Raw genomic sequence first — 57,671 nt, 5'->3', positions numbered from 1 at the left:
ATCACTAACGAGTTCTTCTTCATGTGGACTTACTTGGAAGATGTTCACACCTTCTATAATAAGTATGTCCGGACAGTTTATGTTGTGATACTGGTCTTTAAGACGGTCGTATGTGATATGTGAATACGTATATGTTGGTATGTTAGGCTCGTTGTTCTTAATTTGTTTTAAGTGACTGATTAATGTTTTTGTATCATAACTTTCAGGAAATCCTTTTTTAGAAAGTAAGTCTTTATCGATGAGTTCTTGTTTAGGCATGATATAACCATCAGTCGTAATCAGATCAACTTTCCAGTCCGCGTTATATTCTTGCAGTAAGTTTAAAAGCAGTCTTGAGACAGTGCTTTTCCCTACAGAAACCCCTCCTGATATTCCAATAATAAAAGGTGGTGTATTATTTTTGTTATGTAATTTGTTGTTAATGTTAGATGAATAATCTTTATGGAACTTAACTTTGTTTGTCAAAAAATTAATGAGTGGCAAATAGAGTTCATTAATTTCTGAATTTGTTAAGTTATCATTTAAACTGATAATTTCTTCTAAGTTTAAATGACTTGTATCCATATCTAATTTAAAATTTGTGTTTTGCCATTCTTCTTTTGTGAATTTCATAATGAGTTCCTTTACTTAAGAATTTTTCACTTTTTACAGTACTCGTATAGGGTAACATAAATAGTCATGAAAGTGCTTTATTAATTTAGAAAAATTCTTATATAAGGTAACACATTTAAAATTCTGCTATGACAAGTTTGTCTTCAAGGACTTGGTTTACAAAGTTTACGGTTGCTTCTCTTGATATAGGGTTATGTCCTAGCTTTTTATTGTTGTATAATATGAACTTTATGTTTGAACTGTTTATTTCGTATTTATCTAAGAAACTACAAAATGGATCGAAGTGTCTAGTCATATCCGTCTCACATAATCTGTTTTGGATGTAGTAAATTTTAGGCACATATTTTTGTTTGCGGAATAAGCTTGTGATTGACAGTCTAAGTGCGTATTGTTTTTTGATGTAATCGCGTGAACGGTTGGGAAATATTTTGGTGTATAATTTTTCGACGTTCACTTTATCGTAGCGATCTACGTAACATTGTGGATTGTTCACTACAGCAGTCGTGCCTTTATGCAATGTTGCTAAATACATAGACATGAATCCACCTGCTGATGAGCCACAATAGACGACATTTTGAGATTCTATTTGAAGTGCTTGTGTGACTTGTTGCGCAATTTCAGAATAGTCTTTTAAGAAATGACGTTCTTCTCTTCCGACACCCCAACCAATACGTAATTGCTTATAATGAACAGTTCTGTCATCTATATATAGACAATTCGCATTGAAATCTTCATGCCATTTACTTCTCATAAAGACAGGCGGTTTACTTTTCGACGGATCAATCGCGCCATTCGAAAATACAACTAATTTATGATTGTCTTCTATAAGATTTAATTTGATATAGATGTCTAAATCATCTTTCATGATTTTCACAACTTGATTATTATGTGCCCATAAAAGGTCATTGTTCAAATCTTCGTAATTTAATGTTTCCATGATGTGAAACACTCCTAATGGTTAATATTCATTACAAATACTTAATATAAAATTCAATATAACAAAGTACTCTAGCAATTAACAATTATATAGTGGAAATTTACAAAAACTTAACAAAAAAGAGGCTAGGCATCATGCCCAACCTCTTTTTAAAGGGATTAAATATTGAATAATCTTTGGAAGAATCCTTTTTTCTTAGGTTCTTCTTCAGTTTCTGATTTGATTTCTTCTTTTACTTCTTCTTCTTTGTTTTCTGAAGGTGTTGAAGTTTCGTCTACTGTCGTTTCTGGTGCTTTTTCTTCAGTAGATGCTGCTTTGTCAGTCGTTTCTTCTTTAGCTGTAGTTGCATCTTCTTCTTTAGATTCTACTGCTTTATCAGTAGTCGTTTCTGGTTTAACAGCAGTTTCTTTATCTTCTGATTTCACATCAGCTTGAGTTTCTGATTTAGCTGGCTCTTCAGCTACAGCAACTTTTGTTTCTTCTTTTTCTTCTTGTTTGTTCGTTTCAACTGATTCACTAGAAGTCTTATCTTCTGAAACTACTTTAGAACTTTGTGGTTGTTCAGCTTGTTTCGTTTCAACTTTAGTATCATTCTCTTGAGCAGTAGCCTCTGATTGTTGAGGTGCTTGTAATGCTAAAGTTTGTTCTAGTTTCTGTTGTTGAATATGTACTTGTTGCAACATTTCACCAAGCATTTGTCTTTCTCTACGCATATGTTGAACTTCTAATCTTAATTCTTCAATTAAATGTTGTAGTTCAGGTGTTTGATTAGCAGGTTCGTTTTTAACAAGAACTTGTAAAAAGTCTTTCTCTTGTTCAAGTGTTTCGAATGCTTGGTCATAACTATTTGTTTCTTTAACTTTTTCAGCTATTTCTTGGAAAAGTTCGATATCTTCTTCTTGGAAGTCTGTCGCTTCTCTTCCACGATATTCTGTCTTAGAAAGTTGATATCCTCTGTCTTCTAAGTGCTGTACAATTTTTCTAACTTGCTTTTCACTAAGACCTACTTTAGTTGCGAATTCTTTAGTTAACATATTATAAATCATCCTTTATTTGACAGTAATTTAATAGGTAGGGTTGTCTGTCGGCAGACAACCGTCACACTTCCCTTTATACATTACATGTAAATAACAGAAAGTTCAAGTATTTATTGTATTAATTGTGAAAAGTATTATATGCAAAAAAGAAATATGTTATTATTTAGGAAATTAGAACAATAAAAATTAATATTGGAGCTGTTAGATATGTCTAATAATACTGAGAAAAAAGCTTTTAAACCAATTTGGATTATTGTTAGTTTTGTTGTATTAATTGGAATATTGTTATTACCGACTTCAAACGATTTACCTGTTATGGCAAAATGTGCGCTAGCGATTTTAGCTTTTGCAGTTATTATGTGGGTAACAGAAGCGGTAACTTATCCTGTATCAGCGGTCATGATTGTTGGACTGATCGTTGTACTTATTGGATTTAGTCCAGTTCAAAATTTAGGAGATGCTTTAGGTAATCCGTCAGCAAATGGAAAAGCTTTAGAAGGAGATGCATTACTAGGTACAGGCAATGCATTAAAAATGGCTTTAAGTGGATTTTCAGGATCTGCAGTGGCACTCGTTGCAGCAGCATTATTCTTAGCTACAGCGATGCAAGTAACCAATTTACATAAACGTTTAGCATTACAAGTACTTTCTATTGTAGGAAACAAAACAAATAGAATTGTTATTGGTGCAATTGTAGTTTCTATTATTTTAGCTTTCTTTGTACCTTCAGCTACAGCAAGAGCAGGAGCTGTTGTACCCATCTTATTAGGTATGATTGCTGCATTTAATACATCTAAGAACAGTAAATTAGCAGCATTATTGATTATTACAGCCGTGCATGCCGTCTCAATATGGAATATAGGTATTAAGACTGCCGCCGCTCAAAATATCGTTGCGATAGGATTTATTAATAAATCAATGGGGCAAGATGTTTCTTGGGGTGAGTGGTTCTTATATGCAGCACCATGGGCGATTATCATGTCAGTCGTCTTATACTTTGTGATGATTACGGTCATTAAACCTGAAGAGAAAGAAATAGAAGGTGGAAATGAATTAGTTAAAGCACAATTAAAAGAATTAGGACCAGTTTCAGCAAGAGAGTGGAGACTCATTACGATTTCTGTCTTATTATTATTTTTCTGGTCTACCGAAAAAGTGCTCCATCCTATTGATTCATCTTCAATAACAATCATCGCATTAGCAATTATGTTAACTCCTAAAATCGGTGTCTTTACTTGGGAAGATGTTGAGAAGAAAATTCCTTGGGGTACAGTTATCGTATTTGGAATTGGTATCTCACTAGGAACAGTATTGTTGGAAACAACAGCGGCACAATGGTTAAGTGATAAAACATTTGGATTGATGGGACTTAATCACATGCCACTAATCGCAACAATTGCACTCATTTCAATATTTAATATTTTAATACATTTAGGATTTGCGAGTGCTACGAGTTTATCTTCCGCATTAATCCCTGTGTTTATAGCTTTAACACAAACATTAAATTTAGGAGATCAATCTATCGGCTTTGTACTTATACAACAATTCGTGATTAGCTTCGGTTTCTTATTGCCAGTTAGTTCACCACAAAATATGCTGGCTTACGGTACAGAAACATTTACAGTTAAAGACTTTATAAAAACAGGTGTACCACTCACAGTCATTGGATACTTATTAATTATTTTGTTCAGCATGACATATTGGAAGTGGATAGGATTGATATAGAGGAGAAGATGTGAGTTAAAGGCAGAATAAACTCACGAGATTGTAAAAGATGTGAGTTAAAGGCAGAATAAACTCACGAGATTGTAAAAGATGTGAGTTAAAGGCGAAGTAAACTCACGAGATTGTAAAAGACGTGAGTTAAAGAGGAAGTAAACTCACGAGATTGTAAAAGATGTGAGTTAAAGAGGAAGTAAACCCACGAGATCGTAAAACATGTGAGTTAAAGAGGAAGTAAACCCACGAGATCGTAAAACATGTGAGTTAAAGGCGAAGTAAACTCACGAGATCGTAAAACATGTGAGTTAAAGGCGAAGTAAACTCACGAGATCGCAAAAGATGTGAGTTAAAGGTGAAGTAAACTCACGAGATCGCAAAAGATGTGAGTTAAAGGTGAAGTAAACCCACGAGATAGCCAAAGATGTGAGTTAAAGGCAGAATAAACTCACGAGATTGAAAAAGATGTGAGTTAAAGGCCAAGTTAACCCACAAGATTATAAAAAAGCCGTTCAATTCCCAAAAAATTGAATGGCTTCTTCTTTTCTCTATTTAAATTAATTGTCCGATAAATACGGCGATGATGATAATTGGAAGTACAAATTTAACTAAAAAATACCATGTATTTACAAAGAGTCTTCCTTTTTTAGTATCGCTCATATTTAATTCTTTCATAATGATTTCTTTATTGAATATATGACCAACGAAGATGGTTACGCCTAATGCACCTATTGGCATTAAGATGTTCGCGACTAAGTAATCCATATTATCAAAGAATGTACCGACACCGAATGTAAAGTCTTGGAGTAATCCGTTTGAAAGTGCTGATGGTATCCCGAATATAAAGACTAATATACCAATGATATATGACCATTTCTTTCTATTATCATTATTATTTTTAGTAATATTTGAGATATTCAATTCTAATAACGAAATTGAAGATGTAATGGCTGCGAATAAAAATAATATTAAAAATAGTAAATAGAACAATTGACCGACAAACATTTGATCAAATACTTGTGGAAGGACGATAAATAATAATCCTGGTCCTTGGTTAGGTTCTAATCCAAATGCGAAAATAGCTGGGAAGATGGCTAAACCGGCTGCTATTGATACAGCTATGTTCATCCATACTATGGCATTCGCACTTTTGACGATATTTGTTTTACGATCTAAATATGAAGCGTATGTCATCATACCGCATGTACCCAGTGATAATGCGAAGAACGATTGTCCTAAGGCATATAGTATACCTTCAGCACTTAAATCTGATACTTTTGGTTGAAGGAAATATTGAATTCCGTCTAAAGCACCGTCTAAAGTGATTGATCTAATAATGACAATTACGAACGATATAAATAATAGTGGCATCATGACTTTTGAAGCTTTCTCGATACCTTTTTCTACACCTTTACTGACAATGACTACAGTGAAAAGTATAAAAGCAAACTGACTCGCTAATGAGTAAAATGGGTTAGATATATAATCATTAAAGATGTTCCCGTAATTATGTGATTGCGTTAATCCAAGGCTGTCTAAAAGTGTACGTATAATATATAAAATGATCCAACCACCGATAACACTATAGAATGAAAATAGTACAAAGACTGTTAGATTTCCAAGCCAGCCTACTAAATTCCAAGATGATTTACCAGATACTTTTTTGAAGATGTTAGTAGAATACGTTCTACCGTAGCGTCCCAATACAAAATCACTTAAAAGTAGTGGTAAACCAACAAGCAATGTGAAAATAATAAATATTAATAAAAATGCGCCACCACCGTAAGTTCCAGCCATGTATGGAAATTTCCATACAGCACCAATTCCTATAGCTGACCCGGCGCTTGCTAGAACGAAGCCGATACTGGACGACCATTGAGATAAATTTTTCATATATATTCCTTCTTTTAATTTGATATTCACTTTAAAGCGGTAAAGCTTTTAAGTAAAAAAATAAAACTCACAGCAATGAATTTTACACTATATTTTTAGATAATGCAATATTAAAAAATATCGGCAACATAAGTTAGTTGCCGATAGGGTATTATAATTATTAGAACGAATAAATTACTTATTCGCCGATTGAACCGTTACTTTCATCATTCCAAGCGATGATTCTATCTACTGGTAATCTACTTGAATCATGTGGTGGTTTAACACCTTTACCAATAGCAATTAAATGAGCTGGTACATATCTAGAAGTATCAATGTTTAATGCTTCTAATACAGCTGTTTTATCGAATCCGCCGATAGGGTTTGTATCATAACCGTGATCAGTCGCAATAAGCATTAATTGCATAGAAGCTAAGTTTGCATCCATTAAACCTTGTGCATTAAAGTAACTTTCATCAGCACTGCTAATCAAATTTGAAATTGTTTCAATAAAGTAATCTTTTGAATTTTCATCCATATAACCAAGTTCAACATTCTTCTCGTAAATATCGCTCACGTATTCAGCGTGTTTTAAATCTGCAAGTACAAGAATAATCGCACTTGATGAATGTAATTGTCTTTGGTTGAACTGTACAAGATGGTCTAATTTTTGTTTTGTTTCTTCAGAATCGATGATAACAAAGCGCCATGGTTGTAAGTTGATTGATGAAGGTGCTTTAGTAGCAAGTGCTATCATTTCTTTAATTTCTTCTCTTGGAATTTTGAAGTTTGGATCGAATTCTTTAACTGATTTTCTTTTATTAATAATTTCAGTTAATGAAAGCTTTGAGTGTGTCATTTTATTTCTCCTTTTAGTATGATGTCATTATAATGCACCAATTAACTAAAAAAATAAAATGATTAGCTTACGAATTAAATTTTTTTAGGAGGGATTGTCATTGGAATCGAAAAAATTAATCTCAGAACTGGATAAACCGATTTTTCTAGCGGGTATGGCTGGAGGTATTACAACACCTGACTTAGTAGCTTCAGTTTGTAATGAAGGCGGCTTTGGACAAATTGGTGCTGGATATATGACGCCTGATGCTCTAGCTAAAGATATAGACCAAATTAGACAAATGACGTTTGAACCATTTGGCGTCAATCTATTCGTGCCAGAGTATCCAGCTATTGATCATGAAAAAGTTGATTTTATGAATAAAATATTACATCCCATAACTGAAAAATTAAACAGCAAACAAATACAAGATGTTTCAATAGATGTGAATTTTGAGGACATGTTAAACGTGATTATAGATAAACATGTTGAATATGTAAGCTTTACATTTGGTAAGCCTTCAGAAAGTCTCGTTCGCAAATTACATGGCCATCACATTAACGTAATAGGAACTGCAACAGATTTAAATGAAGCTCAAGCTTTGGAATCCATAGGTATAGATGCGATAGTGATTCAAGGTAGTGAAGCGGGTGGTCATAGAGGATCATTTGACCAATCATTGCCAGAAAATCGTCTCACAACTGAGCAATTGTTTAATCAAACTTATCCTTTAATTAACGTGCCATTAATAGTAGCGGGCGGTATCACGTCACCAGAATTAGCGAAACGTTATATTCAAAAAGGTGCTCATGCAGTTCAACTTGGGACAGCATTCTTAACGACACATGAAAGTGGTGCACCAGATGTGCATAAAGCGCATATATTAAAAGCACATCCTGATGATATTATATTCACGAATACGTTTAGTGGGCGTTATGCAAATGGTATTATAAATCCGTTTATACAGTATATGGAACAATTTAAAGATGATATTTGTCCGTATCCGATTCAAAATATATTAACACAACCTTTAAGAGGGCAGTCTAAAAAGTTAAATAATCCAGATTATATGAATTTATGGTGTGGTACAAATCCAGAAGGTGCTAAAGATGAAAGTGTCCAGGAATGAATGGAAAGATATCATAAAGTAATAAAAAGCTGACATCACAATCGATGTCAGCTTTTCTAATTTATAAATCCATAGATTCTAATAATTCATATACAAATTCTCGATCATTTTCATTTCCGTGTATGTACTTGTTGATGTAACAAGAACGAATGCTCGGTGAGATAACGTCTTTTTGAAGCGGCAAGTATTGCTTAATATATAAATCTATTGGCGTAGGTGCTAATGATTTTTGTGGATTCGGTTGTATATAAGGGATGTCTTGTTGAACTTCATAACCATGTCTATTAAAGAAGTTCTTACGCAGAATCGCTTCTTCTTTACCACTGTTGTTTTCGTATGATTCTTCTCCAAACGATTCCAACATAATCATGTTAGCATCTCTTCCATGAACATCTTGAGCATGTTTATGAAGTTCTGCTTCAATTCTTTCCAACGTTTGTCCGCCAACACGCTGATTGCGATATTCAGGATGCGTCATTAAATAAATAATAAAAGCTGAATTTGTTGTAGGTTCATAATGACCTGTAGACAAACTTACGACCGTGTCATCAATTAAACCAACTAAAAATATATAATGTTTCTTTATGTACTCAGATGTAAGCGAATGGATGAAGACGTGGCGGTCTTCTCGCACCTCTGCCTTGAAAATATCTTCATACATTTCTAATGCTTTTTTGAATAATGGATCATCGATAGATGTGACAACTTCAAAATTCATAGTTATGAACCCCTCATAATCAATATTTTATAATATTATAACATAAGATTTTAATGGTAGTACTATCGTATTGAGGAAATAAAAAGAGAGACCAAGACATTACATTATGTCCTAGCCTCTTAAGATATTATATTGTCTTATTTAGGGTTATCATCTGTAGGGTTATTGATATCTGCTTCTTCATGTCTCACTTTTTCAGAAACATGTTCAGTATCTTGAACTTTATTTTTCTTAATGACGATTTCTTCAGATACGACATTTTCTTTTTCTACTTTTACACGTTCTTCGTGTAATGGAATGTGTACGGAATCATCATCATTAGCGTTAAAGTCTTCGTCTACTTTCTCATTAACTGGTCTACGTTCGATTGTTACTTCTTCACGCTCAACCGGTACATCAAATTCTTGTTCTTCTTCAACAACATGTTTATCTACAGATGCTTCACCTGTTTCAACATTCTCTTTGTCTACATTTAGACGCTCTTCATGAAGTTGAACAGATTCTTCATCTACATTGTTATCTTGCGTTTCATTATTGTAAGATGTTTCACCTACATTATTATCTTGTGTGTCGTTGTTGTAAGACTGCTCAGAAGTGTGAACATTTGTATCTTGCTCATCTTGGCTAGTAGAGAAGTTAGATTCACGTGTTGTTGTTTCATCTGATGTTGGCGGTTCAACACTTTCATTTGGTTTATCGTAGTTTAAGCTAGAACGTTCTCTTTCTACGTCGTCATCATGCACTCTTGAGAATGATGATTCATCTTCTCTTGTTAAATCTTGTTGATCTTTAACATTATCTGTTTCACCATATTGAGCAGTCGTATTTGTCGTTTCACGATTATTTAAGTCTTCTAAGTCTCTTTCATTATCGCTAGAGTAGACTCTTCTATCGTCCTGTACGTCATCTTCTGTTTCTTGTTGTTCTCTATGTTCATTTGCATATCCAGCAGCGCCAAGACCAGAAGCACCTGCTAAATTAGCTGAAGTTGATGTTTCTTGATGGTCGATGTTTGAATCATCCACATCATCATGGGCTACATCTTCTTCATTAATATTATTGCCATATCGATTTGTATTAACATCTCGATCTGTTTCAGCTTCGTTATCGAATGATGGTGCATCTGTTTTTTCTGTATCTGCATTATCCACATCTTGAGTTAAATCATTTTCAGATACTTCATCTTGCTGATTAAATTCATCTTCTCTTTCAGCTTTATCAAAATCAGAAGTTTCATTCACATCTTCCTCTTGATCTGTAGATGAATGCGCAGCAGCGGCACCAGCGCCCGCAGCACCTGCACCTAATCCAGCACCAGCAGCTGTACCTTTAGATACGCCACTTTCTTCACTCTCATCACTAGAAAATGGTTTCGTATTATCGTAATGCTCATTTCCTGTTTGAGAGTCTTTAGGGTGATCTGAATCATAGTTTTCAGTATCACTTATATTGTCATTATCAACATATAATAGTATTTTTCCGTTATTAAGTTCTTGTTTATAGCTATCTAATTCTTCTTCTGGAACATTTAAACTAGATAATACACGTTCTTCAGCACTTTCACCTGAGAATAGTGCAGTAATCTTGTCGCTAAATGAACCTCTAGAGTTCTTCACTTTAACATCCGTGTAGTCTAATGAGTTATCATCTAACTTGTCTTCGGAAATAACTTGTAAGTCACTTTCTCCGACACCTTCTTCTTTCAATTGATCAATACGTTGCAGTAAATCACTTTCGTTACTAAACTTTTCTATTTTACCCATACTAAAACCTCCATAAACTTGTAATGTGTAAAAATCTTATCAACAGTGATTATGCTCTAGGTGTTTACATACTTAATAAATATTGTCTACGTTAATACAATATAATTCTCAAATACCCTTGTGGAGGAGAATCAAACAAAATTCAATCAACTTTCTAATTATTTAGATTTTTCAGTTTATTTAAAACCTCTTAAAATAGCGCTAACATAAGGTTTTGCCTATTGTAAAAGTACTGATATTTTGTTATTATCAATGAATAATTTATTACTAAAAACTCATATAATCTGAAGAATATGGCTTTGGAAGTTTCTACCGTGTTGCCTTAAACGACACGACTATGAGTAAATGAATAACACTGGAATCAGACTATCCAAAATGGTGTGGTTTTATATTATTTTTTACTCATCTTACCTATTTTTTAGGATTAAGGTGTGTTTTTTTTAATCTAAATGAGGAGGCGAGTAGTGTGAGGACACTACAAGATAGGGTTAAAGAAGATGGTGTAGTCATCGATGAAAAGATTCTTAAGGTTGATTCATTTTTAAATCACCAAATTGATGCAAAGTTAATGTATGAAGTTGGTCAAGTTATTACGGAACATTTTAAAGACAAGAAAATCACGAAAGTACTTACGATTGAAGCGTCAGGTATCGCACCTGCAATAATGGCATCTTTACATTTAGACGTGCCATGTTTATTTGCGAAAAAAGCAAAACCATCTACAATGACATCTGAGTTTTATCAAACAGATATTCACTCATTTACGAAAAATACAACGAGTACAGTGGTTATTGCGAAACAATTTTTAAAGGAAGACGACCATGTATTAATTATTGATGACTTTTTAGCGAATGGCGAAGCATCATTAGGATTACATCGTTTAGTTCAAGCAGCAAACGCAACAACATCTGGAATTGGAATTGTTATAGAAAAAAGTTTCCAACCGGGCAGAGAGAAGTTGGAATCTGAAGGACTAGAAGTCTTATCTCTATGCCAAGTTGCTTCATTATTAGGAAATACAGTCAAACTGGTAGGAGAATAACATGAAAAATTTCATCTTAAGTGTTCAACATTTACTTGCTATGTATGCGGGTGCCATAATGGTACCTATTATCGTCGGATCTGCTTTAAAATTTACACCTGAAGAAGTGGCTTACTTAGTCGCAATTGATATCTTTATGTGTGGTGTAGCAACATTTTTACAAGTATATAAAGGAATAGGAATTGGACTGCCGGTAGTCTTGGGATGTACATTTACAGCTGTAGCACCAATGATTCTAGTTGGTAATACACATGGTATCGGTGTGCTATACGGTTCTATATTTCTTTCAGGGATTATTGTAGTCTTAATTTCTCCATTTTTCTCGTATTTAGTAAAATTATTTCCACCTGTTGTTACAGGAAGTGTTGTTACAATAATCGGTATTACGTTAATGCCAGTTGCCATGAATTATTTAGCAGGTGGTCAAGGTGAAAAGAACTACGGAGACAGTAAAAATATATTCTTAGGTTTATTTACATTAGTGATCATCTTATTAATACAAAGATTATCTAAAGGGTTCATTAAATCTATAGCGATATTACTCGGTTTATTAATAGGTACAACCGTCGCTTCCTTCTATGGATTAGTGGATACATCGAATTTAAGAACATCGAATTGGTTGGAACTACCTAGACCATTTAGATTTAGCGGGTTTGAATTTGAATTTGGTACAACGATCGTCTTTGTCATTATTGCAATCGTTAGTTTGATTGAATCAACAGGCGTGTACCATGCTTTAAGTGAAATTACGAAACAACCTATATCAAGAAAAGACTTATCAAAAGGCTATAGAGCTGAAGGGATTGCGATTATAATTGGTTCAATCTTTAATGCATTTCCTTACACAGCTTATTCTCAAAACGTTGGACTTGTGTCATTGTCTGGCGCTAAAAAGAATCAAATCATGTATATGATGGTTGCATTATTAATCGTTTGTGGTTCGATACCTAAGCTCGGTGCATTAGCAAGCATGATTCCATTTCCAGTATTAGGTGGTGCGATGATTGCGATGTTTGGAATGGTTATGGCATACGGTGTGAAAATGCTTGGTGGCATAGACTTTAACAAACAAAACAATTTACTCGTGATTGCCGTATCAGTAGGGATTGGTGCAGGCATTACAGCAGTACCTCAAGCGCTTGAAACATTTGGAGAAGAGTATGCTTGGTTAACACAAAACGGTATCGTATTAGGTACTTTCTCAGCTATTATATTAAATTTATGTTTTAATGGATTAAACAATCAACAAAACAGTGAAAATGTGAAATAATAAATATGAAAATAAATTAGTGGAGGTTATATTCATGTGGGAAAACAAATTTCAAAAAGAAGGCTTAACGTTCGATGATGTATTATTAGTACCAGCAAAATCAGAGGTATTACCAAGTGATGTAGACTTAAGCGTATCTCTTTCAAAAAATATTAAGTTAAATATTCCAATCATTTCAGCTGGTATGGATACAGTTACTGAAGCTAAAATGGCGATTGCTATGGCAAGACAAGGTGGCTTAGGCGTTATTCATAAGAACATGTCTATAGAACATCAAGCAGATGAAGTACAAAAAGTTAAACGTTCAGAAAATGGCGTTATTACAAACCCATTCTTCTTAACACCTGATGAGCAAGTGTACGCAGCAGAAGCATTGATGAGTAAATACCGTATTTCTGGTGTTCCAATCGTTAATAACGAAGAAGATATGGAACTTGTCGGTATTATTACAAACCGTGACTTAAGATTTATCGAAAACTTCTCAATTAAAATTTCTGATGTTATGACTAAAGAAGATTTAGTAACAGCACCAGTCGGCACAACGTTAGAACAAGCAGAAGAAATTTTACAAAAATATAAAATCGAAAAACTTCCATTAATTTCTGAAGAGGGTAAACTTAAAGGATTAATTACAATTAAAGATATTGAAAAAGTAATCGAATTCCCATATGCAGCAAAAGACAGTGAAGGACGTCTACTTGTTGCAGCAGCATTAGGTATTGCTAAAGATACACCAATTCGTGCTCAAAAATTAGTAGAAGCAGGCGCAGATGCACTTGTTATTGATACTGCACATGGTCACTCTAAAGGTGTCTTAGATGTCGTTAAACACATTAGTGAATCATACCCAGAAGTTACAATTATCGCAGGTAACGTTGCTACAGGTGAAGGTACTAAAGCATTGTTTGAAGCGGGAGCAGACGTCGTTAAAGTTGGTATTGGACCAGGTTCAATCTGTACAACACGTGTCGTTGCAGGTGTAGGTGTACCTCAAATTACAGCTATTTATGATTGTGCAACAGAAGCACGTAACTATGGTAAAGCAATTATTGCTGACGGTGGTATTAAATTCTCTGGTGATATCGCGAAAGCTTTAGCAGCAGGCGGAAACGCAGTTATGTTAGGTAGCTTACTTGCTGGTACAGAAGAAAGCCCTGGACAAACAGAAATTTTCCAAGGTCGTCAATATAAAGTTTATCGTGGTATGGGATCACTTGGTGCGATGGAACAAGGTTCTAAAGACCGTTACTTCCAAGAAGATACTGCAGCTAAGAAATTTGTACCAGAAGGCATTGAAGGTAGAATTGACTTTAAAGGCCCATTACAAGATACAATTTATCAATTAATTGGCGGTATTAAGAGCGGTATGGGTTACACAGGATCAGCTAACCTAGAACAATTAAGAGAAGAAGCTCAGTTTATTAGAATGACTGGCGCAGGCCTTAAAGAATCACATCCACATGATGTTCAAATTACTAAAGAAGCACCAAACTACTCATTTTAATTAAAGGAGAACGACAATTATGGAAATGGCTTTTGAACAAGAGTTAATTCTTGTATTGGATTTTGGTAGTCAATATAATCAATTGATTACACGTCGTATAAGAGAAATGGGCGTATATAGTGAGTTACACGACCATGAAATCTCAATCGAAGAAATTAAAAAAATGAATCCTAAAGGTATTATACTTTCAGGTGGACCAAATTCAGTATACGAAGAAGGATCATTCACAGTTGATCCTGAAATCTTTGAACTAGGTATTCCTGTTTTAGGTATTTGTTACGGTATGCAATTAATGACTAAATTATTAGGTGGTTCTGTAGAAAGAGCTAACGAACGTGAATACGGTAAAGCAACATTAAACGTTAAATCAGATGACGAGTTATTCTTCAGCTTACCTAATAGTCAAACAGTTTGGATGAGTCACAGTGACAAAGTAATCGATATTCCTGAGAACTTTGAAATCATTGCAGACAGCCCAAGTTGTCAAAATGCAGCAATTGAAGATAAATCAAGAAAATTATACGGTGTACAATTCCATCCAGAAGTAAGACATACTGAATACGGAAATGACTTATTAAGAAACTTCATTCGTCGTGTTTGTGAATGTACAGGAAACTGGACTATGGAGAACTTTGTTGAAATCGAAGTAGAAAAAATTAGAGAACAAGTTGGCGATCGTAAAGTATTATGTGCGATGAGTGGTGGCGTTGATTCATCAGTTGTAGCAGTATTACTTCATAAAGCAATTGGCGATCAATTAACTTGTATCTTCGTAGACCATGGTTTGCTTAGAAAAGGTGAAGGCGACATGGTAATGGAGAACTTTGGTGAAGGCTTCAATATGAACATCATTAGAGTAGATGCCAAAGATCGTTTCATGAGTAAATTAGCTGGCGTTTCAGATCCTGAGAAAAAACGTAAAATTATCGGTAATGAATTTGTATACGTATTTGATGACGAAGCATCAAAATTAGAAGGCGTAGATTTCCTTGCACAAGGTACGCTTTATACAGATATCATTGAATCAGGTACAAAGACTGCACAAACAATTAAATCACACCATAACGTAGGTGGATTACCAGAAGACATGCAGTTCCAATTAATCGAACCAATTAATACACTATTTAAAGACGAAGTACGTGCACTAGGAATCGAATTAGGCATACCAGAACATTTAGTATGGCGCCAACCATTCCCAGGTCCAGGTTTAGGAATTCGTGTATTAGGTGAAATTACTGAAGAAAAATTAGAAATCGTAAGAGAATCAGACGCAATTCTAAGAGAAGTCGTGCGTGAAGAAGGTCTAGAAAGAGACATTTGGCAATACTTCACAGTATTACCAGATATCCGTTCAGTAGGTGTTATGGGAGACTACCGTACATATGACTACACAGTCGGCGTACGCGCAGTAACATCAATAGACGGAATGACAAGTGACTTCGCAAGAATTGACTGGGAAGTCTTACAAAAAGTATCAAGCCGTATCGTAAATGAAGTAGACCACGTAAACAGAGTAGTCTATGACATTACATCTAAGCCCCCAAGCACAATAGAGTGGGAGTAAGATAATAGTAAATATTAAGGCTAGAAACACCGTAAATTTGGTGTTTCTAGCCTTTTTTGATTAATATATTATAGAGTCGTTTAGAATGTAAGTGATAATGAAGACACAATATACTATAGGTGGTTGTAATTTGAGGGGTATATAGTATTTTTACTAACTTAAGCATCCTCCTAAAAAGGGATGAAATAAAAAAGATAAAGTAGTAATTCAAATTCTCTTATAGGGTAATTATCTAGGAACACCTAGAATATCCAAATAAAATGTTAAAAAATTGAAGTTAAAACTTATTATATAAGGAGTTAAAAGTATGGGGAAAACTAGAGGATTAAAGAGGAAATTTAATGAAGCTTTTAGCGATTATAAAACGCGATTAACACATTATGATGGCTATGTAGCATTATATGTTCCGCAGATAACCTATAAAGAAAATAGAATAAACGGTTACAAAGTATCAAAATTTCTTGTAGAAAATACAATAGAAAACATGCCGAATGAAGCCTATTATCTTTATGTATTTGATGAAAATAATACTTTAAATAATCATGTAATAATAGCTGATGAAAAAGAAACATTAGATTTAGGATTATTTAAAGATAGTAATGGTAGAAAGCCAGAGTATATTAAAAATTTAGAGGAAAATTATAAACTTAAGTTTGATAGATATTTAGCAACTTGGGAAATGGATAAAATAGAATATTTTAATTTAGAGAGTGAAGATAAAGAAGATATACTATACACCGAAAAAAAAGATCAGAAAGTAATAGCAGTCACAAATATTTTATGGATAAGTGATACTATTGTAAATTAGTATATTTTATCTAGTAAATAGCAATAACTAGAATGATAAACGAATATCATATTAGAAGTTATTCATTAATTTATTTAAGCGTTTCATATGTTTGTAATTTTTATTTTTGATATATTGGAATATATATAGACAAGGAGGCGTTATGAATGTTCGTTGCACAAGCAATTTTTTCTACTAAAGATGAGGCATCTAAGGCTATATTAGATAACAAAGCTAGTCATGCTAAACAAGATTTTGAAGGCTTTGAGGGCTTTATTGATGCACAAGTTTGGAAGTCTGAAACGGGAAGTAAGTTAGAATACGCGATTGTTTCTAAATGGAATGATAAGAAAGATTTTCAAGCTTGGATTTCTAGACCTTCTCATGTAGAAGAACATAAAAACATGAGTAAAGAAAAGAAAGAAAACGAAGAAGCGAAAGTTTCAAAAATCGAAAAGCAAATTAAAAAATACGAACTTGTAGATTAATAAGTAAGTTATTTTAATGAGCTTTATAAAATAAAAATCACGAGTGATTTTAGGTGGATGTACCTTTAGTCACTCGTGATTTTTTTGTAGAAGTTATTCTTATTTCTGTAAAATTTTGTATAATAAAAGAGAACTTAAGTATATATAAATACATTCCTAAGTTATGATTTGAAACGTTTATTAGGAGGGAGTGGCGATTAAAAAGTTACTAGTATTATTATGTATATTTATCGTAGTTGTGGTCAGTGTGATGTTGTTTATATCAAATAGAACTGATAGTGATCATGATGTTCGGAATTTCACTTCTAAAAATGGAACAGAAGGTGAATATTTAATTTATCCTGTTAAGAACGCTAAGGGAATATTAGTGTGGTTACATGGTGATGGTGCTTATGAGTTTCATCATCCTGATTCAGAAGTCTATTTAGCTGGGAAAGATGGTATCCGTCAAGTTGCTAAAGAAAAAGGGTTAACTTTAGTTGTACCGAAGTCTGTTAACGATGAAGAGCAGTGGTGGAAGAATGGAGAAGCCAATGTGGAATATTTAGTTGAATTGATTGCTTCTTTACCAAATCATGAAAAATTATGGATAGGTAGCTTTTCAGGTGGTGCAGAAACAACAGCATATTGGATGTTAGATAAATTACCAGAACTAAATGTTCAATCAGGTGGTGCGATAATGTTTGGAGGAGGAGGTTCTCCAAAGAAAGAAGGGATTGCCACTCATATTGAAAAGTCACAACATGTAAAAGGATCATTCCCGTTAACATGGATTGTTGGAGAAAATGATCACGTAGGTGGAAAGACTGAAGATGACCCATTTGATGCTTTTGTTACAAGTAAAGAAGGTGAAGCATTTTACGCTCAAGAAGGCTGGGAAACAAAGAGGGTTGTCTTAAAACATTACAGTCACGTATTGGCGAATGGAGAAGTCGGACTGTATGGAAAATATTTAAGAGAATATATTCAGTGAAATTTGTTAGATTATATTATCACTTGAAATTATATATGTGTGTTGTATCATGAAAGTGAATAATTACACTCGAGGAATTTTAATATAAATTTGAGGGGGTGATAATTATAAAGATAGGGTTTGGAAATTGTCATATTTGCGTAGATTGAATGTTTAAACGAGAAGTTATCGCAAGTAAGTACTCAAAATTTAAGGAGTGATTGATTATGCGTAAAGTAAGTAAAGTACTTTCAGCAACGGTCGTCTTATCAACTCTTGTAGTAGGGTCTTCAGCGGTGCCTATCACAAATAGTAGTTCAGATGTTCAAGCAGCAGAAAAAGTTCAAGAATGGGGTTATGGTGAAGGTGGAAGTGGTGTTAGTACAGAAAGTACTTCAAATACACAATCACAAATACCATGGTATAACTATGAAGGCTATACAACATATGATCCAACATTTACATTAGATTATAATTTTGTTCGCGCAATGAAATATGATAATTTTACGCTCAATGGCTATAAAGCAAATCCAAAAGCTAACCAAAATCATGCTTATACATTAGATTCTTATGGTTCTCAAATAGATTTTAATGAGAAAGACCAAGTCATCCAAATGGAATTCAATACTAAACCACACGCAGTCACTAAAGCACAGTTTAAAAAAGCGCACGCATCAAATGATAGTACAGCAGAAGGAAAATCCGAAGATGGTGGTACATTCATACCTTATAATACAAATAACGGCGCTTATAAAGCATACTTTGATAAAGATGGTTATTTAACACATATCCGTATTGGTCAATAGTGTTTGATGATGTGACTGATTATATATAAAGAATAGACAATCCTCTAAACTTTTGGTTTAGAGGATTGTTTTTATGTGTTCAATTTCTGGTTCTTCTAGTTCGTGTGCACCGTCGAGTAGTTCGAATTGAACGTTTTTAAATAATGGTTTAAGTTGTTCTGATAGTGCTTTTACTTTGCCGGGTATTGTTAAATAATCGTTTGAACCTGTCGTGATAATGACGGATGTTTCTTTATAAGTTTCCGTAATATGATAGTCGAGGTCTGATGGGTGCAGCAATAAGATTTGGTCAACTTTAATAAGGTGTTGTTCCAGTAATCCTAATATGAAATTCGCACCGTTTGAATAACCTAAAAATATAACTTTTTCATAATCCTGTTCTTCGATAAATGTATTCCAAAAATCTATAAAAGATTTGGTTTGTTGCTCGAAGTCATGTCGGTCTAATTTGTTGTTCTGAAGCGGTGCAAAGAAACGTCTTTCTTGTCCTTCGCCAACACTACCTTGTATGCCTAAAATGTTAGCTTCAGGGTTTAATATACTTGAAAAAGGAAGAAGTTGGTATTGATTGCCACCTGTTCCATGAAAAAGTACAATTAAAGTATTGTTATTGGGATTTTCTTGTAAGAAATATTCCATTCTATCTCCTCCATAAATGTGAAAGGGCTGTTGTTTATGAATCACAATTCAATTATACATCATGTATCTATTATAAATCATGATGCAGAACAATCATTCAATTTTTATCGTAATATATTAGGTCTCAATTTACTAATGAAGACTGTTAATCAAGAGAACTATGAAATGTATCATGTTTTCTTTGCGGATAAATATGGGCGACCAGGTACAGAAGTGACGCTTTTTGAAATGAAAGAAGGTAAAGATAATCAGTTTGGTGCTAATGCTTTTGATCGATTGCTTTTTAAAGTGCCTTCTGTAGAATCGTTGAAATATTGGGAAGCACGGTTTGATGAATATGAAGTGTGTCATTACGGTATTGAATTTTACACTGACCGCAGTCTAATTCGCTTTGAAGGACCGGATAATACGCCACTCGGTTTAATCGTCATTTCTGATCAAGAAGATGTCCATCAATTTAATACAGATGAAAAAAGTACCGTGCCAGTAGAATATCAAATACTTGGTCTAGACTCTATACATGCACGTGTCCGATATCCTAAAGCAAGTATAGATCATTTCCAATCATTATATAATTGGACATCAGCAGGTCAGCAGACATTCTTTGATACAGATTTAACTGTTGAGATTTTGCATAATCGTAATCAAGATATGTATCATGAAATACATTTTATTTATGACACATTTAATCCACTTGAAGACCAAGGATTTGGCGGTATACATCACGTTGCTATTTCAGCTGAAGACGAAAGTGAATTGCAAGAAATTGAAACAGCTTTAGATAAATTAAATATGGTCCATTCACCAATTAAAAATCGAGGATTCTTTAAATCCATTTACTATAGAGATCCGAATCAACTGCTATTTGAAGTTGCGACTTTAAAGCTTAATATGAAAGAAGTTGTCTTTGAAGACAAAGCATTTCAAGACATCCCGTTATACTTACCAGAACATTTAGAAGAGAAGCGCGGATATATAGAAAAGCAATTACAAAAATAGAATTGAGCAAAATAAGGAATCATTAATATTAGAAGTGTTTGAAATATGATATGTATAACCATATAATATAATTAACATTGAAAATTATATTTGAGGGTTGATATTTATGGACATATTCACTAAAATTTTTGTAGAAAAACCATTTCAAGTTTTCCTTTGCATTCTTATTCCATGGTTATTGCTAGTGATCATACTGTGGGATGAGCCAAACACAAAATCAACAGTATTAAAATTTAGTATAGTAGTGATACCACAATGGGTATTTATCTTTAATACTATGTCAAAAAACTTAGATAAAGAACTTAATGAAATAATTAAGAAGCATAATATTTCGAAAGAGAAATTGTTTCAAATAACAAGATTATCAAACTATGAATTAACAGAAAACGAAGGTCAATTTAAGTTTCATGTTTCACCAAGAAGAAAGAAAAAGTATTTAAATATGTTGAAAGAATATTATGAGTGAATAATAAAACCAGCAAAAATCACACACGACTTGTGAAATTTTGCTGGTTCTTTTTTGTGGAATAAATCAAGTGTAGGCGCACGAAGACTTCGAGATATCGTGAGCGAGGGTACAAAATCAAGGTGAAACGCACGAAGACTGAGAGATATCGTGCGCTAAGGCATAAAATCAGGGTATATCGCACGAAGACTTTGAGATATCGTGCGCAAGGGTACAAAATCAAGGTGAAACGCACGAAGACTGAGAGATATCGTGCGCTAAGGCATAAAATCAGGGTGAAACGCACGAAGACTACGAGATATCGTGCGCGAGGGTACAAAATCAGAGTGTATCGCACGAAGACTTCGAGATATCGTGCGCTAAGGCATAAAATCAGGGCATATCGCACGAAGACTTTGAGATATCGTGCGCAAGGGCATAAAATCAGGGTATAACGCACGAAGACTGAGAAATATCGTGCGCGAGGGTACAAAATCAAGGCATATCGCACGAAGACTCTGTAATACTTACTTATTCTCTATACAATATGACTGTATTTTTATAATCTTATCTTCTCTAAATGTGTATATGTCACATGCATCTATCTTGTTTATTTGGATACCATCTTTATAAAAATAACCAGTACCTATAACGACAATTTGGTGGTCACTTTTAATCGTATCGTGAATTTCAAATTGCGTTGTTACGGTTTCAAAATAATGTGAGACTTGCGTGCAATAATTTGCAACTTCTTCATAACCTTTCAATGTTGTATCGCCAACAATATGCCATTCGATATCTTGATCTAAATAAGCATTACATTTATCAAAATGTCCTGTAGAAAAACTTTCTGCAACTGACGAATTAGACAATGAAGTTCACCTCATTTTAGATAAATTATATCAACGCTAGTGTAAAATAACAATTTGGAGGCGAAATATTGTCAAAATAGTTACAATATTTTATAATAATTACAAATATTAACATTATCGTTATGTGAAAGGGGCGGTCAACATGCAATTTATCATCACATTAATTGCTGCATTAATAGTTGGTCTGTATATGTATAAGAAGAAAGTTACTATTAATGCTAAAAGTGTATTTTTGGCTGTTGGTTTTGTACTATTTGTACTAATATTATCAGATTTCTGTCTATCATTTTCAGATGTCTGTAGAGGATTTAAAGAAGGTCTTCAAGACTCAGGGAATATTAGATAACATAAATTGTTAAAGAAGCTTACACAATTTTTAAAGTGTAAGCTTCTTTTTATAAATCCCTTCATATCAACGATGCAAAATATCTTTGGCAAAGTTTTTTCTGGATTTTTAATGCAATGACAACGATGTTTGATACACTGTTTTTGAATCTTTTATTAAGGTGATGACAAGGAGGACATCGATATGAATTTAAGTAAGCAAATTATTCATTTAAGAAAAGAATATAACTTATCTCAAGAAGATCTAGCTGAAAAAGTCTTTGTGAGTAGGCAGTCTATTTCTAATTGGGAAAGGGGTAAGAGTTACCCCGATATTGAATCTTTATTGCTACTAAGTAATATATTTGATGTCTCCTTAGATCATTTAGTAAAAGGAGATGTAAACATGATGAAAAGAGAAATGGATAGAAAAGTATTTGATAAGTGGTCGTGGTTAATGATGATCTTTATGGGACTTGCTGCTATTCTACTTATACCGTGTATGATGTTAATGGGCATGTATGGATTGGTTGTACCTTTTGTTCTTTGGTTAATCGGTATGTACTTTGCTTATAAAGTAGATAAATTTAAAGAAGTCCATAATATTAAAGCATATAGTCAAATTATGGATTATATGAATGGTAAAGATGTAAAAACAATTCGTGAAAGAACAAGGAAAGATAAATTTAAAGATAGAGTCGTTGCCATTGTAACGCCAATTATATTTGCACTTATCGCATTTATAGTTGCTTATTATGGCATGAAATTAATAGATTAATAAAAAAGCCAAATCACATGTTGCTCATGTGGTTTGGCTTTTTTGATTCTAATTTAAGTTTAAAGTTTGTTCTATTTCGTCGGTCTTTGACTTAAAATCAAATGCATCTTTCGATAATGGTTGTCCTGTTTCGGCTAATTTTTTTACACTTTGTATTTGAAAATACCAACCTGTAAAATCATTCGCAATGGTTTCAAAAGTGAATGGTAATGATTCTTTAAATGTTAACGTTACAGTGTCCCCCTTTTCTTCTAATGAAAAATCTACATGACCTTGGTCCCAGTCATATCCAATATGATCGTTTGGATGATAGTCTGTAATCTTCGCATATTCATATTCATTATTACCGAGGTCGAAGATTAATTGACTACCTGCTCGTTCTTCTTCAAAAGATAATTCAGGAAACCATTGTTTAATGCCTTCAGTCGTTCCTAAAAGTTTGAATACGTGTGACTTATGAGAATGTATGGATATATCAATCGTTTGATGAGCGTGCGTTTCGTCAGTTCTGTAATTTACGTTCATTCTAATCCCCCTTATTATTAGTTGTACTTAATATACCAATAATTTAGCTAAATATAAAAAATTTATAGCATAGTATCATTTAGTACCTTGCAATGTATAATAGTGTGTGTTATATTTTCGTCAAGAGCTATTATACATTGTATAGTACTGAGTTAAGTGGAGGAAAAAATATGAATATACAATTTAAAAAAGGCGCACTCGAATTTATTGTATTGCTTATTATTAAAGGCGAAGATCAATACGGTTATTCATTAATTCAAAAAATCACACCTAGAATCACGATTTCTGAAGGAACGGTTTATCCTTTGTTAAGACGTCTCGTAAAAGAAGCATATTTAACAACATATTATGAGCCATCTACTGAAGGACCAGCTAGAAAGTATTATAAGATCACAGATTCAGGTAATGAGCGATTAGAGCAGTTGTTAAAAGAATGGCAAAGTTTCACAGATGCGGTGAATTTGTTTTTAGAGGAGAGTGAAAGTAATGAGTAAGAAAGAATACTTAAATTTGTTAAATAAGTATTTAAAGAATATATCTGAAGAAGATAAACAAGATATTCTAGCTGAATATGAAACGCACTTTATAAGTGGTGTTGAAGATGGACAAACAGAAGAGAATATTGCTAAAGAACTTGGACATCCGAGAGATATTGCCAAGGAAATAAATGCAACTTTGGCGATAGATAGAGCAGAATCTCATCATAAAGTAGGTAACGTGTGGCAAGCGATTATATCTGTAATGGGACTAGGTTTATTGAATTTCTTTGTTATTTTAATTCCTTTTGTCATTATGATTTCAGTGCTATTTGGTTTTATGGCGACAACGCTATCTTTACTCGTTACGCCAGCGATGTTGATTGTAAAGGGTGTTTATAATGGCTTTGATGCAGTCCATCAATTAGATGTATATGTTGTGTTAGCCAGCTTTGGTTTAGGGCTCGTGCTGTTTGTGATTACTTATTTATTAACAAAATGGTCATATCAATTAACGGTTAAATATTTACGTTGGAATATTTCTATCGTGAAAGGGAGTGCTAAATCATGAAGAAATTATTATGGATATTATTTAGTGTAGGACTTATTCTGTTTATCGTATTTGGTACACTGACATTTGTTGTCGGGAAAAAAGAAGCAGATAATACGAAACAAGAAACGATTTTAAATAAGACTTATCAAGAAGACATTAAACATATAAATGTTTATGCACGTGATGCTGCTGTAACAATCAAAAAAGGCGATCAATTTAAAGTGAAATCTGTAGGGAATAAAGATAAAATTGATTTCACTTCTAAAGTAAAAGACGGAACATTAAACGTCAATTTAAAAGATAAAAATATGATTATTAATTTTAACTTCTTTGATAATGCATATAATGAAATTGAAATAACAGTACCTAAAAATCTAGAGAAACTGGATGTAACGACTGACACAGGTAAACTGAATATACGTGATATTAAAGCTGATAACACTTCATTAGCTGTAGATACGGGCATGATAAACATTGATGGTTCGGATTTAGGGAATTTTGAAGCAAATTCAGATACGGGGAAAATTTTAACTAATAAGACGAACTTTAAGAATGGTAAAATTCAAAGTGATACAGGTACCGTTAGATTAAATGATGCACCAGCTGATACACCATTAGACATTGAAACGGATACAGGGTCTGTGAGATTGGTTTATAATAAAGCGTTGAAAAATACGTTACTAGATATTGAACAAGATGTAGGTAATACACAAATTAACCGCACTGAATTAAAGAACAAAAAAGTAGGTTCAGGAGACAATTTAGTCAAAATTAGAAGCGATGTTGGTTCTGTTCAAATAGATTAATAATAAAACGCTAACGAGTCGAGCTCGTTAGCGTTTTGTTTAATTTAAACGTTATGATTTTTGTGATATTTCTTGTATATATGCTAATGCTTGTCTTTTTTTCTCTTTGTTTAAACCACGTAATAATTGAATGGCATCATTAATAATTTGTGAATCTTCTTCATCTTCGTATGCTTCTGGTACGTTTACCCAGCCCATAATATAAGCGGGTGTTGTAGACAGTGCGATTGATAATTTTTCAACTACTGATGGTGTTAATTTAGATGTTTGACCTGTTTCATATCTGGAAATGGTCGACTGATTGACGTTAATCAGTTTAGCTAATTTATACGTGCTAAATCCGAGTTCTTCTCTTCTTTGTTTAATTCGATATCCTGTTTGATTCAATGCTTTCACCTCAATCACTTCAAATGATGATCTATTAATTCTATTATATCTGATTTAAGTTGTGATTTGTAATTTTCAGATACGAATGATACTTTATTGACCAACAAAAATTCATTTGCTATAATTCGAACTAATCGAATAAAAGCTTTCTAGGGTTCCGTAACTGAGCGGTTAGTCTGGACCGAGAGAAAGCCGCAAGTTGATACTTGTGACACGGAGGGATAAAAGCCTGGGAGACTTATTAAATAAGTTTCCTGGGCTTTTTAATTTAAGGAGGAAAATTTAAATGAACTGGATAAAAATTATCATTGGCGCAATATTTGAAGTTGGTTGGGTAGTCGGCTTAACACATGCAAATAATACATTTGAATGGATTCTGACAGTTATCGCGATTGTCGTAAGTTTCTATTTATTAATTAATGCATCTAAATATCTACCAGTAGGCACTTCGTATGCTGTATATGTTGGGTTAGGTGCAACCGGCGTAACCATTGTAGATTTCGCATTATTTGGTGAACCTGTTGTTATCGGAAAAGTTATTTTAATCGTGACGTTAATTATAGGTGTCATTGGCTTGAAACTTGTAACACGTGAAGAGGAGGGTGCATAACATGGCATGGATTGTATTGATTTTGGCAGGTTTATTTGAAATGTTAGGCGTATTGTTTATGAACATTTATGCAAAACGTAATAATATCCCATCGTTATTAGGACTAGGGTTATTCTTTGTATTAAGCTTTATTTGTTTATCCATCGCGATGAATACAATACCTATGAGCACGAGCTACGCAATATGGACTGGTATCGGTGCTGTCGGCGGTGCGTTATTAGGTATTATATTCTACGGGGAGTCTAAAGAATTTAAACGTATATTATTTATCGGCATTATTCTAGCAAGCACGATAGGTTTGAAGTTAATCAGTTAACTATTTAATAGCTTATAAATCATAATTGATTTCCATCCATTCATTGACTTCTTTGAAACCAAGCTTTTTGTATACAGGTTTACCTAAAGTAGAAGCGGCGAGGAAGATTTTCTTGATATTTCTTGATTCGACATCTTGAATGAGTTCAGTAATGATTTTTTGGGCGATGCCTTGTCCTCTAAAATCTGGGTGTGTATAAATATTAGTAACGTATGCTCTTTCACCTGAAGGGTTTGTGAATGATGGTGGAAATGGGTAATAGATAATCGCACCACTTGCGATAATATTATCATCAACAATAGCTAATAATTGATAAAGCGATTTGTTCGTTAACATGTCCGTGAAAAATTGTTCTAGTTCAACATCTATATTGGGTGTTGGGTTAGAACCTTCATCAATTAATTGCGCTTTGCGTAATTCGACTAATTCACTTAAATCTGAAATGGTTGCTTGTCTAATAAACATATTTAACCTCCTTAATATCTATATAAATGGGTATATATTATTATAGATGATTTTATACAACAACTTAAATTAAAGTGGGGATAAAATGAAAAAAATATTAATGACAGGTGGAACAGGTTTAGTTGGATCAGCTCTAGTAGCACATTACTTAAATACAGATAGTGAAATTTATATATTAACAAGAAGTGATAGAACGTCAGATGAACCATTTGTGCATTATATTAATTGGTCTGAAGATGGTTGGGAAGAGTATTTACCTCAAATCGATATCGTGATTAACCTGGCTGGTGCTAGTCTCAACAACCGTTGGACACCAGAGCATAAAGAAGCCATTATGAAGAGTCGTATTGAATCGACTAAGCGACTATATGACTATTTTGAAAAGCAAAATTATGCACCAAAAGTATTATTTAATGCGAGTGCAGTTGGATACTACCCGCCGTCTAAAGTTGTTTCTTACGATGAGTATGATCAGTTTTTGTCACATGACTTTCTATCGACTGTCGTAGAAAGATGGGAACAAACAGCATGGCTATTTGATAAATTAGGAACGAGAGTCGTTATAGGTCGGTTTGGTGTTATATTATCCAGTGAGGGTGGTGCACTACCTACAATGGTTAAACCGTATCAATTCTTTGTTGGCGGTCCACTTGGTTCAGGTAAGCAATGGATGAGTTGGATTCATATTGATGATTTAGTAAAAGGTATCACTACACTCATTCAAAATGAACAATTTAAAGGTGTTTATAACTTATGTAGTCCTCATCCAGTTCAACAAGATGAATTGGGCAAATCTATTGGGAAAGCAATTCATAGACCACACCTATTGCCAGTACCTAAATTTGCATTGCGCTTGTTATTGGGAGAGCAGTCTACCGTTATTCTAGATGTACAAAAAGTATTCCCTAAAAAGTTGCAAGAACAGAACTTTGAATTTGAGTATCCATATATAGATGATGCCATTAGTCATTTATTAAAATAAATATTAATTATAGAAGTGGCTGGGACATAATGTAGTGTCTCAGTCACTTTTTTCTTTTGACTTATATACAAAACAAATGTATGATAATGAATATTAATACGAATTATAGTATATTTATTATAAAGGTGGGTACTCAATGAATCAGTTTATCGCATTAACAGAAAAGTATAGCCCGAATAATTATAGTCCATTAGATATAGTTTTGACTGAAGGTAAAGGTGCACATGTCAAAGATTCAGATGGCAATACATATATTGATTGTGTTTCTGGATTCTCGGTTCTAAACCAAGGGCATGGTCATCCTAAAATTATTCAAGCATTTTTAGATCAAAGTCAAAAGATTACAATGACTTCTAGAGCTTTGTATAGTGATAATTTAGGTGCTTGGGAAGAGAAGATTTGTAAGTTAGCCAATAAAAATAAAGTTTTACCTATGAATACTGGGACTGAAGCGGTAGAGACTGCCATCAAAGTAGCAACGAAATGGGGTCAAGATATCAAAGGTATCAATGCGCTTGATGCTGAAATTATTGCGATGGAAGGTAATTTTCATGGTCGAACAATTGGTTCGCTATCCTTATCATCAAACGATAGTTATAAAGAAGGCTTTGGTGTACTAGCAGGTAATATTAAATACAGTGAATTTGGCAATGCTGAAGAAATTGCTTCTCTTATCACACCAAATACAACAGCGATCATCTTAGAACCTATTCAAGGAGAAGGTGGTGTTCATATCCCACCTAAAAATTTTATTAAAGAAGTTAAAGCTTTGTGTGAACAACATCAGATTCTGTTGATTGCAGACGAAATTCAAGTAGGATTAGGTCGAACAGGTAAGATGTTTGCGATGGAATGGGAAGGCGTTGAACCTGATATTTATTTATTAGGAAAAGCTTTAGGCGGCGGTCTCTATCCTATTTCTGCGGTCGTAGCGAATGATGATGTCATGCAAGTATTAACGCCAGGTACACATGGTTCAACATTTGGCGGAAATCCATTAGCATGTGCTGTTTCAATTGCAGCTTTGGATGTACTTATAGATGAGTCGCTTCCTCAACGTTCGCAACAACTTGGTGAAAAATTATTAAATGGTTTGAAAAAAATAGATAGTCCAATTATAAAAGAAGTGAGAGGACGTGGGTTGTTTATCGGTATTGAACTTAATGAGCAAGCACAATCAATCGTAGCAAGTATTAATGCACAAGGTGTCTTATGTAAAGAAACACAAGGCAATATTATACGTTTAGCACCACCACTCGTTATTGAAGAACAAGACATTGATACTATTGTTAATGTCATTACACAAACAATAGAAGAAAAATCAAAACAATATCAATCATAGAATTTATATAAATAGTGAGTAAGGCATAAATCGATGTCTTACTCACTTTTCTTTTATGTTAAAATTTCCTGGGTATATATTTATATATACTAATTTTTCAATGAAGGGAAGGATAATATGAAAATAGCAATAGTAGGTTCAGGTAATGGTGCCGTAACCGCTGCTCTAGACATGATATCTAAAGGACATGAAGTAAAATTATATTGTCGTAATCAATCTATTCATAAATTTGATAAAGCTTTTGAACGAGGTGGATTTGATTTTATAAATGAAGGTGACAAGACATTTGTTAAGTTTACGGACATAAGTGATGATATGTCGTATGTATTAAAAGATGCAGAAGTGATACAAATGATTATCCCTTCATCATTCATCGAACATTATGCGAAAACGATGGCACCTCTTATTAACAATGATCAACTGATCTTATTCAATATCGCAGCAGCTATGGGATCAATTAGGTTTATCAATGTGTTAGAGAAACAACATATAGAAACAATGCCAAAGTTTGCTGAATTAAATACATTAACGTACGGGACACGTGTAGATTATGATAAAGCAGAAGTGAATTTATCTCTTAACGTTCAGAAAGTACACTTCTCAACATATGATAAAAGCTATTTAACAGAAAGCTTTAAAACGATTAAAGAACTATATCCGTATATCGTTAAAGAAGAAAGTCTTTGGAAGACAAACTTAGAAAACGGGAATCCAGAAGTACATCCGGGTCCAACATTATTAAACGTAGGTAGAATAGACTATGCAGATGAATTTGCCTTATATAAAGAAGGCATTACACCTCATACTGTAAAGTTATTGCATGCAGTCGAATTGGAAAGATTATCACTAGGTAGAAAATTAGGTTTCGAACTTAATACAGCAAAAGGTGCACGAATAGAACGCGGTTACCTATCTAATGATGATGAAGACGAACCACTTAATAAATTATTCAATACAAGTCCAGTATTTTCACAAATCAATGGACCAAACGAAGTAGAAAATAGATACTTAACAGAAGATATCGCATATGGTTTAGTACTCTGGTCAAGCTTAGGAAAAGTAATCGGCGTACCAACACCAAACATAGATGCCATAATCGTAATCGCTTCAACAATATTAGAGCGAGATTTCTATACAGAAGGTTTAACAGTAGAATCATTAGGATTAGAGAAATTAGGATTGGAATAAAAAAACGCTTAGCTCATTCACGAGCTAAGCGTTTTTTCGATTTATTAAGCGACATTTTTAAATAATGATCTACTAATTATTGCGGCTATTAGAGTTAATAAGAGTGTTAAGATACCGATACCTATCCATGCGTATTGTACGAATACGTATCCGCCTAATATGGTTAATAAACTTGATCCTACATAATAACCTAATAAATATAAAGTTGAGGCGTGTGATTTGCTTGATTCGGTTAATGTGGCGATATAACTGCTTTGAATGGAATGTGCGCCAAAGAATCCGAATGTCATTGCGGCGATTCCTAATATATCAAGTGGTAAGTATGTTATGAAAGTAAGGATAATACCTACAATCATGATTGTTATGGCGATTGCATATGCTTTTTTTATACCAAGTTTATAACTGAGTTTTCCAAAGTTAATGGAGCTATACGTACCTATTAAATATAAAATAAATATAAAGGCAATCGTAGACTCACTAAGTGAAAATGGTGGATGTTCGAAACGTACGGTTATATAACTGTATATTGTGACAAAGGTACCCATTAATAAGAATGCTAGTGACATTGTTTTTAAAACGGCTGGGTTCTTTAATAGCTTTCCATATTTAATGAAATGTTGTTTCGGTGATACCCATTGTGGTGTTTGAACTGTTGAAGTTGGTAATAAAATAACCATTAATATTGCGAGTATTAAATTAAGAATACTGAGTGACGCAATCGCAACTTGCCAATTCGCGATGTCTGTTAGAATACCAACAACTACACGACCAGACATACCTCCAAAGGTCGTTCCAGCTACATATAAACCCATTACTTTACTGACTCTATCTTTATGTACTTCATCAGCTATATATGCCATTGCGATAGAAGGCACACCACTTAAAGCTAATCCCATCAGACCACGAATGACGAGAAATAAATGGAAGTTCGTTACGAAAACACTGATGATAGATAATACACTTACAAGTAATACAGAAATAGACATCATACGTTTCTTCTCAATATTGTTGAGCATCGGCACTAAAATTAAACCAATACCAAGCATAAAAGTAGAAACGGATAAAGTTAAACTGATATCAGATAGCGACACGTTAAAATATTGACTTAGCCCATTAAATATTGGTTGCGTAACATAAAGGCTAGAAAAAATGATGAATCCTGCTAATAATAATGAAATAGATCTCTTTTTCTGTTCACTTGTCATATTGTATCTCTCCCTACAACAATAATCATAACGCTAAAAAAATCATTTTTCGAAAAATATGCATATATTATTCAATTGTAATTGTGATATATTATAATAATCTGAATTTTTAAGTAAGGGGTGGGAATATGAGATACGAAATAGCTTTAGAGAAAATTGTACCTGCTTTGAAAAAAGTGCATGGGGTGTTATCAATATTTTTAAAGGGGTCTATTGCTAGAGGGGAAAATGATGCCTATTCTGATTTAGATATTTATGTCATGTTAAAACGCGAGGTACAAGTTGAAGAAGTATATGACAGTATTGTAGATGCACTTGAGCAATATCAACCGCTGTTATATAAAGAATTAGTGGAAATTATTTGTCCTCAAATTGTTGGTGTATTTGAAGATATGTTACATATAGATTGTTATATTGTTCATGAACATGATTATCCTCAAACAGATGATATAAAAGTGATGTATGACCCTAACGGTAGATTGAAGGAATATGATAAAAAAGACTTAAGTATAACTGAAGAAGTATTTATAGATTCAGCATTAGATAGTTGTTGGTTTATCTTTCAATATGATCATATAGTTGGAAGAGGGCGATATTTATGGACGACTCAAATGATTGATAATGCACTTAATCATGCAATAAAAGTGTTGTTATATAAATATTATCCTGAGAAAGCAGTACTAGGTAAAAAAGCTGCACATCATCTGCCTGCTGATATTTATTCAAAGTTAAATTATATAAATGATTGTAATAATTCTATAAAGCATAGAGAAGCGGTTGCACAATATATGAATCTTTACCAAGACTATATTAAAGACATGGTTGAGGAATATTGGGTTGAAGGATTCGAAAAAATATACGACTATTTATATAAAAAATATGCATAACTAGACACCAGTCATAGTGACGTCACTATGACTGGTGTCTATATATTCACATGTGAGTATAATTTTTGAAAAGATTATTCTGATGCGCGTATAATGTAGTTAAATTAATGGGAGGTACGATTATGATAGAAATTTTAGGGCACCACCATATTTCGATGCTTACGAAAGATGCTAAGTTAAATAAAGAATTTTATGTAGAAAAATTAGGACTACGTTTATATTTAAAAACAGTGAATCAAGATGACCCTTCTATGTATCATTTGTTCTATGGTGATGAGGTTGGTTCGCCTGGTACTTCTTTAACATTTTTCGAACTTAAACCGATGGGACAAACTTATAAAGGTACGAACTCGATTTCAAGAATTGGCTTGTTAGTACCAAATGAAGAAAGCTTAAATTATTGGAAAGATCGTTTTGAAAAACTTGATGTTGATCATGACGCTATTGGTATTTATAACGGTATGACAGCTTTACATTTTAGAGATCACGAAGGATTGGAAATGGTGTTATTACCTAATGGTGAACGTAAAGTGCCGCAAAGTTGGCGTCATAATAGATACACAGATGTACCAGAAGAACATCAAATTATGGGTATGGGTCCTGTAGAATTTAAAATTGATGATGTTTCAGAAATGAAAAATTTCCTGGAAAATGATTTGCATTTTGAGTTAGTAGATTCTGAAAGTGAATTATTATATACGATTGATTTTGAAGGATTGTATAGCGATATTATATTGAAAGAAGTAGAAGGTGAAAGAGAAAGACCTGGTAAAGGAAGTATTCACCATCTTGCATTATCCGTAGCAGACGAAGAAGAATTAAATAAAGTGAAAGAATTATTAGATGAAAAAGGCGTTGTACATTCTGGAATAGTGGATAGAGATTTCTTTAAAAGCTTATATTATAGACATTCACATATATTGATTGAATTTGCGACAGAAGGACCAGGTATGCCATATGATGATGTATCACAACTAGGACAACAGCTAGACTTACCAGGATTTTTAGAATCAAGAAGAGCAGAAATTGAAAGTAATTTAGAACCTATTTAATAGTAGAATGTAAGCACCTTTTGACTTGGTCAAAAGGTGCTTTTTCTCTATTTATTATTTTAAAATTAATATATAAATGACTAAATTACTATTTTTCCTGATTCGTCAGCAGGTTTCAAAGCTGCTTTAACACCTTGTATTATCCCAATAACACCAGGTATTCCAGTCCAACAAAAAATAAGATGTAAAATTCCAGTGGCTTTTTTTCCTACATAGAACTTATGAATTCCAAGGCCACCTAAAAAGAATGCTAGTAGAGAATATGTAATTTTATCAACTTTCATATAAATCAACTTCCTTTTATTAAGTTTTTTCATTATTAATTTAACCCATTTTTTGTAAATTAAACACCTAAAATAATTATATGATTACTTTATGATATTTTGAACAACTAGAAGATATTAATATTTATTATGGATTTTAAGAAAGTCATTACGATTTCTACAATAGGTTATTACACATTTAATTGAGAATAAAAGTTTATTAATCTTTTTAAAGTAAGAAATGAAATCTAACGCTCAAGAGTGAAAAACAAGATCGTTAGAAATTCTAACGCTCAAGAAACGCAAACAAGATCGTTAGAGGACAAAAAAATTAAAAAAATGAGAGAAAACTAGGCGCTAACGCTCAAGAATGAAAAACAAGATCGTTAGAAATTCTAACGCTCAAGAAACGCAAACAAGATCGTTAGCGGACAAAAAAATTAAAAAAATGAGAGAAAACCTGGCTCTAACGCTCAAGAAACACAAACAAGATCGTTAACCGTTCATATATACAAACAAAAGCACCTTTTGACCGAGTCAAAAGGTGCTTTCTTCTATATTTTATGTTGTTGTTTCTTTATTAATCTCACTGTGATAAATGAGGTGATTGGGATGGCGATACTTACAGCGATACCGCCTAATAATATGGTTATGATTTCAGCTGCAAATATTTTAGCATTGATTATTTCGCCAAAGGTGTAATTTAATTTACCAAACCAGAAAAATAACGTGATTTGTCCGCCTATATAGGCGAAATAAATTGTATTGGTTGTTGTTGATAGGATGTCTCTTCCTATTGTTAAGCCAGACTTGAATAGTTGTTGTAATGATATTTTTGGATGTGCTTCATATAGTTCGTACATTGGAGAACTAATGGATATTGTTAAATCAATCACTGCTGCGATTACGGCTAATACAACTGTAAATACCATAAGTTCAGCATAGTTAATCCCTACATTCATTGAAAATATATACGTTTCATCTTGTTCTTCTTCAGTGAACCCTTGCAACATTGAAATGTCTACAATGAAATAGATTAATCCTATTAAGATAAGCGTAGATATAATGGTCGCGAAAAAGGCAGCAACTGTCTTAGTATTATATGCATTAATATAGAACAAGTTAATGCATGTAATAATTAAACAGAAGATGATTAATACGATGAATATAGGCGCTTTATAAATGATGAGTAATAACGCAATAAACAACGTCAGCAAGTTTAAAAATAACGTTACAAACGATCTAAATCCTTTCTTACCACCAACGATGATCATAAGAATGAGTAATATACTGGCTAAAATAAATGTCGTCATTATTTAGCCTCCTCTCTTTGCATGAACATCATTGCAACAAATATTGTGATAGGTATCGTAATCACAATACCAATGCCACCCATGAGTGCTCTTGTAATTTCTAATGACCAATTCATGGATAAGGTATACGTGATTGTATTGCTATTTTTAAAGTAAAGAATAATCATCGGAATGCTACCAGATAAATAAGCGAAGAATAAGATATTCGTCATTGTACCCATAATATCTTTACCAATGTTTGTGCCAGATTGACGCAATTGTTTCAATGAAATTTCGGGATGTTGTGCTTTAATCTCATATAAGGAACTTGTTAACGTAATAGCAACATCCATAACCGCACCAAGTGAACCTATGAGCACAGACGCTAGGAATATTTGTGTCGGTTGAATCGTTAAGAAACTCATCGTTTCATATTTAACGCCGTCACCATTCGTAAACATCATGACAAGTTGAGCGATACCGATACTTAAAAATGTACCAAACAAAGTTGAAATTATCGCAACAAAAGTTCTCCGTTTAAAGCCACTGACGAGCAATAAGGATACGATCGTTGAGAATATAACTGTTGCCGTCATTAATATAAAGAAATGATGATTATTATGTTTCATGAAATAATCAATCATTAATAGTAGGACTGTGACATTAATAATGAGCGAAATAATAGAATATAGCCCTGATTTTCTACCGACGATAAGTAAGGTTAATAAGAACAAACCAGTCATTAACGTGACAGCGCCATCTCGTTTTAAGCCTTTTATAATAGCGGTGTCTTCTTTACCTTTATAGGATAAGAGGACTTGGTCGTTTACATGGTATTTCTCAGAATCCGTTAAAGAATCCGTATATTTATGAGGAACCGTAATGCGGTCTCCTTTATGCTGGCCATTCTGAATCTCTAAATGGATTTGTTCTTTATGTAACGTATCTTTATTCTTATTTTGGTCAATCGTTGTTTGTGAAGATTGATGTGTAATATCCGTAATTTGACCAATTGGTGTTTTGTAATATTGCGCATTGTGTTGGGTGAATATATAGGCTATTACAACGCATACAATAAATATGAGTATCGCAACATTAAATGGTTTCGTTAATTGTTGTTTGATTTTGTCATTCATGTTTTGCCACCATCATTTTTCTTTAATTTGAACATACTATAGTATACGTACATAAGAGGTGGACTTCAATTATTTCCATGTTTCAGCACAAGGTAGTGAATCGCGTTTTCTAGCTTTTGAGACATACGGATGCCCCGCTACTGTGAAACGTAATGGTTTATCAGTCCAGATGCCCTTATTTGGTACGCCGATTCTTGCTGAACGTTCGATTTGTTTAGGGTATCTTCTATTTGTTGTATCGATTTTTAAGCAATTGGCATTAAGTTTAGTGCCGTCTAATGCTTTAGATATTTGCATCGCTTGCGTGAATTTGCCAGGTCCATTTGTTAATTCTATACCTGTTTTGCCGTTACGGTTCAATGCCATTTGTTCAATACCATGTTCAGGTTCTATTGCTCTAATTAAGACACCTTGAGGTTCACCTTCAACTTGTGTAACAAAGTTAATCAGTAGTTGTTTGTGCATAGAGTGTGCATAGATCGTTCCACCCTCGCAATACAAAGATTTCACGCTTTTAGTATTTCTGCCATTGAATGAATGGGCAGCTTGATCGTGTTTACCAATATAAGCTTCCGTTTCAACGATATAACCTGTATATACGATATCGTCTGTTTCGTGAATGATTTTGACGCCAAGTAAGTCAGCAGCAATTTCTTCAGTCGTTCTATTGATAAAATCCATTTTGAAAATATCCTCCTTAATGATACGTTGCTTGTCTTTGTAGTAAAGAACGTGTATGTTCAATAAAAGTCTTCAATTTACTATTTTGATTATTGTCTTGATAAACAATGTTAATCGTTCTTTTGAGTTCGGTATGTGTTAACGGGATTTTTGTAAGTTGTTCATTTTCAATACCATTACTTAAATAATCTGGCACGATGAGTACGCCTTTTTCAGATAGTAATGTTTGTCGTAATAATGCAAAATTTGAAATCGGGTAAGTCTTCTGTGATGCATGTTTACGTATTAATTGTGATATTTGATCAGGTAATGTGTTGAAATGGTAAATGTATTGCTGGCTCAATTGTGATAAAGGCGGTTTAGGGTTCATTGATAAATCGTTGTTATTATGAACGTATAAATTATATGTTTCTTCGAATAGTGTATGTTTAATAGTATGTTTATTGTTTGTAAGTTTCGGTGTAAGTTCGCATAACGCGACATCTATTTGGTGAGATAATAAACCTTCTTCGATTTCTAGTGGTGTCATCATCATAGGTCTAACTTCTATTTTGAAATCTCGCTCGTAAGTCTTAATAATAGCCGGTAATGCTTGTGATACATAACTTTCTGTATAAGCGAGTTTAATAGAACGTCTATCTGAATGTTCTTGATGTATAAATAAATCTTTCGTTTCTTCTATTAAGTTTAAAATTCTATTTGTCTGTGTAAGTAAGAGTTCACCACTGTCCGTTAATTTTACATTTCTACCTTCTCTTAAAAATAACGTCGTGTTTAATTCTTTTTCTAAATTTGCGATTTGTCTACTGACCGCGGACTGGGCAATCTCTAGCTCAAGCGCAGCCTCTGAAATATGCTCTCTTAAAGCAACTTCTCTAAAATAAATTAATTGTTTTATCTCCATATTCAACACCTCATTATTTATATTATCTAATTTTTAGATATATTTCATCTATTTTATATATTGTTAAGATAAGTCCTTGTAAAGTATGATATAGACTATCAATTATTGAAGATTCTGAAATTTATTGTTGAGGTGATGTCGTATGTCATTTAAGAAAGATAGAAGACAACTTGGCCTATATGATTCGATGGACGAGCATGATGCTTGCGGGATTGGCTTTTACGCCAATATGGACAACAAAAGGTCACATGAAATTGTACTAAAATCAATTGAAATGCTTTGTAGGTTAGATCATAGAGGTGGAGTTGGAGCTGACGGAATTACTGGTGATGGTGCTGGTATTATGACAGAAGTCCCTCACCTCTATTTTAAACAAAAATTAAAATTAAATTTACCTGAAGAAGAACATTACGCAGTAGGTATGTTTTTCACTGATGAAAAAATAGCTGGCAGTGAACATGAAAAGAAGTTTAATGCGTACTTTGAAGAAGAAGGATTAAAAGTTATTGGATACAGAGATGTTCCATTAGATACATCAGTATTGGCAGAACATGTCGAAGCGACAATGCCTTGTATTCAACAAGTGTTTGTTGAAAATCATTCAAGTGAACATTTTGATCGTTCGTTATTCATTGCGCGTAAACAAATTGAAAGATATGGCGATGAACAAGATTTAGATTTATACTTTGCAAGTTTATCTAGACGCACAATCGTATATAAAGGTTGGTTGCGTTCAGACCAAATTAAAGGTTTATATATTGATTTGTTAGATGAAGATTATGTTTCTAAATTTGGTTCTGTACATTCGAGATTTAGTACGAATACATTTCCAAGTTGGAAAAGAGCGCATCCCAATAGATTATTAATGCATAATGGTGAAATTAACACGATTAAAGGTAATGTTAACTGGATGCGTGCAAGACAAGACAGATTAATTGAAACAATCTTTGGTGATGTGAAAGATAAGATTGGAACAGTGCTAGATGAATCAGGAAGTGACTCATCAATCGTTGATAATGCTCTAGAGTTCTTAAGTTTAAGCATTCCTCCAGAACAAGCAGCAATGCTATTGATACCTGAACCGTGGTTATATAACGAAACACAAGATCCTAAAATTAGAGCATTCTATGAATATTACAGTTATTTAATGGAACCTTGGGACGGTCCGACAATGATTAGTTTCTGTGATGGAGATAAACTTGGCGCATTAACAGACCGTAATGGTTTAAGACCTGGTCGCTACACAATTACAGATTCAAATGAAATTATATTTTCTTCAGAAGTAGGCGTTATTGACGTTGAAGAAGAACATGTTGTTTATAAAGGGCAACTCAACCCGGGTAAACTTTTATTAGTGGATTTTAAAGAGAATAAAGTTATCGAAAATGATGAATTAAAACAACGTATCGCAAGTGAATATCCATATGATGAGTGGGTAAGCCATAAAGCGTTAAACGTAAATGATACAGTGGCGACACCTTCACATGTTGAAGAAGAAAAATTATTCCAATTACAACGTCGTTTCGGATATACAAAAGAAGAAATTAATAAATATATGTCAGAACTTGTGAGTGAGAAGAAAGATCCAATTGGTGCGATGGGCTTTGATACGCCAGTCGCCGTGTTGAGTACGAGACCAGAATCGTTGTTTAATTACTTTAAACAACATTTTGCACAAGTAACAAACCCACCAATAGATTCATATAGAGAGAAAATCGTTACAAGTGAATTGGTTTACTTAGGTAAAGAAGGTAACTTGTTACAACCACATCAAGATAACACGAGAAGAATTCAATTAAATCATCCAGTATTATCGAAAGCGCAACTTGAACAAATTCAAGATAGTGAATTTAATGTTGCAGTGATTCCGACGACTTACACAGGTTCGCTTAAAGAAGCGTTAGATGACTTAGGGCAAACTGTTTCAAAAGCCGTTAAAAATGGTGCTGAGATTATTGTCTTAGAAGATGAGTCTGTTGAAGATTTAGAAGCGGCGTTTGCAATGCCGATATTATTAGCGGTTAGTCACATTCATCAACACTTGATAAGAACGGGTCAACGTTTAGATACAAGTATTGTGGCATATTCTGGAGAGTGTCGTGAAGTGCATCATTTAGCTACATTAATAGGTTATGGTGCCAATGCTGTTGTGCCTTACTTAGCACATTATACGATTGAAGACTTAACTGCTGCGGGACGTCTTGAAGGTACAGTTGAACAGAATATTGATACGTTTAGTCAAACGTTATCAGCTGGTGTCATTAAAGTAATGGCTAAAATGGGTATTTCAACTGTTCAAAGTTATCAAGGTGCACAAATCTTTGAAGCAATTGGGTTAGGTAAAGATGTTATCGAACAATACTTTACAGGTACACCGTCTAAACTTTCTGGTATATCAATTGATACGATTGATAAAGAGAATAAAGCGAGACAATCTGAACAAATTAAATATTTAAATTCAGGTAGTACTTTCCAATGGCGTCAACAAGGTGAATATCATGCGTTCAACCCTAAGACAATTCATTTATTACAACATGCATGTAGAGATAATAATTTTGAAATGTTTAAAGAGTATTCTGAAGCTGCAGATAGTGAACGTATGAGTCACTTAAGAAACTTACTTGATTTTAAATCAGATCGCGCAATTGATTTAAAAGACGTAGAATCTGCTGACCAAATTGTGAAACGCTTTAAGACAGGTGCAATGAGCTTTGGTTCTATTTCTCAAGAAGCGCATCAAACTTTAGCAGAAGCGATGAATAGAATTGGTGGACGTAGTAATAGCGGTGAAGGTGGAGAAAATCCAGAACGCTTTATTATTAAGCCGGATGGCACAAATTATATGAGTGCTATTAAGCAAGTCGCATCAGGTAGATTTGGTGTAACGAGCGATTACTTACAACATGCTAAAGAAATTCAAATTAAAGTCGCACAAGGTGCTAAACCTGGTGAAGGTGGACAATTACCTGGTACAAAAGTTTATCCGTGGGTAGCTGAAGTACGTGGTTCAACACCGGGTGTAGGATTAATTTCACCACCACCTCACCATGATATATATTCTATTGAGGACTTAGCACAACTAATTCATGACTTGAAGAATGCAAATAGAAAAGCAGACATCAGTGTTAAACTCGTTTCTAAATCTGGCGTAGGTACAATTGCAGCAGGTGTTGCAAAAGCTTTTGCCGACAAAATTGTCATCAGTGGATATGACGGTGGTACGGGTGCATCACCTAAGACGAGTATTCAACATGCTGGGTTACCTTGGGAGATTGGTTTATCTGAAACACATCAAACGCTTATGTTAAATGGTCTTCGTTCACGTGTAACGTTAGAAACTGACGGTAAATTAATGACTGGTCGCGACGTTGCACTTGCATGTGCGTTAGGTGCAGAAGAGTTTGCGTTTGCGACAGCACCTTTAGTCGTGCTTGGCTGTATTATGATGAGAGTATGTCATAAAGATACATGCCCAGTTGGTATTGCAACTCAAAATGGCGACTTACGAAAATTATATACAGGTAAAGCAGATCACATCGTAAACTTCATGTATTTTATTGCCGAGGAAATAAGAGAGATTTTAGCTTCATTAGGCTTAAAAACAATGGATGAACTTGTAGGTAGAACGGATTTGTTATCAGTATCAAACAGATATTACGCTCATCCTAAAGCGAGAGAACTTGATTTAGAGGCACTTTTATTTGTAAATGAAGGTGAAAGATACCGCTCTATGAATCAAAATCATCACCTTGATGTTGGATTCGATTTAACGAAATTATATGAAGATGCAAAAGCATCAATTGATCATGGTGAGAAATTTGTTGGTAGTTATAACGTTCGAAATACTGAAAGAGATGTTGGTGTAATTACAGGTAGCTATATTACAGAAGTGCACGGTGAACCTGGTTTACCAGAAGATACAATAAGTGTTAAGACATTTAAACATGCTGGACAAAGTTATGGCGCATTCACGCCTAAAGGTATGACGTTACATCATACTGGTGACGCTAACGATTACTTTGGTAAAGGTTTATCCGGAGGTAAATTAATCTTAAACGCACCTAACGAAGATAGAGAAGATAATATCATTGTCGGTAACGTTTGTTTCTACGGTGCAACAAGTGGAACATCATATATTAACGGTAGAGCTGGTGAACGTTTCTGTGTAAGAAATAGTGGCGTTAACGTCGTTGTTGAAGGTGTTGGCGACCACGGATTAGAATACATGACTGGTGGACGTGTTGTCATTTTAGGTGATGTAGGACGTAACTTCGGTCAAGGTATGAGTGGTGGCGTATGTTACGCATTGCCAACAGATGTTGAAGCATTCAAAAAAGATAATGAACTTGACACTTTAGAGTTTGAAACATTAAAAGATCCAGATGAAATTGCGAATTTAAGACAAATGTTAGAAGAACATGTTCGATATACAAATAGTAAAAAAGCACAAGCAGTGCTAGCGTCATTTGACACAATTGTAGACAAAGTAGTTAAAGTGATTCCGAAAGACTACAAACTTATGATGCAGAAGATTTCACTACACAAATTAGAAAACGAAGAAGATGCACTGTTAAATGCATTCTTTGATGATCGAAAATCTATTGGTGATGAAGAAGAACTGGCTTCGGTATATTAAGAAGGAGGGCATATTATGGGTGAATTTAAAGGTTTTATGAAGTATCCTAAGCAACAACTTGATGAGTTGCCGTTAAAAGATAGAATTAAAGGATATGACGCATTCCAACAACGTTTTACTAAAGAAGATGCAGCTACACAAGGTGCGCGTTGTATGGATTGCGGAACACCATTTTGTCAAACAGGCTCATCATTCGGTAGAGATACAATAGGTTGTCCAATAGGTAACTATATACCAGAGTGGAACGACTTAGTGTATCGCAAAGATTATGAAGAAGCATATGCAAGATTATCAGAAACAAATAACTTTCCTGAATTTACAGGTCGAGTATGTCCTGCGCCATGTGAATCTTCATGTGTCTTAGCGATTAATAATGATTCAGTCGCAATCAAAGGGATAGAACGTACAATAATAGATGAAGCGTATGATATGGGACTTGTGAAACCTAAGTTTCCTGAGCATCGCTTAGAAGAAAAAGTAGCCATTATCGGTAGTGGTCCAGCAGGCTTAACAGCTGCAGAAGAATTAAATTTACTTGGCTATAATGTGACTGTATATGAGCGTAACCATCGTCCAGGTGGTTTGCTTATGTACGGCATACCAAGTATGAAATTAGATAAAGAGGTTATCGAACGTCGTGTGAAATTAATGGAAGAAGCGGGTATCGTCTTTAAAACAGATGTTAATGTGGGGAAAGACATCACGAAAGAGGAACTAGATGAACAGTATGATGCAATTATTGTTTGTACAGGCTCACAAAAAGGACGAGACTTACCATTAGAAGGACGTATGAGCTTCGGTATACATTTTGCGATGGAATATTTAACAGAGCAAACACAATTACAAATGGGAGAAATTGACGAACCAACTATAACAGCAAAAGGTAAAAATGTGATTGTAATCGGTGCGGGTGATACAGGTGCTGACTGCGTAGCAACAGCATTAAGAGATGACTGTAAATCAGTCGTCCAATTTAATAAATATGTAAGACTAACAGATAAAATGGAACAAAATACAGCTTGGCCATTACCAATGCCAATTTTCAAGTTAGACTATGCGCATAAAGAATATCGTGAAAAATTCGGATTCGAACCAAGAGCATATGGTATTCAAACAATGCGTTATGATGTTGATGAAAATGGTAATATTCGCGGTCTTTATACGCAAGTGTTAGAAGAAACTGAAGACGGCATGGTGATTGTCGAAGGTACAGAACGTCATTGGCCAGCAGATTTAGTCCTATTATCAATCGGTTTTGAAGGTACAGAACATTTAGTACCACATTCATTCAACTTAAAGACTGAACGAAACAAAATCGTAGCAAATGAAAAAGATTTCAGAACAAATCAAGATAAAGTATTTGTAGCTGGAGATGCAAGAAAAGGTCAAAGTTTAGTCGTTTGGGCAATAAAAGAAGGTCGTGCAGTTGCAAAAGCTGTAGATGAATCCTTAAAGAAAAAAATTACAATTTAAATTTTGTGATTTTTGTTGACATCAGTAATGGCATGTTATAAGATAAATAATGTCTTATTTGGAGGAATACCCAAGTCCGGCTGAAGGGATCGGTCTTGAAAACCGACAGGGGCTTAACGGCTCGCGGGGGTTCGAATCCCTCTTCCTCCGCCATTATTTTAAAATATCCAAGACTATATATATAAAGAACACTGTCCACTTTTGTGGGCAGTGTTTTTTTGTTGTGAAAAAATATTGTGGTTGGATGTGGAATTGGGCGCGGAGTGGAGATTGAGTTGTAGGGTGGAATATTGCAGGTGGAAATAAAGAGGATATAGATATAAGGGTTTTTGTTAGGGACAGAATTCTGAGAAATGTCCGTAAGAGTCGTTGTTAGGGACAGAATTCCGAGAAATGTCCGTAAGAGGTGCTGTTAGGGACAGAATTCTGAGAAATGTCCGTAATAGGTGTCGTTAGGGACAGAATTCCGAGAAATGTCTCTAAGGATACGAGTTCTAACTACCAGAATTCAGAAAAATGGAAGTTAGAGGATTCTAACTACCACAATTCGGAATAATGGAAGTTACAGCATTCTAACTACCAGAATTCGAAATAATGGAAGTAAGCGGATTCTAACTACCAGAATTCAGAATAATGACAGTTACTCGGACCGGACTCCAACCAAACTCCAACCTCGCTCCAACCTAACTCGCGCATATCTCCAACCTCATATCGTCACGCGTTTATGACAATTTCTTTTGTTTTCACAAATGGATAACAACTTTGCTATAATATAAGAATATTCTGATAAAAGGTCGTGTCTTAATGAAAGCAAAGGGATTAAATAGAGGAGATGTGGTGGGTGTTGTAGCATTAGCGAGTCCACCGAACCAAACGCATTTAAAGAACGGGTTGAAACTTTTAGAAGAGAAATATGGTATTCGGTTTAAACTAGCGAAAAATATAGACCGCGTTCATGGTCATTTAGCGGGAACGGATGATGAACGATTAGATAGTTTGCATGACATGTTAGAAGATGATGAAGTGAAAGGTATTATATGTGCTTGCGGTGGTTATGGTACACCTAGAATTGTAGAACGTATTGATTATAATCTTGTAAAAGCACATCCTAAAATTATATGGGGATACAGTGATATAACATGCTTACATAATGCTATTAGACAACAAACGGGGTTGGTAACGTTTCAAGGTCCTATGATCGCATCTGATATAGGAGATACTTATAATGAGATTTCTATTGGGAGCTTTGAACAGTTATTTAATGGTGAAACTGTGTCTTATCCTACAGATCAATTAACGTTTAAATCGCTAGTTGGTGGTCACGTTGAAGGAGAAATTGTTGGTGGTTGTTTATCTTTACTTGTTTCAAGTTTAGGCACACCATATGAAATCGACACTAAAGATAAAATTTTATTTATAGAAGATATTGGGGAAGTGCCTTATAAGGTAGATGGATTTTTACAACAACTCAAATCTGCTGGCAAGTTAGATGATGCTTCTGGATTTATTTTCGGACCATTCACAGATAGCGAGCCTAAAAATCCGGAAAAATCTTTAACGATGAAAGAAGTGTTAGATGATTTTATAACGCCATTAAATAAACCAGCAGCATATGATTTGAATATTGGGCATTGCACACCACATTTTGCGATACCGTTTGGAACAGAAGCTACATTAGATGTGGACAATAAAGTGTTAAATATAGCGTCAGGTGTAATTATAGAATAAAGGGGAAGTTATATGTTTATAACAGATATAAAATACTATAGATATGAAACACCTTTGAAGAAACCTTTTAAAACAGCACTGAGAACAGTAGAGGTTATTGAAAGTATATATGTATTTATTGAAACGAATTATGAGGATGTTATTGGTGTTGGTGAAGCTGTACCTACATATGTTATTACCGGTGATACAAAAGGTGGTATAGAAGCTGCGATTGAAGAAGTCTTTAAGCCACTATTAATTAACCGACCTTTAACGAAAGACTTACTAGATGAAATTCATCAAGTCATAGTAGGTAATACAAGTGCTAAAGCTGCAATAGATATCGCGCTTTATGACTTATTAGCTCAAGAAGCAGAATTGCCTTTATATCAATATATTAATCATAACCCGGGAAATAAATCGTTAGAAACGTGTTATACCGTGAGTTTAAATGATGCTGACGAAATGGTGGAAGATGGTTTGAGATATGTAGAAGATGGCTTTAACCATTTGAAAATAAAAGTGGGTAAAGACGATGTCTCTACAGATTTAAATAGATTACAAGCATTACGTTCTTCTTTACCAAGTGAGGTTATTTTAAGTGCGGATGCAAACCAAGCATGGGATGAAAAAGGTGCACATCATGCATTGAAACATTTTGATGAAGCAGATTTGAATATTGAAAGTATTGAACAACCTGTTGGGAGATATGAGTATAAGGTACTAGGTGCGCTATCTCAAGAATTCAAAATACCTTTAATGGTAGATGAAGGATTGTTTAGTATACATGATGCCGAGAGACTTGTAGAAGTTGGTGCGACAAATATATGGAATATTAAACTAATGAAGACTGGTGGTATTCATCAAGCTTTAAAAATACATGATATTGCTAAAGGTGAAGCGATACCTTGCATGGTTGGATGTATGATGGAAACACATGTGTCCGTTACGGCAGCTTTGCATTTTAGTTTGGCAGCAGAACAAGTGAATCGTGTTGATTTTGATGCACCTTTAATGGTAGTCGAGCGACAAGTTGAAGGTGGTATTACTTATGAAGGTGCTAAAGTAACCGTTTCAGAAGGTACAGGGTTAGGAATAGATCGTGAATCTTTATATAAGAAGGTGAGCTCATGATTAAATATTGCAGAGTAAATGTCGGGACAATATGGAGAAGCTTTGATAAAGCTAGAGAAATTGATAGAGACGGTATCATGTATCCAGCAGATATTCAACGTTGGTTACTTGAACTTAATTTAGAACAGAAATTATCTTTTACGGAAGATAGTAGAATAGATACGCAAATTCTTTATGGCGAAAAAGTAGAAGTCGTAGAAGAACAAGATGGCTGGAGTTACGTTATCTGTTTAGAGCAACCGTCTAAACAGAATCCAAAGGGATATCCAGGGTTTATTCCGACGAGTCAATTAGGTGAGATGAAGGCGTACGATACACATCCACGCCTTCGTGTTAATGTACCTAAGACGACATTGTTTAATTTAGATTTTACTACGAAACAAATTCTGTCATTTAATACGATTTTACCTATTATTAAGCAAGATGAGCCTTTTATTGAAGTTGATACACCTGAAGGCAAGGGTCTTATTAGTGAGAATGATGTAGAATTCAGTGATGAATCTGGTGCATTCGAAATTGGCACAATGGCAGGTGTCATTGAAAATGCGAAGCGCTTTTTAGACTTACCTTATTTATGGGGAGGGATGTCTGGTTATGGCTATGATTGTTCAGGATTATGTTTTCAAATGTACAAAAGTCAAAACTTCCACATCCCCCGAGATGCTGATGAACAATATGAAGCAATGACGGATATTTCAATAGCATCACATGACTTTTTGCCAGGTGATTTACTGTTCTTCAGTAAACCAGAAGATAAAGGCTTCCTATCACATGTTGGCATATACATGGGAGAAGACATGATGATTCACGCGCCGCATACACCGAAAAGTATCGAAATCATTAAATTATCAGGTAGTTATTATCAAAAGATATTAGCTAAAGCTGCCCGATTATCAAATATCTAATATAGATTGAATAATATATGACCCAAATTGGTGAGAGAAATCGATCGCCTTTTTGGGTTTATTTGTGTTGGATAAGAAACAATAATAATATAACTCGCCTTCATGTTGGATGATGCCTACATCATTGACAACGTTGTCGTACTCCCCTGTCTTAGAGTGGAAATTAAGTGTATCTTCGCAAAATGATCGATAGATTGAAACTTTATCGTTTAAATGTTGGTCATTCATGATGTTCATCATGTCTTGATGATGTTTATGCTCTGCAATAAAGCGAAGTATATGAATCATATCTTGAGAAGACGTTGTATTCTGTTTCCCTTCACTTATTGCTTCTGCATCCATCATATAACGATTTAACTGCGTTTGTTCACATTGCAATGTTTCTTGAATAAATAAGTTAATATGTTGAAGTCCGAAATAATCGATTAATGTATTCGTTGCCGTATTGTCTGAAACAACGATCATTAAGTAGATTAAATCTTGAATCCTCAGTTGATCGATATCCATATTTTTTAGAACACCACTGCCGCCAACTTTATCATTGATTTGAACGAGTGCTTTTCTATCTTCTTGAGTCGTGCTTTCATAAATATAAATCATAATAGGCAATTTAATTAAACTTGCTGATTCAAATATTTTTTCGTGGTGATGGTTTGTGAAAACGATAGAATCTCCTTTTGCAAAATCGAGTGCAACGTTGTCATGATCGATATATTCATGTGTTAAAAAAGACATATGAAAAACCTCCTTTACACAATCATACTACATTATTTATATAATATTAATTGTAAGCCTTTACATACTTGTATATACAAGTTATAATTCAACTAAATAGAGATAGGGGAGTGAGTTAAATGTCTGTAAAGAGAGAAGAGATAAGACAGATTATTGACGCTATTGGTGGGGAAGACAATGTAAATGCCGCAACCCACTGTGTGACACGGTTAAGACTTGTATTAAATGATGAAAGTAAAGTAAATAAAGATGCATTAGATCAAATAGATTTAGTGAAGGGATCCTTCTCAGCAAACAACCAATTTCAAATTGTAATTGGACCGGGAACTGTTGATGAGGCGTATAAAATTTTCCAACAAGAAACAGGTGTTGAAGAAAGTTCGAAAGATGATGTGAAGAAAGCTTCTGAGCAGAAGATGAATCCATTTCAACGTTTAATTAAATTGTTGGGTGATGTATTCATTCCAATCTTACCTGCAATCGTAACAGCAGGTTTACTATTAGGTTTAAACAATGTATTAACAGCAGAAAAATTATTTGGTGCTAAGTCACTTGTTCAACAATATGCATGGCTTGCTGACTTTGCAAACATCATTAACGTTATCGCAAGTACCGCATTTATCTTCTTGCCGGCTTTAATTGGTTGGTCAGCTATGCGTGTATTTGGTGGTAGCCCAATTCTAGGTTTAGTATTAGGTTTAATCTTGTTACATCCGCAGCTTGCTTCTCAGTATGATTTAGGTGGCGGCAAATCGAGTGAAATTCCTGTATGGCACATATTTGGTTTAGAAATTAAGCAATTAAACTATCAAGGTCAAGTATTACCGATATTATTTGCAACATGGGTATTATCTATTATTGAGAAATTCTTAGCTAAACGTGTACATGATTCTATCAAAATGCTCGTAGTAGGTCCTGTAGCGTTATTAATTACTGGATTTTTAGCATTTATCGTTATTGGTCCATTAGCGTTAGAGTTAGGTACGTTAATTACGAACGGTATTAAAGCAATTTTCGAAAGTGCTGGCTGGTTAGGTGGCGCAGTGTATGGATTATTCTATGCACCACTTGTTATTACAGGATTACATCATATGTTCTTAGCAGTAGATTTCCAACTCATAGGAAGTCCTTTAGGCGGCACGTACTTATGGCCAATCGTGGCAATATCTAATATTTGTCAAGGTTCAGCAGCATTCGGCGCTTGGGTAGTATACAAACAACGTAAGATGGTTAAAGAACAAGGTTTAGCGGCTACATCTGGTATTTCAGCATTCTTAGGTGTAACTGAACCAGCAATGTTCGGTGTCAACTTACCATTGAAATATCCGTTCTTTGCAGCAATTATTTCGTCTAGTTTACTAGGCGCGTTTATAGGAGCTGCAGGTGTTATCGGTAAAGTTGGTGTAGGTGGCGTTCCTGCAATTATTTCTATTGAAAGAGAATACTGGGGTGTGTTCGGTATTGCGACATTGATTGCGGTAGTATTACCAGCTATACTAACGATTGTGCTTTCAAACTTTGCTAATGAAAAAGCTAAAGAAATGGTTCAAGAATAATATATATATATATAAATAAAGGAGTATACCTATATGGCAGTTTCAGATTGGAAGAAGTCCGTTGTTTATCAAATTTATCCAAAGTCATTCAATGATACGACTGGAAATGGACAAGGTGATATACCAGGTATTATAGAAAAATTACCTTATTTACAAACGTTAGGTGTAGATTACATTTGGTTAACGCCAATTTATCAATCACCAATGAACGATAATGGATACGATATTAGTGATTATTATCAAATTAATCCTGATTTTGGTACAAAGGAAGACGTCAAAACATTACTAGATGAAGCGCACAGTTTAGGTATTAAAGTGATGCTCGATATTGTGATCAATCACACTTCGACATCACATCACTGGTTTGTAGAATCTCGCAAGTCTAAAGATAATCCGTATCGTGATTATTATATTTGGAAAGAAGGCACTAAAGAAGAGCCACCAACGAACTGGGAGTCTAAGTTCGGTGGTAATGCTTGGACTTATGATGAACAAACAGAAAGTTATTATTTAAGATTGTTTGATGTTTCTCAAGCTGATTTAAATTGGGAGAATGACAATTTGAAGGCTGAAATATATGAAATGATTAATTATTGGATTGATTTTGGCGTAGATGGTTTCAGATTTGATGTCATTAACTTAATTTCCAAAGGTGCTTTCGAAAATTCAACAGCAATCGGTAAAGAATTTTATACAGATGGACCTAAAGTCCATGAGTATTTACAAGAGTTGAACAAACAAACATTTGGCAATAAAGATATTATGACGGTTGGAGAAATGTCATCAACAACGATTGATAATTGTATTAAATATACAAATCCAGAACGTCATGAGTTAAGTAGTGTATTTAATTTTCATCATTTAAAAGTAGATTATAAAGATGGTGAAAAGTGGTCGGATATGAAATTTGATTTTCTTGAGCTGAAACGTATATTGATGGATTGGCAAGTGAACATCGCAAAAGGTAACGGATGGAATGCTATTTTCTGGTGTAACCATGATCAACCTAGAGTCGTAACGAGATTCGGTAAAGATGATACAGAAGCAGAAAGAGTTAAATCTGCTAAGATGCTCGCGATATCATTACACATGCTTCAAGGTACGCCATATATTTATCAAGGTGAAGAAATTGGCATGACAGATCCAGGTTTCACGGATATTGATCAATATAAAGATGTCGAATCGCTTAATGCATATAAATTATTAAAAGAACGCGGTATGGATGAACAAATGATTATGAAAGTAATAGGTCAGAAATCTAGAGATAATTCTAGAACGCCTATTCAATGGAATGCGCATGCTGAGGCAGGCTTTACAACTGGAGAACCATGGATTGGTATCCCGGAAAATTATAAGCATATTAATGTCGAAGCGGCATTGGAAGATAAAGATTCTATTTTCTATACGTATCAAAAGTTAATACAATTACGTCATGAACACGATGTGATAACGTATGGAGAAGTTGAACCACTTCATATGGAGCATCCAGAGTTGTTCGTTTACAAGAGACATTTAAATAATGAAACTTGGTTAGTTGTTGCAAACTACTCTGATCAAATCGTTGATATCCCAGAAGATATCGATTTAGAGGGTGAAATCATGATTGCAAATAACGATTTAAATGGTAACGCTTTGCAACCATTTGATGCTTTTGTCGTAAATGTAAGTGGTGACTAATTGATGTTGAAGGTATAGAGGTGAACGCATGAACAAGTATATGAAAATCTACCAATCTATTTGTGAAAAAATTTTAAATGGTGAATATGCTCATTTACAGCAACTACCTTCAGAAAATGAATTAACAAAGATATATTCAACTTCTAGAGAGACTGTAAGGAAAGCTTTAAATTTATTGCAAGAAAAAGGTTATATTCAAAAGTTAAGAGGTAAAGGGTCTGTCGTTATTTATGAAGATGTTATTCAATTTCCGATATCGGAAATGGTGAGTTTTCAAGAAATTAATAAACGTTTAGGACTTGATTATGTAACTAAAGTTGAATTACTTGAGGTTATAGATGCTAAAGACGTTCCTGTCGTTCAACATGCCCTTGAATTAAGAGACCAAGATAAGCTGTGGCATGTCATTAGAACGAGAACGAAAGATGACGCTGTGCGTATAATGGATGAGGATTACTTTAAATGTCAAATTATTCCTCAACTCACTGAAGAAGTTGCAGCTGAATCTATCTATAAATTTATTGAACAAGAAATGAATGTAGAAATCAGTTACTCGAATAAGTCTATTACATTTGAAGAGATGACTGAGAATGAAATATTATATTTTGGAAAGTTGAACCCGCCTTATACAGCAACGGTTAGAGGTACTGTGTATCTTAATAATGCAGAAAAATTTCAATATAATATTTCAAGACATATCGCGACGGAATTCAAGTTTGTAGATTTTTCTCGCAGGGTGATTCATAAAACACTTTGATTGAAGTAGTTTTTTCTTGCCAAATCGTAACATTTTGTTGTAGTATATATATTGCCGTGCTAAGTGGGGAGGTAGCGGTTCCCTGTACTTGAAATCCGCTTATGCAAGACTGAATTCCTTTGCCGCGGACATATTATTGTGAGGTCTGCCCTCAGCACGTGGTGTCTGAAGACGTCGGTCCTATGCAATACAAACCCATGAATCATGTCAGGTCCGGAAGGAAGCAGCATTAAGTGGATCATTGTATGTGCCGTAGGGTAGCCGAAGTTTAGCTAACGACTGAGGTAACGCTTGTGATGTTTGTTCAAAGCAAAGGTGCACGGTTTTAAATTTTATAAACTTATCAAATTATATATAAATTCAAAAGGGTGACCGCGGTCACCCTTTTTCTAATATCAGGGGGATATTTTATACATGACGCAATTACTAATTGGAACGATTATAGAATCGGAATATGAATTAGCTAAAGAAGTCGTTAAAGCAGCATTCGAAAATGAACGTTATTCTGATGGAACAGAACACGAATTAATCGGTAAAATACGAAAATCAATGAATTATAATGCAGAACTTGAAGTTGTAGCGAAGACAGAATCAGGCAAAATTCTTGGGCATGCCATGATGTCAGAAGTGACCGTTAGTTCTGATGAAGAAACGCATACAGTATTAGCGCTTGCACCTGTTTCCGTTTTGCCAGAGTATCAAAATAAAGGAATAGGGAAAGCTTTAATAGAAGCTTTAGAATATAGAGCTTATGAAAATGGCTATGTCGGTGTAGTCGTACTAGGTCATGCTGATTATTATCATAAATTAGGTTATCATGCAGCTTCAGAGTTTAATATATACCCACCATTTGAAGTGCCAGATGAAAATTTCATGTTTAAATATTTATGGGATCACCCAACAAAAGAAATTAAAGGCACTGTTCACTACCCAGAAGCTTTTGATAATTAATAATAGGGTGTACCTATTGATTCATGATATAATATAGCCAATATCTTATTAAATTTTGGAGGTGCCACTTTGAACTACCAGGCTTTGTATCGAATGTATAGACCACAATCATTTGCGGATGTTGTCGGTCAAAAACATGTCACAAAAACATTAAGAAACGCCATCCAAAAAGAAAAGCAATCACATGCTTATTTGTTTAATGGCCCACGTGGAACTGGTAAGACAAGTATTGCTAAAATCTTCGCTAAAGCAATTAACTGTACAGAGAATACGAATGGGGAACCTTGTAATGAATGTGCGATTTGTAAAGGTATTACACAAGGAACAAATTCAGATGTCATTGAAATTGATGCTGCCAGTAATAACGGTGTAGATGAAATACGTAATATTAGAGATAAAGTAAAATATGCACCAAGTGAATCTAAATTTAAAGTCTATATTATAGATGAAGTGCACATGCTTACAACAGGTGCTTTCAATGCACTTTTAAAGACACTTGAAGAACCACCAAGTCATGCTATTTTTATACTCGCAACTACTGAACCTCACAAGATACCACCTACTATTATATCTAGATGTCAGAGATTTGATTTTAAAGCCATCCATTCTGGTGAAATAGAAAGTAGACTCGCGTTTGTCGCAGATGAGCAGAACATTACCTACGAAGAAGAAGCTTTGGCATTTATCGCTCAAGTTTCAGAAGGTGGTATGCGAGATGCATTAAGTATCATGGACCAAGCAATCGCTTTTGGAGATGGGCACTTATCACTCGAACATGCTTTGAATGTAACAGGTAGTGTAGATAAAGCGGCTTTAAATGCTTTGTTTAAAGACATGGTGGCTAAAGATATTAAACAAGCTTTTACTAGATATCATGAATTTATAGCTGCTGGTAAAGAAGTGAATAGACTTGTAAATGATATGATTTATTTCATAAGAGATTCAATTGTCGCTAAGACTACTGAACAAGTTGAAGACGACCACGCACTGAATCAAGTAGACTTAAATACAATGTACAAAATGATTGATTGTATTAACGACACATTAGTTTCAATGAGATTTGCAATTAACCAAAATGTTCATATAGAAATACTAATCGTTAAGTTAACAGAATTAATTGATCAGAATAATAGTGGACAAACAGCATCTGTCAGTTCAAACCAAAACGCTGGCTCTGGCGAGGTGATGGATAAAATTCAACAACTTGAAGCGACGATTCAGCAGCTAGCTCAAAACGGTGTCAGTCAAAAGGCTAAACCAGTTGAAAATAAACAAAATATCTCTCGTAAACAATCTAAGCATGTCTTCTCTATTCGACAAATCGAACGTGTACTTGACCATGCTAACCGTGATGACTTGAATTTACTTAAGGAAAAATGGCAAGCAGTAATTGAATCGGTTAAAGAGAAAGAACAAAGAGCGCTAGTCAGTCTGCTCTTAAACTCGGAACCCGTTGCAGCAAGTGAAGATCATGTGCTCGTGAAATTTGATGAAGATATTCATTGTGAAATCGTGAATAAGAATGATGAAAAAAGAAATCATATCGAAGCGATTGTATGCGAGATCGTTAACAAGAATGTAAAAGTTGTTGGCGTACCAAATTCACAATGGTTACAAGTTCGTCAACAGTATATTCAATCTAAAAAAGCGAATACGGCTCAAGGTGAAGTTGAGCAAGAAGAAAAGCCGGAAGAAGCGGATGTTGTAAAGAAAGCTCAAGAGTTGTTTGGTGAAGATACTGTACATGTTACGGATGAGTAATACATGACATCGCCTCTAAAGGCATGTATAATAAATATGACAAAAATTAATAACCTTAAATGTATAAATTAGAAATTAGGAGGACGAAATTATGCGCGGTGGCGGAAATATGCAACAAATGATGAAACAAATGCAAAAAATGCAAAAGAAAATGGCTGAGGAACAAGAAAAGCTAAAAGAAGAAAGAATTGAAGGAACAGCTGGTGGCGGAATGGTTACAGTTGTTGTTTCTGGTCATAAAGAAGTATTAGACGTTATCATTAAAGAAGATGTAGTAGACCCTGAAGATATTGAAATGCTACAAGATTTAGTATTAGCAGCAACAAATGACGCTTTATCTAAAGCAGATGATGTAACAGCAGATCGTTTAGGTAAACATACAAAAGGTCTAAACATTCCTGGAATGATGTAATGATGTTCTACCCAGAACCAATATCTAAACTCATCGATAGCTTTATGAAATTGCCGGGAATAGGTCCGAAGACTGCACAACGTTTAGCTTTCCACGTATTAGATATGAAGGAAGACGACGTTGTACTTTTTGCCAAATCTCTTGTAGATGTTAAGAGAGAACTGACTTATTGTGAAACTTGCGGACACATTACGGATGTTTCGCCTTGTCATATATGCCAAGATAAACAAAGAGACCGTTCAGTTGTGTGTGTTGTTCAAGATTCTAAAGATGTCATAGCTATGGAAAAAATGCGTGAATATAAAGGGTTATACCATGTATTACATGGTGCGATATCTCCAATGGAAGGTATTGGACCTGAAGATATTAATATTCCTTCATTATTAGAACGATTGAAGAATGATGAAATCGAAGAAATTATATTAGCGACTAATCCTAATATAGAAGGTGAATCAACAGCAATGTATATATCTAGACTCGTTAAACCGATTGGTATTAAGACAACTAGACTAGCACATGGTCTACCAGTAGGTGGAGATTTAGAATACGCTGATGAAGTAACACTTTCGAAAGCTATAACTGGAAGAACAGAAATTTAATAATTATAATTGAGGCTGGGACAATGAAGAATGTCTCAGCCTCGCTTTCATTCAACTAATAATATAGAAAGAAGTGTAACTATGATAAAAGACACAGCATTAATATTAGAAGGTGGCGGAATGAGAAGTATGTACACAGCAGGTGTGCTAGATTTCTTCATTAAGAAAGATTTGTATTTTAAATATAATATTGGCGTTTCTGCTGGCGCATCTATGGCTGCAAGTTATATATCTCGACAATTTAGACGCAATCATCGTGTTACAACTAAATACATTAAAGATAAGCGCTATATTTCGCTATCAAATTATGTAAAAAATAAAGAGATATTTGGTATGGACTTTGTGTATCATCATATACCAACTTACTTGGAACCTTTTGACTTTGAAAAGTTTGATCAAGCAGAGGAAGAGTTTGTTGTTGTAACGACAGACTGTGACACAGGAGAAGCGGTTTATTTCAATAAGAAAGAAACAGAAGGTTCTATATTGACTGCTCTAGAGGCAACAAGTTCTTTACCAATGATGGCCAACCCAGTTCAATATAAAGGTCATACTTTATTAGATGGTGGTATCGTCAATCCTATTCCAATTGATAAAGCAATTGAAGAAGGCTATAAGAAAAATGTTTTGATTTTGACAAGACCGAAAGGCTATCGCAAAAAACAAAGTAAATTTTCAAAAGTATTCAGATTGAAAGCATATCCTAAAATAAATCACTTAATGGCAATTAGATATAAACATTATAATCAGACTTTAGAATGGATAGAAGCGGAAGAAGAGAAAGGTAATTTGTTTGTTATCAGACCTTCTGATTCATTATCTGTTGATAGAATCGAGAAAAATCCTAGAAAATTAGATGCTTTATACAAACAAGGATATAAAGATGCTGAAAAAATATACGATAAATTAAAAGAATATGTTGAGAATTAAGTATAATTGAGAGTATTGAGTGTTTTGGTGTAATTTTTATGCTTGAGTAAAGGGTATTTAGCGTGTATAGTTATATCTTGTGAGCGAGAGATAAATAAAACATCAAAACACTTTGAAAATTAATTTTAAAAAGTTGTTGACTTCGAATTAAGAAGTGTGTATAATAGTTTCTTGTGAGACAAAATGAACATTGAAAACTGAATGACAATATGTCAACGTTAATTCCAATAATTGAGTACTGAAAGTACTTCAGAGTGATTGGCTTAACCAATC

56 protein-coding genes, 1 tRNA gene, 1 other RNA gene and 2 riboswitches (1 of these 60 running past the window's edge) are annotated in these 57,671 nt (G+C 34.1%); of the genes, 39 read left to right on the top strand and 19 right to left on the bottom strand.

Going from position 1 to position 57,671, the window contains the following annotated elements; all coding sequences use genetic code 11:
- From coaA to LQ677_RS11300, 3 genes are all read right to left on the bottom strand, one after another.
- A protein-coding gene (gene coaA / locus LQ677_RS11310) for a type I pantothenate kinase (RefSeq protein WP_037589445.1) crosses the window boundary here: on the bottom strand, positions 1-612 show its 5' portion. 291 nt of this gene lie to the left of the window's left edge; the window shows 612 of its 903 coding nt (coding positions 1-612); the start codon lies at positions 610-612; its stop codon lies beyond the left edge, outside the window.
- A gap of 115 nt (positions 613-727) precedes the next feature.
- Positions 728-1,549: a YqiA/YcfP family alpha/beta fold hydrolase gene (locus LQ677_RS11305; RefSeq protein WP_239748854.1), complete on the bottom strand. Its 822-nt coding sequence runs from the start codon at positions 1,547-1,549 to the stop codon at positions 728-730.
- A gap of 158 nt (positions 1,550-1,707) precedes the next feature.
- On the bottom strand, positions 1,708-2,583 hold the full coding sequence (locus LQ677_RS11300) for a prolipoprotein diacylglyceryl transferase (protein WP_239748853.1): 876 nt from the start codon (positions 2,581-2,583) through the stop codon (positions 1,708-1,710).
- Between the two features lie 210 nt (positions 2,584-2,793).
- Between LQ677_RS11300 and LQ677_RS11295 the strand changes: the two genes are divergently transcribed.
- On the top strand, positions 2,794-4,311 hold the full coding sequence (locus LQ677_RS11295) for a DASS family sodium-coupled anion symporter (RefSeq protein WP_037589435.1): 1,518 nt from the start codon (positions 2,794-2,796) through the stop codon (positions 4,309-4,311).
- A 546-nt stretch (positions 4,312-4,857) separates the two neighbouring features.
- Here LQ677_RS11295 and LQ677_RS11290 read toward each other — a convergent pair.
- Both LQ677_RS11290 and LQ677_RS11285 read right to left on the bottom strand, forming a co-directional pair.
- Positions 4,858-6,198, bottom strand: coding sequence for a sodium-dependent transporter (locus tag LQ677_RS11290; protein ID WP_204258862.1), 1,341 nt, complete (start codon positions 6,196-6,198; stop codon positions 4,858-4,860).
- Between the two features lie 178 nt (positions 6,199-6,376).
- Complete coding sequence (locus tag LQ677_RS11285; RefSeq protein WP_048540236.1) at positions 6,377-7,036, bottom strand: nitroreductase family protein; 660 nt, start codon at positions 7,034-7,036, stop codon at positions 6,377-6,379.
- Positions 7,037-7,136: 100 nt separating this feature from the next.
- Between LQ677_RS11285 and LQ677_RS11280 the strand changes: the two genes are divergently transcribed.
- Positions 7,137-8,144, top strand: coding sequence for an NAD(P)H-dependent flavin oxidoreductase (locus LQ677_RS11280; protein WP_239748852.1), 1,008 nt, complete (start codon positions 7,137-7,139; stop codon positions 8,142-8,144).
- A 61-nt stretch (positions 8,145-8,205) separates the two neighbouring features.
- Here the strand turns inward: LQ677_RS11280 and LQ677_RS11275 are convergent, their stop codons facing one another.
- Together LQ677_RS11275 and LQ677_RS11270 are read right to left on the bottom strand one after the other, a co-directional pair.
- Positions 8,206-8,862 carry a GNAT family N-acetyltransferase gene (locus LQ677_RS11275; RefSeq protein ID WP_037589426.1) on the bottom strand — a complete coding sequence of 219 codons (657 nt, stop codon included), beginning with the start codon at positions 8,860-8,862 and terminating at the stop codon, positions 8,206-8,208.
- 137 nt (positions 8,863-8,999) lie between these two features.
- Complete coding sequence (locus tag LQ677_RS11270) at positions 9,000-10,625, bottom strand: DUF2382 domain-containing protein (RefSeq protein WP_239748851.1); 1,626 nt, start codon at positions 10,623-10,625, stop codon at positions 9,000-9,002.
- Positions 10,626-10,880: 255 nt separating this feature from the next.
- A riboswitch (purine riboswitch) is annotated at positions 10,881-10,983 on the top strand.
- A 108-nt stretch (positions 10,984-11,091) separates the two neighbouring features.
- Here LQ677_RS11270 and xpt point away from each other — a divergent pair.
- From xpt to isaB, 8 genes are all read left to right on the top strand, one after another.
- Positions 11,092-11,667, top strand: coding sequence for a xanthine phosphoribosyltransferase (gene xpt / locus LQ677_RS11265; protein WP_239748850.1), 576 nt, complete (start codon positions 11,092-11,094; stop codon positions 11,665-11,667).
- A gap of 1 nt (position 11,668) precedes the next feature.
- On the top strand, positions 11,669-12,937 hold the full coding sequence (locus LQ677_RS11260; RefSeq protein ID WP_037589422.1) for a nucleobase:cation symporter-2 family protein: 1,269 nt from the start codon (positions 11,669-11,671) through the stop codon (positions 12,935-12,937).
- 34 nt (positions 12,938-12,971) lie between these two features.
- The gene (gene guaB, locus LQ677_RS11255; protein ID WP_037589421.1) at positions 12,972-14,441 is read left to right on the top strand and encodes an IMP dehydrogenase; all 1,470 of its coding nucleotides are present in this window, start codon (positions 12,972-12,974) and stop codon (positions 14,439-14,441) included.
- Positions 14,442-14,460: 19 nt separating this feature from the next.
- On the top strand, positions 14,461-16,005 hold the full coding sequence (guaA, locus tag LQ677_RS11250; RefSeq protein WP_037589419.1) for a glutamine-hydrolyzing GMP synthase: 1,545 nt from the start codon (positions 14,461-14,463) through the stop codon (positions 16,003-16,005).
- 307 nt (positions 16,006-16,312) lie between these two features.
- Entirely contained in the window at positions 16,313-16,813 is a 501-nt protein-coding gene (locus tag LQ677_RS11245) for a hypothetical protein (RefSeq protein WP_239748849.1), read from the top strand.
- Between the two features lie 146 nt (positions 16,814-16,959).
- Entirely contained in the window at positions 16,960-17,280 is a 321-nt protein-coding gene (locus tag LQ677_RS11240; protein WP_037589416.1) for an antibiotic biosynthesis monooxygenase family protein, read from the top strand.
- Between the two features lie 190 nt (positions 17,281-17,470).
- Positions 17,471-18,253 (top strand): hypothetical protein, encoded by a 783-nt coding sequence (locus tag LQ677_RS11235; RefSeq protein WP_239748848.1) that lies wholly within the window; start codon positions 17,471-17,473, stop codon positions 18,251-18,253.
- 206 nt (positions 18,254-18,459) lie between these two features.
- A complete protein-coding gene (gene isaB / locus LQ677_RS11230; protein ID WP_239748847.1) occupies positions 18,460-19,038 on the top strand; it encodes an immunodominant staphylococcal antigen IsaB family protein in 579 nt (192 codons plus the stop codon).
- 57 nt (positions 19,039-19,095) lie between these two features.
- Here isaB and LQ677_RS11225 read toward each other — a convergent pair whose 3' ends face one another.
- Complete coding sequence (locus LQ677_RS11225; protein ID WP_239748846.1) at positions 19,096-19,677, bottom strand: alpha/beta hydrolase; 582 nt, start codon at positions 19,675-19,677, stop codon at positions 19,096-19,098.
- Positions 19,678-19,713: 36 nt separating this feature from the next.
- Between LQ677_RS11225 and LQ677_RS11220 the strand changes: the two genes are divergently transcribed.
- Both LQ677_RS11220 and LQ677_RS11215 read left to right on the top strand, forming a co-directional pair.
- Positions 19,714-20,676, top strand: a complete 963-nt coding sequence (locus tag LQ677_RS11220; RefSeq protein WP_239705823.1) for a VOC family protein — start codon at positions 19,714-19,716, stop codon at positions 20,674-20,676.
- 277 nt (positions 20,677-20,953) lie between these two features.
- Complete coding sequence (locus LQ677_RS11215; protein WP_185805755.1) at positions 20,954-21,142, top strand: hypothetical protein; 189 nt, start codon at positions 20,954-20,956, stop codon at positions 21,140-21,142.
- A 506-nt stretch (positions 21,143-21,648) separates the two neighbouring features.
- Here LQ677_RS11215 and LQ677_RS11210 read toward each other — a convergent pair.
- Positions 21,649-21,993: a nuclear transport factor 2 family protein gene (locus LQ677_RS11210; RefSeq protein WP_206166547.1), complete on the bottom strand. Its 345-nt coding sequence runs from the start codon at positions 21,991-21,993 to the stop codon at positions 21,649-21,651.
- Between the two features lie 142 nt (positions 21,994-22,135).
- Here LQ677_RS11210 and LQ677_RS11205 point away from each other — a divergent pair, with 142 nt between their 5' ends.
- Complete coding sequence (locus LQ677_RS11205) at positions 22,136-22,339, top strand: hypothetical protein (protein WP_037589395.1); 204 nt, start codon at positions 22,136-22,138, stop codon at positions 22,337-22,339.
- 183 nt (positions 22,340-22,522) lie between these two features.
- A complete protein-coding gene (locus tag LQ677_RS11200; protein WP_206166546.1) occupies positions 22,523-23,095 on the top strand; it encodes a helix-turn-helix domain-containing protein in 573 nt (190 codons plus the stop codon).
- A 48-nt stretch (positions 23,096-23,143) separates the two neighbouring features.
- Here LQ677_RS11200 and LQ677_RS11195 read toward each other — a convergent pair whose 3' ends face one another.
- The gene (locus LQ677_RS11195) at positions 23,144-23,620 is read right to left on the bottom strand and encodes an SRPBCC domain-containing protein (RefSeq protein WP_239748845.1); all 477 of its coding nucleotides are present in this window, start codon (positions 23,618-23,620) and stop codon (positions 23,144-23,146) included.
- 170 nt (positions 23,621-23,790) lie between these two features.
- Between LQ677_RS11195 and LQ677_RS11190 the strand changes: the two genes are divergently transcribed.
- The 3 genes from LQ677_RS11190 to LQ677_RS11180 are packed head-to-tail and all read left to right on the top strand — an operon-like array spanning position 23,791 to position 25,455.
- Positions 23,791-24,114, top strand: a complete 324-nt coding sequence (locus LQ677_RS11190) for a PadR family transcriptional regulator (RefSeq protein WP_025906145.1) — start codon at positions 23,791-23,793, stop codon at positions 24,112-24,114.
- The gene (locus LQ677_RS11185; protein ID WP_239748844.1) at positions 24,107-24,667 is read left to right on the top strand and encodes a DUF1700 domain-containing protein; all 561 of its coding nucleotides are present in this window, start codon (positions 24,107-24,109) and stop codon (positions 24,665-24,667) included. Before LQ677_RS11190 ends, LQ677_RS11185 begins: the two co-directional genes overlap by 8 nt.
- Entirely contained in the window at positions 24,664-25,455 is a 792-nt protein-coding gene (locus tag LQ677_RS11180) for a DUF4097 family beta strand repeat-containing protein (protein ID WP_239748843.1), read from the top strand. The genes LQ677_RS11185 and LQ677_RS11180 overlap by 4 nt, the downstream gene beginning before the upstream one ends.
- Before the next feature lie 51 nt (positions 25,456-25,506).
- Here LQ677_RS11180 and LQ677_RS11175 read toward each other — a convergent pair whose 3' ends face one another.
- Positions 25,507-25,842: a helix-turn-helix domain-containing protein gene (locus LQ677_RS11175; RefSeq protein ID WP_025906138.1), complete on the bottom strand. Its 336-nt coding sequence runs from the start codon at positions 25,840-25,842 to the stop codon at positions 25,507-25,509.
- Between the two features lie 138 nt (positions 25,843-25,980).
- Positions 25,981-26,080, top strand: a riboswitch (guanidine-I (ykkC/yxkD leader).
- A 48-nt stretch (positions 26,081-26,128) separates the two neighbouring features.
- Between LQ677_RS11175 and LQ677_RS11170 the strand changes: the two genes are divergently transcribed.
- Entirely contained in the window at positions 26,129-26,452 is a 324-nt protein-coding gene (locus LQ677_RS11170) for a DMT family transporter (RefSeq protein WP_025906137.1), read from the top strand.
- Between the two features lies 1 nt (position 26,453).
- Positions 26,454-26,768, top strand: a complete 315-nt coding sequence (locus LQ677_RS11165; RefSeq protein ID WP_037589390.1) for a DMT family transporter — start codon at positions 26,454-26,456, stop codon at positions 26,766-26,768.
- A gap of 12 nt (positions 26,769-26,780) precedes the next feature.
- On the opposite strand, the gene LQ677_RS11160 is transcribed toward LQ677_RS11165, so the two are convergent.
- Positions 26,781-27,233: a GNAT family N-acetyltransferase gene (locus tag LQ677_RS11160; RefSeq protein WP_239748842.1), complete on the bottom strand. Its 453-nt coding sequence runs from the start codon at positions 27,231-27,233 to the stop codon at positions 26,781-26,783.
- An 85-nt stretch (positions 27,234-27,318) separates the two neighbouring features.
- Between LQ677_RS11160 and LQ677_RS11155 the strand changes: the two genes are divergently transcribed.
- The 3 genes from LQ677_RS11155 (at position 27,319) to LQ677_RS11145 (ending at position 30,745) form a co-directional block, all read left to right on the top strand.
- Entirely contained in the window at positions 27,319-28,215 is an 897-nt protein-coding gene (locus LQ677_RS11155; protein WP_107576834.1) for a TIGR01777 family oxidoreductase, read from the top strand.
- 136 nt (positions 28,216-28,351) lie between these two features.
- Complete coding sequence (gene rocD / locus LQ677_RS11150; RefSeq protein WP_239748841.1) at positions 28,352-29,557, top strand: ornithine--oxo-acid transaminase; 1,206 nt, start codon at positions 28,352-28,354, stop codon at positions 29,555-29,557.
- Positions 29,558-29,674: 117 nt separating this feature from the next.
- Positions 29,675-30,745, top strand: coding sequence for an NAD/NADP octopine/nopaline dehydrogenase family protein (locus LQ677_RS11145; RefSeq protein ID WP_049320789.1), 1,071 nt, complete (start codon positions 29,675-29,677; stop codon positions 30,743-30,745).
- A 44-nt stretch (positions 30,746-30,789) separates the two neighbouring features.
- On the opposite strand, the gene LQ677_RS11140 is transcribed toward LQ677_RS11145, so the two are convergent.
- On the bottom strand, positions 30,790-31,950 hold the full coding sequence (locus LQ677_RS11140; RefSeq protein WP_037589384.1) for an MFS transporter: 1,161 nt from the start codon (positions 31,948-31,950) through the stop codon (positions 30,790-30,792).
- Positions 31,951-32,078: 128 nt separating this feature from the next.
- Between LQ677_RS11140 and LQ677_RS11135 the strand changes: the two genes are divergently transcribed.
- Together LQ677_RS11135 and LQ677_RS11130 are read left to right on the top strand one after the other, a co-directional pair.
- On the top strand, positions 32,079-32,837 hold the full coding sequence (locus tag LQ677_RS11135) for a nucleotidyltransferase domain-containing protein (RefSeq protein ID WP_239748840.1): 759 nt from the start codon (positions 32,079-32,081) through the stop codon (positions 32,835-32,837).
- A 122-nt stretch (positions 32,838-32,959) separates the two neighbouring features.
- Positions 32,960-33,889: a VOC family protein gene (locus tag LQ677_RS11130; protein ID WP_204258850.1), complete on the top strand. Its 930-nt coding sequence runs from the start codon at positions 32,960-32,962 to the stop codon at positions 33,887-33,889.
- A gap of 80 nt (positions 33,890-33,969) precedes the next feature.
- Here the strand turns inward: LQ677_RS11130 and LQ677_RS11125 are convergent, their stop codons facing one another.
- From LQ677_RS11125 to gltC, 5 genes are all read right to left on the bottom strand, one after another.
- Complete coding sequence (locus tag LQ677_RS11125; RefSeq protein WP_159315721.1) at positions 33,970-34,173, bottom strand: TM2 domain-containing protein; 204 nt, start codon at positions 34,171-34,173, stop codon at positions 33,970-33,972.
- Between the two features lie 533 nt (positions 34,174-34,706).
- Positions 34,707-35,465 (bottom strand): YibE/F family protein, encoded by a 759-nt coding sequence (locus LQ677_RS11120; RefSeq protein WP_048540293.1) that lies wholly within the window; start codon positions 35,463-35,465, stop codon positions 34,707-34,709.
- On the bottom strand, positions 35,465-36,580 hold the full coding sequence (locus LQ677_RS11115; protein ID WP_239748839.1) for a YibE/F family protein: 1,116 nt from the start codon (positions 36,578-36,580) through the stop codon (positions 35,465-35,467). Before LQ677_RS11115 ends, LQ677_RS11120 begins: the two co-directional genes overlap by 1 nt.
- Before the next feature lie 69 nt (positions 36,581-36,649).
- Positions 36,650-37,261, bottom strand: a complete 612-nt coding sequence (locus LQ677_RS11110) for a DNA-3-methyladenine glycosylase (RefSeq protein WP_049320781.1) — start codon at positions 37,259-37,261, stop codon at positions 36,650-36,652.
- 16 nt (positions 37,262-37,277) lie between these two features.
- Positions 37,278-38,165, bottom strand: a complete 888-nt coding sequence (gene gltC / locus LQ677_RS11105) for a glutamate biosynthesis transcriptional regulator GltC (RefSeq protein WP_037589378.1) — start codon at positions 38,163-38,165, stop codon at positions 37,278-37,280.
- A 142-nt stretch (positions 38,166-38,307) separates the two neighbouring features.
- On the opposite strand from gltC, the gene gltB reads away from it, so the two are divergent.
- The 6 genes from gltB to LQ677_RS11075 all read left to right on the top strand — a co-directional run bounded on the left by gltB (position 38,308) and on the right by LQ677_RS11075 (position 48,020).
- The gene (gltB, locus tag LQ677_RS11100; protein ID WP_239748838.1) at positions 38,308-42,801 is read left to right on the top strand and encodes a glutamate synthase large subunit; all 4,494 of its coding nucleotides are present in this window, start codon (positions 38,308-38,310) and stop codon (positions 42,799-42,801) included.
- A gap of 15 nt (positions 42,802-42,816) precedes the next feature.
- Positions 42,817-44,274 carry a glutamate synthase subunit beta gene (locus LQ677_RS11095; RefSeq protein WP_025906111.1) on the top strand — a complete coding sequence of 486 codons (1,458 nt, stop codon included), beginning with the start codon at positions 42,817-42,819 and terminating at the stop codon, positions 44,272-44,274.
- Between the two features lie 60 nt (positions 44,275-44,334).
- A tRNA-Ser gene (locus tag LQ677_RS11090) sits at positions 44,335-44,427 on the top strand.
- Positions 44,428-45,078: 651 nt separating this feature from the next.
- Positions 45,079-46,002 carry a S66 peptidase family protein gene (locus LQ677_RS11085; protein WP_239748837.1) on the top strand — a complete coding sequence of 308 codons (924 nt, stop codon included), beginning with the start codon at positions 45,079-45,081 and terminating at the stop codon, positions 46,000-46,002.
- Between the two features lie 12 nt (positions 46,003-46,014).
- The gene (locus LQ677_RS11080; RefSeq protein WP_239748836.1) at positions 46,015-47,115 is read left to right on the top strand and encodes a dipeptide epimerase; all 1,101 of its coding nucleotides are present in this window, start codon (positions 46,015-46,017) and stop codon (positions 47,113-47,115) included.
- Positions 47,112-48,020, top strand: a complete 909-nt coding sequence (locus tag LQ677_RS11075) for a C40 family peptidase (protein ID WP_239748835.1) — start codon at positions 47,112-47,114, stop codon at positions 48,018-48,020. Before LQ677_RS11080 ends, LQ677_RS11075 begins: the two co-directional genes overlap by 4 nt.
- Here LQ677_RS11075 and LQ677_RS11070 read toward each other — a convergent pair.
- The gene (locus tag LQ677_RS11070; protein WP_159315716.1) at positions 48,009-48,755 is read right to left on the bottom strand and encodes a serine hydrolase; all 747 of its coding nucleotides are present in this window, start codon (positions 48,753-48,755) and stop codon (positions 48,009-48,011) included. The genes LQ677_RS11075 and LQ677_RS11070 overlap by 12 nt on opposite strands.
- A gap of 119 nt (positions 48,756-48,874) precedes the next feature.
- On the opposite strand from LQ677_RS11070, the gene treP reads away from it, so the two are divergent.
- The 9 genes from treP to LQ677_RS11025 all read left to right on the top strand — a co-directional run bounded on the left by treP (position 48,875) and on the right by LQ677_RS11025 (position 57,398).
- Complete coding sequence (gene treP / locus LQ677_RS11065; protein ID WP_126477366.1) at positions 48,875-50,311, top strand: PTS system trehalose-specific EIIBC component; 1,437 nt, start codon at positions 48,875-48,877, stop codon at positions 50,309-50,311.
- A gap of 33 nt (positions 50,312-50,344) precedes the next feature.
- Positions 50,345-51,988: an alpha,alpha-phosphotrehalase gene (gene treC / locus LQ677_RS11060; RefSeq protein WP_239705843.1), complete on the top strand. Its 1,644-nt coding sequence runs from the start codon at positions 50,345-50,347 to the stop codon at positions 51,986-51,988.
- Between the two features lie 28 nt (positions 51,989-52,016).
- Entirely contained in the window at positions 52,017-52,745 is a 729-nt protein-coding gene (gene treR, locus LQ677_RS11055; RefSeq protein WP_239748834.1) for a trehalose operon repressor, read from the top strand.
- Between the two features lie 54 nt (positions 52,746-52,799).
- Positions 52,800-53,068, top strand: an RNA gene (ffs, locus tag LQ677_RS11050) — signal recognition particle sRNA large type.
- 91 nt (positions 53,069-53,159) lie between these two features.
- The gene (locus LQ677_RS11045; protein ID WP_037590598.1) at positions 53,160-53,696 is read left to right on the top strand and encodes a GNAT family N-acetyltransferase; all 537 of its coding nucleotides are present in this window, start codon (positions 53,160-53,162) and stop codon (positions 53,694-53,696) included.
- Between the two features lie 69 nt (positions 53,697-53,765).
- Positions 53,766-55,457: a DNA polymerase III subunit gamma/tau gene (gene dnaX, locus LQ677_RS11040; protein WP_239748833.1), complete on the top strand. Its 1,692-nt coding sequence runs from the start codon at positions 53,766-53,768 to the stop codon at positions 55,455-55,457.
- A gap of 91 nt (positions 55,458-55,548) precedes the next feature.
- Positions 55,549-55,869 (top strand): YbaB/EbfC family nucleoid-associated protein, encoded by a 321-nt coding sequence (locus tag LQ677_RS11035; RefSeq protein WP_025906093.1) that lies wholly within the window; start codon positions 55,549-55,551, stop codon positions 55,867-55,869.
- 2 nt (positions 55,870-55,871) lie between these two features.
- A complete protein-coding gene (recR, locus tag LQ677_RS11030; RefSeq protein WP_025906091.1) occupies positions 55,872-56,468 on the top strand; it encodes a recombination mediator RecR in 597 nt (198 codons plus the stop codon).
- Positions 56,469-56,549: 81 nt separating this feature from the next.
- Entirely contained in the window at positions 56,550-57,398 is an 849-nt protein-coding gene (locus LQ677_RS11025; RefSeq protein WP_078099983.1) for a patatin-like phospholipase family protein, read from the top strand.
- The last annotated feature ends 273 nt before the right edge of the window (positions 57,399-57,671 follow it).

Source organism: Mammaliicoccus sp. Q-M61, assembly GCF_022386055.1.
GTDB classification, from domain to species: Bacteria; Bacillota; Bacilli; order Staphylococcales; family Staphylococcaceae; genus Mammaliicoccus; species Mammaliicoccus sciuri_A.
Note: the sequence above shows the minus strand (reverse complement) of the source record. Positions and strands in the feature narration are given on the sequence as shown.

Coding starts and splice junctions, on each gene's coding strand:
- LQ677_RS11305 (WP_239748854.1), bottom strand. CDS start 1,549: ATGGAAACATTAAATTACGAAGATTTGAACAATGACCTTTTATGGGCA.
- LQ677_RS11300 (WP_239748853.1), bottom strand. CDS start 2,583: ATGTTAACTAAAGAATTCGCAACTAAAGTAGGTCTTAGTGAAAAGCAA.
- LQ677_RS11295 (WP_037589435.1), top strand. CDS start 2,794: ATGTCTAATAATACTGAGAAAAAAGCTTTTAAACCAATTTGGATTATT.
- LQ677_RS11290 (WP_204258862.1), bottom strand. CDS start 6,198: ATGAAAAATTTATCTCAATGGTCGTCCAGTATCGGCTTCGTTCTAGCA.
- LQ677_RS11285 (WP_048540236.1), bottom strand. CDS start 7,036: ATGACACACTCAAAGCTTTCATTAACTGAAATTATTAATAAAAGAAAA.
- LQ677_RS11275 (WP_037589426.1), bottom strand. CDS start 8,862: ATGAATTTTGAAGTTGTCACATCTATCGATGATCCATTATTCAAAAAA.
- LQ677_RS11270 (WP_239748851.1), bottom strand. CDS start 10,625: ATGGGTAAAATAGAAAAGTTTAGTAACGAAAGTGATTTACTGCAACGT.
- LQ677_RS11260 (WP_037589422.1), top strand. CDS start 11,669: ATGAAAAATTTCATCTTAAGTGTTCAACATTTACTTGCTATGTATGCG.
- guaB (WP_037589421.1), top strand. CDS start 12,972: ATGTGGGAAAACAAATTTCAAAAAGAAGGCTTAACGTTCGATGATGTA.
- guaA (WP_037589419.1), top strand. CDS start 14,461: ATGGAAATGGCTTTTGAACAAGAGTTAATTCTTGTATTGGATTTTGGT.
- LQ677_RS11245 (WP_239748849.1), top strand. CDS start 16,313: ATGGGGAAAACTAGAGGATTAAAGAGGAAATTTAATGAAGCTTTTAGC.
- LQ677_RS11240 (WP_037589416.1), top strand. CDS start 16,960: ATGTTCGTTGCACAAGCAATTTTTTCTACTAAAGATGAGGCATCTAAG.
- isaB (WP_239748847.1), top strand. CDS start 18,460: ATGCGTAAAGTAAGTAAAGTACTTTCAGCAACGGTCGTCTTATCAACT.
- LQ677_RS11225 (WP_239748846.1), bottom strand. CDS start 19,677: ATGGAATATTTCTTACAAGAAAATCCCAATAACAATACTTTAATTGTA.
- LQ677_RS11220 (WP_239705823.1), top strand. CDS start 19,714: ATGAATCACAATTCAATTATACATCATGTATCTATTATAAATCATGAT.
- LQ677_RS11215 (WP_185805755.1), top strand. CDS start 20,954: ATGTCAAAAAACTTAGATAAAGAACTTAATGAAATAATTAAGAAGCAT.
- LQ677_RS11205 (WP_037589395.1), top strand. CDS start 22,136: ATGCAATTTATCATCACATTAATTGCTGCATTAATAGTTGGTCTGTAT.
- LQ677_RS11200 (WP_206166546.1), top strand. CDS start 22,523: ATGAATTTAAGTAAGCAAATTATTCATTTAAGAAAAGAATATAACTTA.
- LQ677_RS11195 (WP_239748845.1), bottom strand. CDS start 23,620: ATGAACGTAAATTACAGAACTGACGAAACGCACGCTCATCAAACGATT.
- LQ677_RS11190 (WP_025906145.1), top strand. CDS start 23,791: ATGAATATACAATTTAAAAAAGGCGCACTCGAATTTATTGTATTGCTT.
- LQ677_RS11185 (WP_239748844.1), top strand. CDS start 24,107: ATGAGTAAGAAAGAATACTTAAATTTGTTAAATAAGTATTTAAAGAAT.
- LQ677_RS11180 (WP_239748843.1), top strand. CDS start 24,664: ATGAAGAAATTATTATGGATATTATTTAGTGTAGGACTTATTCTGTTT.
- LQ677_RS11170 (WP_025906137.1), top strand. CDS start 26,129: ATGAACTGGATAAAAATTATCATTGGCGCAATATTTGAAGTTGGTTGG.
- LQ677_RS11165 (WP_037589390.1), top strand. CDS start 26,454: ATGGCATGGATTGTATTGATTTTGGCAGGTTTATTTGAAATGTTAGGC.
- LQ677_RS11160 (WP_239748842.1), bottom strand. CDS start 27,233: ATGTTTATTAGACAAGCAACCATTTCAGATTTAAGTGAATTAGTCGAA.
- LQ677_RS11155 (WP_107576834.1), top strand. CDS start 27,319: ATGAAAAAAATATTAATGACAGGTGGAACAGGTTTAGTTGGATCAGCT.
- rocD (WP_239748841.1), top strand. CDS start 28,352: ATGAATCAGTTTATCGCATTAACAGAAAAGTATAGCCCGAATAATTAT.
- LQ677_RS11145 (WP_049320789.1), top strand. CDS start 29,675: ATGAAAATAGCAATAGTAGGTTCAGGTAATGGTGCCGTAACCGCTGCT.
- LQ677_RS11140 (WP_037589384.1), bottom strand. CDS start 31,950: ATGACAAGTGAACAGAAAAAGAGATCTATTTCATTATTATTAGCAGGA.
- LQ677_RS11135 (WP_239748840.1), top strand. CDS start 32,079: ATGAGATACGAAATAGCTTTAGAGAAAATTGTACCTGCTTTGAAAAAA.
- LQ677_RS11130 (WP_204258850.1), top strand. CDS start 32,960: ATGATAGAAATTTTAGGGCACCACCATATTTCGATGCTTACGAAAGAT.
- LQ677_RS11125 (WP_159315721.1), bottom strand. CDS start 34,173: ATGAAAGTTGATAAAATTACATATTCTCTACTAGCATTCTTTTTAGGT.
- LQ677_RS11120 (WP_048540293.1), bottom strand. CDS start 35,465: ATGACGACATTTATTTTAGCCAGTATATTACTCATTCTTATGATCATC.
- LQ677_RS11115 (WP_239748839.1), bottom strand. CDS start 36,580: ATGAATGACAAAATCAAACAACAATTAACGAAACCATTTAATGTTGCG.
- LQ677_RS11110 (WP_049320781.1), bottom strand. CDS start 37,261: ATGGATTTTATCAATAGAACGACTGAAGAAATTGCTGCTGACTTACTT.
- gltC (WP_037589378.1), bottom strand. CDS start 38,165: ATGGAGATAAAACAATTAATTTATTTTAGAGAAGTTGCTTTAAGAGAG.
- gltB (WP_239748838.1), top strand. CDS start 38,308: ATGTCATTTAAGAAAGATAGAAGACAACTTGGCCTATATGATTCGATG.
- LQ677_RS11095 (WP_025906111.1), top strand. CDS start 42,817: ATGGGTGAATTTAAAGGTTTTATGAAGTATCCTAAGCAACAACTTGAT.
- LQ677_RS11085 (WP_239748837.1), top strand. CDS start 45,079: ATGAAAGCAAAGGGATTAAATAGAGGAGATGTGGTGGGTGTTGTAGCA.
- LQ677_RS11080 (WP_239748836.1), top strand. CDS start 46,015: ATGTTTATAACAGATATAAAATACTATAGATATGAAACACCTTTGAAG.
- LQ677_RS11075 (WP_239748835.1), top strand. CDS start 47,112: ATGATTAAATATTGCAGAGTAAATGTCGGGACAATATGGAGAAGCTTT.
- LQ677_RS11070 (WP_159315716.1), bottom strand. CDS start 48,755: ATGTCTTTTTTAACACATGAATATATCGATCATGACAACGTTGCACTC.
- treP (WP_126477366.1), top strand. CDS start 48,875: ATGTCTGTAAAGAGAGAAGAGATAAGACAGATTATTGACGCTATTGGT.
- treC (WP_239705843.1), top strand. CDS start 50,345: ATGGCAGTTTCAGATTGGAAGAAGTCCGTTGTTTATCAAATTTATCCA.
- treR (WP_239748834.1), top strand. CDS start 52,017: ATGAACAAGTATATGAAAATCTACCAATCTATTTGTGAAAAAATTTTA.
- LQ677_RS11045 (WP_037590598.1), top strand. CDS start 53,160: ATGACGCAATTACTAATTGGAACGATTATAGAATCGGAATATGAATTA.
- LQ677_RS11035 (WP_025906093.1), top strand. CDS start 55,549: ATGCGCGGTGGCGGAAATATGCAACAAATGATGAAACAAATGCAAAAA.
- recR (WP_025906091.1), top strand. CDS start 55,872: ATGTTCTACCCAGAACCAATATCTAAACTCATCGATAGCTTTATGAAA.
- LQ677_RS11025 (WP_078099983.1), top strand. CDS start 56,550: ATGATAAAAGACACAGCATTAATATTAGAAGGTGGCGGAATGAGAAGT.